Origin of the sequence: Paraburkholderia bengalensis (assembly GCF_037126505.1) — a bacterium.
GTDB classification, from domain to species: Bacteria; Pseudomonadota; Gammaproteobacteria; order Burkholderiales; family Burkholderiaceae; genus Paraburkholderia; species Paraburkholderia bengalensis.
In genome coordinates this window covers 1-57,144 of record NZ_JACFYJ010000044.1, presented here as the reverse complement: position 1 = coordinate 57,144, position 57,144 = coordinate 1, and the positions used below count along the sequence as shown (strand labels likewise).

The 57,144-nt window shown below is 63.6% G+C and carries 49 protein-coding genes and 1 pseudogene (1 of these 50 only partly in view); 25 read left to right on the top strand and 25 right to left on the bottom strand.

Translation table 11 applies throughout. The features are described 5' to 3' along the window. Positions 1 to 500: the 5' portion of a DeoR family transcriptional regulator gene (locus H3V53_RS24090; RefSeq protein ID WP_054924381.1), read on the bottom strand. Its footprint begins 256 nt before the window's first position; only the first 500 of its 756 coding nucleotides appear in the window; its start codon is at positions 498 to 500; the stop codon falls past the left edge of the window. A gap of 262 nt (positions 501 to 762) precedes the next feature. Here H3V53_RS24090 and H3V53_RS24085 point away from each other — a divergent pair, with 262 nt between their 5' ends. Next, complete coding sequence (locus H3V53_RS24085; protein WP_336600099.1) at positions 763 to 2,319, top strand: ABC1 kinase family protein; 1,557 nt, start codon at positions 763 to 765, stop codon at positions 2,317 to 2,319. A 163-nt stretch (positions 2,320 to 2,482) separates the two neighbouring features. After that, positions 2,483 to 3,364: a DMT family transporter gene (locus tag H3V53_RS24080; protein ID WP_336600098.1), complete on the top strand. Its 882-nt coding sequence runs from the start codon at positions 2,483 to 2,485 to the stop codon at positions 3,362 to 3,364. A gap of 243 nt (positions 3,365 to 3,607) precedes the next feature. On the opposite strand, the gene H3V53_RS24075 is transcribed toward H3V53_RS24080, so the two are convergent. Beyond that, complete coding sequence (locus H3V53_RS24075) at positions 3,608 to 4,630, bottom strand: L,D-transpeptidase (protein WP_419539565.1); 1,023 nt, start codon at positions 4,628 to 4,630, stop codon at positions 3,608 to 3,610. A gap of 383 nt (positions 4,631 to 5,013) precedes the next feature. Here H3V53_RS24075 and nadE point away from each other — a divergent pair, with 383 nt between their 5' ends. Then, positions 5,014 to 5,850 (top strand): ammonia-dependent NAD(+) synthetase, encoded by an 837-nt coding sequence (gene nadE, locus H3V53_RS24070; RefSeq protein ID WP_336600097.1) that lies wholly within the window; start codon positions 5,014 to 5,016, stop codon positions 5,848 to 5,850. Between the two features lie 61 nt (positions 5,851 to 5,911). Here the strand turns inward: nadE and H3V53_RS24065 are convergent, their stop codons facing one another. From H3V53_RS24065 to H3V53_RS24045, 5 genes are all read right to left on the bottom strand, one after another. Next, positions 5,912 to 6,190, bottom strand: a complete 279-nt coding sequence (locus tag H3V53_RS24065) for an RNA-binding protein (RefSeq protein ID WP_336600096.1) — start codon at positions 6,188 to 6,190, stop codon at positions 5,912 to 5,914. Between the two features lie 191 nt (positions 6,191 to 6,381). Further along, positions 6,382 to 6,729: a hypothetical protein gene (locus H3V53_RS24060; protein ID WP_336600095.1), complete on the bottom strand. Its 348-nt coding sequence runs from the start codon at positions 6,727 to 6,729 to the stop codon at positions 6,382 to 6,384. Between the two features lie 88 nt (positions 6,730 to 6,817). Then, entirely contained in the window at positions 6,818 to 7,429 is a 612-nt protein-coding gene (locus H3V53_RS24055; RefSeq protein ID WP_336600094.1) for a hypothetical protein, read from the bottom strand. A 213-nt stretch (positions 7,430 to 7,642) separates the two neighbouring features. Next, positions 7,643 to 9,307 carry a S10 family peptidase gene (locus H3V53_RS24050; RefSeq protein WP_336600093.1) on the bottom strand — a complete coding sequence of 555 codons (1,665 nt, stop codon included), beginning with the start codon at positions 9,305 to 9,307 and terminating at the stop codon, positions 7,643 to 7,645. 99 nt (positions 9,308 to 9,406) lie between these two features. Next, positions 9,407 to 10,966, bottom strand: coding sequence for a S53 family peptidase (locus H3V53_RS24045; RefSeq protein WP_336600092.1), 1,560 nt, complete (start codon positions 10,964 to 10,966; stop codon positions 9,407 to 9,409). Between the two features lie 276 nt (positions 10,967 to 11,242). On the opposite strand from H3V53_RS24045, the gene H3V53_RS24040 reads away from it, so the two are divergent. Next, on the top strand, positions 11,243 to 11,755 hold the full coding sequence (locus H3V53_RS24040) for a DUF1993 family protein (protein WP_054924388.1): 513 nt from the start codon (positions 11,243 to 11,245) through the stop codon (positions 11,753 to 11,755). Positions 11,756 to 11,931: 176 nt separating this feature from the next. Here H3V53_RS24040 and H3V53_RS24035 read toward each other — a convergent pair whose 3' ends face one another. Continuing rightward, positions 11,932 to 12,252 (bottom strand): YnfA family protein, encoded by a 321-nt coding sequence (locus H3V53_RS24035; RefSeq protein WP_054924389.1) that lies wholly within the window; start codon positions 12,250 to 12,252, stop codon positions 11,932 to 11,934. Positions 12,253 to 12,423: 171 nt separating this feature from the next. Here H3V53_RS24035 and H3V53_RS24030 point away from each other — a divergent pair, with 171 nt between their 5' ends. Then, positions 12,424 to 12,597, top strand: a complete 174-nt coding sequence (locus H3V53_RS24030; RefSeq protein ID WP_054924390.1) for a DUF1289 domain-containing protein — start codon at positions 12,424 to 12,426, stop codon at positions 12,595 to 12,597. Between the two features lie 13 nt (positions 12,598 to 12,610). On the opposite strand, the gene H3V53_RS24025 is transcribed toward H3V53_RS24030, so the two are convergent. Continuing rightward, positions 12,611 to 13,237 (bottom strand): LysE family translocator, encoded by a 627-nt coding sequence (locus tag H3V53_RS24025; protein ID WP_336600091.1) that lies wholly within the window; start codon positions 13,235 to 13,237, stop codon positions 12,611 to 12,613. A gap of 134 nt (positions 13,238 to 13,371) precedes the next feature. Here H3V53_RS24025 and H3V53_RS24020 point away from each other — a divergent pair, with 134 nt between their 5' ends. The 11 genes and pseudogenes from H3V53_RS24020 to H3V53_RS23970 all read left to right on the top strand — a co-directional run bounded on the left by H3V53_RS24020 (position 13,372) and on the right by H3V53_RS23970 (position 22,109). Beyond that, positions 13,372 to 13,836, top strand: coding sequence for an Lrp/AsnC family transcriptional regulator (locus H3V53_RS24020; protein WP_336600090.1), 465 nt, complete (start codon positions 13,372 to 13,374; stop codon positions 13,834 to 13,836). A 103-nt stretch (positions 13,837 to 13,939) separates the two neighbouring features. Next, complete coding sequence (locus tag H3V53_RS24015) at positions 13,940 to 14,173, top strand: hypothetical protein (protein WP_336600089.1); 234 nt, start codon at positions 13,940 to 13,942, stop codon at positions 14,171 to 14,173. A 238-nt stretch (positions 14,174 to 14,411) separates the two neighbouring features. Next, positions 14,412 to 15,085 (top strand): annotated as a pseudogene (locus H3V53_RS24010) (histidine phosphatase family protein). 24 nt (positions 15,086 to 15,109) lie between these two features. Next, the gene (locus tag H3V53_RS24005) at positions 15,110 to 16,165 is read left to right on the top strand and encodes a phosphotransferase (RefSeq protein ID WP_336600088.1); all 1,056 of its coding nucleotides are present in this window, start codon (positions 15,110 to 15,112) and stop codon (positions 16,163 to 16,165) included. A 42-nt stretch (positions 16,166 to 16,207) separates the two neighbouring features. Next, positions 16,208 to 16,972, top strand: coding sequence for an SDR family oxidoreductase (locus tag H3V53_RS24000; RefSeq protein WP_054924395.1), 765 nt, complete (start codon positions 16,208 to 16,210; stop codon positions 16,970 to 16,972). Positions 16,973 to 17,101: 129 nt separating this feature from the next. Then, a complete protein-coding gene (locus H3V53_RS23995; protein ID WP_336600087.1) occupies positions 17,102 to 18,352 on the top strand; it encodes an acyl-CoA dehydrogenase family protein in 1,251 nt (416 codons plus the stop codon). Between the two features lie 92 nt (positions 18,353 to 18,444). Continuing rightward, complete coding sequence (locus H3V53_RS23990) at positions 18,445 to 19,356, top strand: LysR family transcriptional regulator (RefSeq protein WP_336600086.1); 912 nt, start codon at positions 18,445 to 18,447, stop codon at positions 19,354 to 19,356. A gap of 144 nt (positions 19,357 to 19,500) precedes the next feature. Then, positions 19,501 to 19,809, top strand: coding sequence for a hypothetical protein (locus tag H3V53_RS23985; RefSeq protein WP_336600085.1), 309 nt, complete (start codon positions 19,501 to 19,503; stop codon positions 19,807 to 19,809). 98 nt (positions 19,810 to 19,907) lie between these two features. Further along, positions 19,908 to 20,663 carry a COG4705 family protein gene (locus H3V53_RS23980; protein WP_336600084.1) on the top strand — a complete coding sequence of 252 codons (756 nt, stop codon included), beginning with the start codon at positions 19,908 to 19,910 and terminating at the stop codon, positions 20,661 to 20,663. 117 nt (positions 20,664 to 20,780) lie between these two features. Then, positions 20,781 to 21,608, top strand: coding sequence for a MetQ/NlpA family lipoprotein (locus tag H3V53_RS23975; protein WP_336600083.1), 828 nt, complete (start codon positions 20,781 to 20,783; stop codon positions 21,606 to 21,608). 123 nt (positions 21,609 to 21,731) lie between these two features. Next, the gene (locus H3V53_RS23970) at positions 21,732 to 22,109 is read left to right on the top strand and encodes a hypothetical protein (RefSeq protein ID WP_336600108.1); all 378 of its coding nucleotides are present in this window, start codon (positions 21,732 to 21,734) and stop codon (positions 22,107 to 22,109) included. A gap of 94 nt (positions 22,110 to 22,203) precedes the next feature. On the opposite strand, the gene ilvD is transcribed toward H3V53_RS23970, so the two are convergent. Continuing rightward, a complete protein-coding gene (gene ilvD / locus H3V53_RS23965; RefSeq protein ID WP_336600082.1) occupies positions 22,204 to 24,063 on the bottom strand; it encodes a dihydroxy-acid dehydratase in 1,860 nt (619 codons plus the stop codon). A gap of 638 nt (positions 24,064 to 24,701) precedes the next feature. Here ilvD and H3V53_RS23960 point away from each other — a divergent pair. Both H3V53_RS23960 and H3V53_RS23955 read left to right on the top strand, forming a co-directional pair. After that, positions 24,702 to 25,382, top strand: coding sequence for an N-acyl amino acid synthase FeeM domain-containing protein (locus H3V53_RS23960; RefSeq protein WP_336600081.1), 681 nt, complete (start codon positions 24,702 to 24,704; stop codon positions 25,380 to 25,382). Positions 25,383 to 25,519: 137 nt separating this feature from the next. Beyond that, positions 25,520 to 28,465 (top strand): putative bifunctional diguanylate cyclase/phosphodiesterase, encoded by a 2,946-nt coding sequence (locus H3V53_RS23955; RefSeq protein ID WP_336600080.1) that lies wholly within the window; start codon positions 25,520 to 25,522, stop codon positions 28,463 to 28,465. 42 nt (positions 28,466 to 28,507) lie between these two features. On the opposite strand, the gene H3V53_RS23950 is transcribed toward H3V53_RS23955, so the two are convergent. Next, positions 28,508 to 29,509, bottom strand: a complete 1,002-nt coding sequence (locus H3V53_RS23950) for a cupin domain-containing protein (protein ID WP_336600079.1) — start codon at positions 29,507 to 29,509, stop codon at positions 28,508 to 28,510. 112 nt (positions 29,510 to 29,621) lie between these two features. Between H3V53_RS23950 and H3V53_RS23945 the strand changes: the two genes are divergently transcribed. Then, on the top strand, positions 29,622 to 30,161 hold the full coding sequence (locus H3V53_RS23945) for a carboxymuconolactone decarboxylase family protein (RefSeq protein WP_336600078.1): 540 nt from the start codon (positions 29,622 to 29,624) through the stop codon (positions 30,159 to 30,161). A 150-nt stretch (positions 30,162 to 30,311) separates the two neighbouring features. Here the strand turns inward: H3V53_RS23945 and H3V53_RS23940 are convergent, their stop codons facing one another. Further along, positions 30,312 to 30,722 (bottom strand): zinc-binding dehydrogenase, encoded by a 411-nt coding sequence (locus H3V53_RS23940; protein WP_336600077.1) that lies wholly within the window; start codon positions 30,720 to 30,722, stop codon positions 30,312 to 30,314. Then, complete coding sequence (locus H3V53_RS23935) at positions 30,719 to 31,300, bottom strand: alcohol dehydrogenase catalytic domain-containing protein (RefSeq protein WP_336600076.1); 582 nt, start codon at positions 31,298 to 31,300, stop codon at positions 30,719 to 30,721. Before H3V53_RS23935 ends, H3V53_RS23940 begins: the two co-directional genes overlap by 4 nt. 421 nt (positions 31,301 to 31,721) lie before the next feature. On the opposite strand from H3V53_RS23935, the gene H3V53_RS23930 reads away from it, so the two are divergent. Continuing rightward, positions 31,722 to 33,878, top strand: coding sequence for a hybrid sensor histidine kinase/response regulator (locus H3V53_RS23930; protein ID WP_336600075.1), 2,157 nt, complete (start codon positions 31,722 to 31,724; stop codon positions 33,876 to 33,878). A gap of 33 nt (positions 33,879 to 33,911) precedes the next feature. Here the strand turns inward: H3V53_RS23930 and H3V53_RS23925 are convergent, their stop codons facing one another. After that, the gene (locus H3V53_RS23925) at positions 33,912 to 34,607 is read right to left on the bottom strand and encodes a DUF4410 domain-containing protein (protein ID WP_336600074.1); all 696 of its coding nucleotides are present in this window, start codon (positions 34,605 to 34,607) and stop codon (positions 33,912 to 33,914) included. Positions 34,608 to 34,740: 133 nt separating this feature from the next. Between H3V53_RS23925 and H3V53_RS23920 the strand changes: the two genes are divergently transcribed. Continuing rightward, the gene (locus tag H3V53_RS23920; RefSeq protein WP_336600073.1) at positions 34,741 to 35,034 is read left to right on the top strand and encodes a DUF4148 domain-containing protein; all 294 of its coding nucleotides are present in this window, start codon (positions 34,741 to 34,743) and stop codon (positions 35,032 to 35,034) included. A gap of 461 nt (positions 35,035 to 35,495) precedes the next feature. Beyond that, positions 35,496 to 36,212 (top strand): transposase, encoded by a 717-nt coding sequence (locus H3V53_RS23915; protein WP_336600072.1) that lies wholly within the window; start codon positions 35,496 to 35,498, stop codon positions 36,210 to 36,212. A gap of 142 nt (positions 36,213 to 36,354) precedes the next feature. Here H3V53_RS23915 and H3V53_RS23910 read toward each other — a convergent pair whose 3' ends face one another. The 3 genes from H3V53_RS23910 to H3V53_RS23900 form a co-directional block, all read right to left on the bottom strand. Continuing rightward, entirely contained in the window at positions 36,355 to 36,843 is a 489-nt protein-coding gene (locus H3V53_RS23910; RefSeq protein ID WP_054924417.1) for a cache domain-containing protein, read from the bottom strand. Positions 36,844 to 36,929: 86 nt separating this feature from the next. After that, positions 36,930 to 37,922, bottom strand: a complete 993-nt coding sequence (locus tag H3V53_RS23905; protein ID WP_336600071.1) for an NAD(P)H-dependent flavin oxidoreductase — start codon at positions 37,920 to 37,922, stop codon at positions 36,930 to 36,932. Between the two features lie 73 nt (positions 37,923 to 37,995). Further along, positions 37,996 to 38,679, bottom strand: a complete 684-nt coding sequence (locus H3V53_RS23900) for a VIT1/CCC1 transporter family protein (RefSeq protein WP_336600107.1) — start codon at positions 38,677 to 38,679, stop codon at positions 37,996 to 37,998. A gap of 524 nt (positions 38,680 to 39,203) precedes the next feature. Here H3V53_RS23900 and H3V53_RS23895 point away from each other — a divergent pair. Then, a complete protein-coding gene (locus H3V53_RS23895; protein ID WP_336600070.1) occupies positions 39,204 to 40,625 on the top strand; it encodes a DUF2252 domain-containing protein in 1,422 nt (473 codons plus the stop codon). A 20-nt stretch (positions 40,626 to 40,645) separates the two neighbouring features. Here H3V53_RS23895 and H3V53_RS23890 read toward each other — a convergent pair whose 3' ends face one another. Next, on the bottom strand, positions 40,646 to 41,575 hold the full coding sequence (locus H3V53_RS23890; protein ID WP_336600069.1) for a DUF2950 domain-containing protein: 930 nt from the start codon (positions 41,573 to 41,575) through the stop codon (positions 40,646 to 40,648). 10 nt (positions 41,576 to 41,585) lie between these two features. Further along, a complete protein-coding gene (locus tag H3V53_RS23885; RefSeq protein WP_336600068.1) occupies positions 41,586 to 42,962 on the bottom strand; it encodes a DUF3300 domain-containing protein in 1,377 nt (458 codons plus the stop codon). Between the two features lie 518 nt (positions 42,963 to 43,480). Between H3V53_RS23885 and H3V53_RS23880 the strand changes: the two genes are divergently transcribed. Then, positions 43,481 to 43,747, top strand: coding sequence for a hypothetical protein (locus H3V53_RS23880; RefSeq protein ID WP_336600067.1), 267 nt, complete (start codon positions 43,481 to 43,483; stop codon positions 43,745 to 43,747). A 69-nt stretch (positions 43,748 to 43,816) separates the two neighbouring features. Here H3V53_RS23880 and H3V53_RS23875 read toward each other — a convergent pair whose 3' ends face one another. After that, positions 43,817 to 44,098, bottom strand: coding sequence for an EAL domain-containing protein (locus H3V53_RS23875; RefSeq protein WP_336600066.1), 282 nt, complete (start codon positions 44,096 to 44,098; stop codon positions 43,817 to 43,819). Positions 44,099 to 44,125: 27 nt separating this feature from the next. Here H3V53_RS23875 and H3V53_RS23870 point away from each other — a divergent pair, with 27 nt between their 5' ends. Next, positions 44,126 to 45,532, top strand: coding sequence for a TAXI family TRAP transporter solute-binding subunit (locus H3V53_RS23870; RefSeq protein ID WP_336600065.1), 1,407 nt, complete (start codon positions 44,126 to 44,128; stop codon positions 45,530 to 45,532). Between the two features lie 29 nt (positions 45,533 to 45,561). Here the strand turns inward: H3V53_RS23870 and H3V53_RS23865 are convergent, their stop codons facing one another. From H3V53_RS23865 to H3V53_RS23845, 5 genes are all read right to left on the bottom strand, one after another. Continuing rightward, complete coding sequence (locus H3V53_RS23865; RefSeq protein ID WP_336600064.1) at positions 45,562 to 47,343, bottom strand: ABC transporter transmembrane domain-containing protein; 1,782 nt, start codon at positions 47,341 to 47,343, stop codon at positions 45,562 to 45,564. A gap of 185 nt (positions 47,344 to 47,528) precedes the next feature. Then, positions 47,529 to 48,776, bottom strand: coding sequence for a Zn-dependent hydrolase (locus H3V53_RS23860; RefSeq protein ID WP_336600063.1), 1,248 nt, complete (start codon positions 48,774 to 48,776; stop codon positions 47,529 to 47,531). An 83-nt stretch (positions 48,777 to 48,859) separates the two neighbouring features. Continuing rightward, on the bottom strand, positions 48,860 to 50,905 hold the full coding sequence (locus H3V53_RS23855) for an FUSC family protein (protein ID WP_336600062.1): 2,046 nt from the start codon (positions 50,903 to 50,905) through the stop codon (positions 48,860 to 48,862). A gap of 124 nt (positions 50,906 to 51,029) precedes the next feature. Further along, positions 51,030 to 53,174, bottom strand: coding sequence for an ATP-binding response regulator (locus H3V53_RS23850; protein WP_336600061.1), 2,145 nt, complete (start codon positions 53,172 to 53,174; stop codon positions 51,030 to 51,032). Between the two features lie 9 nt (positions 53,175 to 53,183). Next, a partial coding sequence (locus H3V53_RS23845) for a hybrid sensor histidine kinase/response regulator (protein WP_336600060.1) occupies positions 53,184 to 57,144 on the bottom strand: 3,961 nt, incomplete at its 5' end.

Below are 57,144 nucleotides of genomic sequence, written 5' to 3'. Positions count from 1 at the left end.
GCGAAGTCCGCGTGATAGTGCGACAGCTGGTTGATCGTATCGAGGCCGAATGCGGCGTCTTCGTTGTCCGACAGCTCGCCGCCGAGCAGCGTCACGCGGTTGTCGTTGCGCCGGCCGAGCAGCAGCGCGATGCGCCAGTCGTTCGTATAGACGCTCAGACGGTGGCGGTCAGTCAGCGCGCGCGCGACGGCGTGCGTCGTGCTGCCCGAATCGATAATGACGGAGGCGCCGTCCGGCACCAGTTGCGCCGCACGCTCGCCGATGGCGCGCTTCGCGCCTGCGTTGGCGGCATCGCGCGTGTCGAGGTCCGGCTCGCGGCGATCGCTCGACAACGCGCCGCCGTGCGTCGTCACGATCAGGCCGCGCTCGGCGAGGGCGTTCAGATCGCGGCGGATCGTCTCGCGCGACACGTTCAGTTCGCGCACCAGTTCGGCGACCGACAGTGCGCCCGTCCTCGTGACCTTAGCCAGAATGTATTGATGACGTTGTTCTGCCAGCATCGGGTATGTGGCCGCTGTCAGGCGGCGAGCGTGTAGGGGAAAAGGGCAAACCGCCGTATTGTATTACGCATGGACAAGCGGCGCGGCAGACGGGGCGGCGCGCAGGCATCGGCAGATGAGCGGCTTGCCGGTCGGTCCCCCGATGCGCCGCGCATGAACAGGTCGCGCGCGCCTGTCGCAGGCAGCGGTGTTGCGCGCGGCGCATCCCTGCTAATCTGAGCGGTCTCACGCATCCCCGATGCGCCCCGTCGACCCTCTGCCAATGCCGCCCCTGATTCGCCGACTACGACTGCTGTTTCACGCGCTGCGCTACGGCGCGCGTCTCATCTGGCTCGCCGCGCCCGAGCATCACAAGCTGCACTGGATCGTCACGCTGGCGAGGCGGGTTCACGCGTCGCCGGGCGCTCGCGCGAGCGTGCATCGCGCGCTGCCCAATCTCGGTCCGCTGGCGAGCGCGTTCGCCGAATCGCTCGCGCGCCGTCCCGAGCTCGCGACGGGCACGCTGCACGACGCGATCGACGCCGTCAGCCACTTCGAAACCCCGCTTCCGCCCGACGAGGTGGAGCACGCGATCGCCGCGGCGCTCGGGCGCCCCGTGTCCACACTGTTCGCGTCGATCGATCTGACACCCGCGCGCAACGGCTTTGCCGAGCAGACGCATGTGGCGCGCCTTGCCGAGCCGATCAACGGGCATCGCGACATCGCGCTCAAGCTCGTGCGCGCGAAGCAGGTCGAGGAAATCGCCGACGAGGCCGCGCTGCTGCGCTGGGTCGCTCGATGGCTGGAGAAGCTGTCGAAGCCGGCGCGGCGTCTGCGCCTGCGCGCGCTCGCCGACGCCTTCACGCAGGAGATCTTGCGCCGCTTCGATCTGCGCGCCGAAGCCGCGAACCTGAGCCAGAGCGCGCATCACTTCGATGGCGACAAGCGTCTGGCCATTCCCGCCGTGATCTGGGAACTGAGCACCGACCGCACGCTCGCGATGCAGCACATCGAGTCGCTGCCCGCGCTGGATCTGTCGGGTCTGTCGGCGCGCGGCGTGAAGCTCGTGCCGCTCGCCGAACACATCGTCGAAGTAGTCACCGAGCAGGCATTCGAGCACGGCTTCTTTCACGCGACGCTCGACGCCCGCCGCGTGCGCGTGAGCATCGAGCCGGACACGCTGGGGCGCATCGTTCTCGCGGACTTTGCCGTGATGTCGAGCCTGTCGACGCAGGAGCGCGAGTTTTTCGTCCACGGCGCGACGGCGCTGTTCGACCGGGACTACGGAAGGCTCGCGCATCTGCATCACGATGCCGGTCATGTGTCGGCCGACACGCGCCCGGAAAAGCTCGAAGCCGAGTTGCGCACGCGCGCCGAAGCGCAGTTCGTGCCGCAATCGCACGAGCGCTACGCGGGCGCGCTGTTCCATCATCTGCTGTTCGCCGTGCATCCGTTTGGCGGCGACGTGCCGCCGCGTCTTGCGGCTGCGCAGCGCGCATTCGGCCAGGCCGAGATGCTCGCGAACGCGCTGCATCCGGGCGTCGATTCGTGGAAGATCGCGCGCTCGGTGCTGGTCGCATTGGCGCGGCGCGAGCGGGATCATCGCGGCTGGGTCAGGCATATCGCGCAGGAGTTGCCGCATCTTGCGCATCTGGCGCCGCGCATCCCGAGGCTCGCCGCGTACTATCTGCAGCAACAGCACCACGCGACGCCCGTGCGGCAGCAGACCCAGCTCGTCAGCGACGTGCTGCTCGAATATCGCCGCACCCGCACGCTGCTGTGGGCGTGCACGATCTGCGGCGGGCTGCTCGGCGCGATTGCCGTGCTGCTCGCATTCTGAGCGGCGCGCTGCGCGCTAACGCGGGTTGCTGCGTGCTTGCTGCTTCTTGCTGCTTCTTGCCGCTTCTCGCTTGCCGAGATCGCGCGAGTGCAGCTTCGAACAAGACGGCACCGTTCCTCTGCGCCGATACTGCATGCTTCCCGTTTGCGGTTCGAGTCGTTCGATGCTGGCCGTTTTCAATGCCTTCGTTTTCGTGTTCCTGTGGTCGACGGGCTTCGTGGTTGCGCGCGCGATCAAGCCCTACGCCGATCCGAATCTCTTCCTGCTGGCGCGCTTCGGCGGCACGGCGCTGCTGTTCGCGGCGGCCGCGCTTCTGGCGCGCGTCGAGTGGCCGAAGGGCCGCGCAACCGTCAAGCATCTGATCGCGGGCGCGCTGCTGCAAGGCGTGTATCTCGGCGCGGGCTACTGGGCCGTCGCGCAGGGCATGAGCGCGGGCATCATGGCGCTGCTCGGTGCGCTGCAGCCGCTGCTGACGGCAGCCGCGGCGGCGCCGCTCTTCGGCGAGCGGCTGTCGGGGCGCGGCTGGACGGGCATGCTGCTCGGTCTCGCGGGCGTCGCGCTGGTGCTCGAACCGAAGCTCGCGGCCGCGCCTTCTGCCGTCGCTCAAGGCAGTGCCGGCAGCGTGCCGCAATGGCTGATCGTCGGCGTGTCGATACTCGCCGTCGGCGCGATCACGGCGGGCACGCTGATCCAGAAGACCTCGCTGTCGAAAGCCGATATCCGCAGCGCAAGCGCAGTACAGAACATCGGCGCGGCTGTCGTCGTGCTCGCGTTCGCGCTGGCGCTGGGCGAGCATCGATGGGTCGCGTCGCCGACGCTGTGGGGATCGCTCGCGTGGGGGATCGTGATGCTGTCGGGCGTGAGCGTCACGCTGCTCGTGTGGATGGTCCGGAGCGGCGACGCGTCGCGCGCCACGGCGCTGCTGTTTCTCGCGCCGCCGCTCGCGGCGCTCGAAGGCTATGTCGGGTTCGGCGAGACGCTGACGGTTGTGCAAGTGGCAGGCTTCGTCGTCGCGTTGATCGGGGTGCTGCTGGCGCGGTCTTGAGTGGTTTCGATGCGGGGATTGGGCGGAGGTTGGGCGCGCGCGTGGAGTGCGGGCGCTGAATGCCGGTAATGCATGCGAGCGTGGAGTGCGGGCGCCGAACACAGGCTTTGCATGCGAGCGTGGAGTGCGGACGCCGAACACAGGCTTTGCATGCGAGCGCAGAGTGCCGCCGTTGAACGCGCATTCATGAGTGCGCTTGCGCGCCAGCCGTCGCGAAAGCGCATTGCCGAGCCGAGTTCGACGTCAATCCGCGGTATCTGCGCTTAACGGCAACTTCGCGCGCGCCTTGCTGCTGGGCGCGGGCGACCACGCAGGCCGCGTCTTGCGCTGCGAATCGACGACGACGATATAGCGCCCCGCCCACGGCGTCGCGACGCGGTCCGAATGCAGCACCCACAGCGACCTGCCCTGCGCGACGAGCGCCTCGTAATCGCGATCGAGAATGCCGTAGTGGTCGAGAAACACGTTCAGCGACGCCGGTATCCGCACGCAGCCCTTCGAATGCCGCACGCCGAGAATCGGCTCGAGCTTGTCGGGATCGGTGGCGTGCATCTGAAAACGCATCTGCGACATGCCGCCCTTGCCCCAGCCGCGCTCCCCCTGTGCCCAGCCGAGATCGAAGATGCGCATGTCGTGCTTGCCGTATCCGCGGATGCCGTTCTGGTTCATCGTGCCCTCCGCGCGGAAATCCATGTTGTCCGGCGTGTGCTCGAAAACGCCCAGCGGCGTGACGAAGTGATCGAACTGCCCCGGCCGCCCCGTCGCGACAGGCGAGGCGCCGATCATCTGCCAGGCGTCCAGAGGGGCCGCCCGAAAGTAGATGAACAGCGCCTGCACGTTCTCGCTGCGATCGACGAGCACCACATACTCGCCCGACAGATCGCCGAGATCGTTCTGCCCGAGCGCCTGCTCCATACGCTCGCCGTACGCGCGCTGCTCGGCGGCGGGCACCTTCAGACGGCGCGTCACGCTCTGCGCGAACACGTCGCGCATCAACAGCGCGCGACGCGGATCGACGCCACCGACGGCGTCGTGCACCGCGACAGCGGACGCATCGACGGTTGCGCTCGCCGCATCTGAAGACACGCCGACGGCCGACGCGTTGCGCATGAGCGAAGGCGCTGCGGCAGGCGCGGCCAGCGCCGTATCCGGCGCGAACGCCAGCAGCAAGGCGAGCGACACACCGAACGACACGCCCAGCGACGTCGCCCATCGACACGCTCGCGCGCGCAAGTGCGCGGTCCGTTCGTCCCGGTCCGCGCGCATGCCCCCGACACGCATGCGCAGATTGCCGCTCCTCGACTCCGCCTTCTCTCGTGCAGGCGGATTAACCATGTTCTCTTTTTTGCTGGTCATTTTTGTTCGAACATCACTGCCTGTCGCCCGACCCATTCGGCCGCTCGCGGCGCGCCGCCGGGCACTTCCGGCTCGCTCACGTAATTGCGCACCGGGCTGCTGATCGTGACTCAACTCATGCTTCGCACCGTCCAACATCCTGATGCACCGATTACGTCGACGCATCAGGTCAATCCCTGCGATTGACTCATGAGTCTCAACATTAGACCAGACAATGGCTGACGACGCACCCGATCCTGCAGACCATGCAATCATCGGCTTGCACGTCACGACATCTTGCAAGGAGCACATGCATGGACCAGCAGCAACGCATCGCGCGTCAGCGGCAGATCGCGGCCGAACTGCGCGTCGCCGATCATTTCGACGCCGCGCGCGAAATCGAGCGGCGCGTCGCTTTTCTCGCCGACTATCTGCGCGCGAACGGCCTGTCGGCCTACGTGCTCGGCATCAGCGGCGGCGTCGATTCGTCGACGGCGGGACGTCTCGCGCAGCTTGCTGTCGAGCGCTTGCGCGGCGCGCACTACGACGCGCGCTTCGTCGCGATGCGCCTGCCGCACGGCGTCCAGCACGACGAACAGGATGCGCAGCAATCGCTTGCCTTCATCCGCGCCGACGAAACGCTGAGCGTCGACATCCGCCCCGCTGCCGACGCGATGCTCGCATCGCTCGCCGCGAGCGGCCTGCGCTACGCCGACGAATCGCAACAGGACTTCGTGCATGGCAACATCAAGGCGCGCCAGCGGATGATCGCGCAGTACGCCGTGGCGAGCACGCGACGCGGCATCGTGATCGGCACGGACCACGCGGCGGAATCGGTGATGGGTTTTTTCACGAAGTTCGGCGACGGCGGTGCGGACGTGCTGCCGCTCGCGGGCCTCACTAAGCGGCGCGTGCGTGCGCTCGCCAAAGCGCTCGGCGCAAACGACGCGCTCGTTCACAAGATGCCGACGGCGGACCTGGAGACGTTGCGCCCGCAACGTCCCGACGAAGACGCCTACGGAATCCGCTACGACGATATCGACGATTTTCTCGAAGGCGCCCCTGTCAGCGAAGCCGTGTTCGATACCGTCATGCGCTTCTACGATGCAACACAGCACAAGCGCGCGCTGCCTTACACGCCGTTCGACTGACCGCGCTAACCGAAGGGTAATTGCCGAATTGCCTGATTGCCGGCGCGACGACCGTGCGCGCTCAGGAGGCGGGCTTGTGCGGCGGCGTCTCGTCGCCGCCGAACGGCACGGCGCTGACCTGCAAATGGACGCCACCCAGTTGCTTGCCATTGAATTGCTGCGCGATCACGTCCGCGACATATGCATCGTCGGCCTCGACATCGACCTTTGCGTAAGCGTTCGGCGTGCCCTGCTCGAACACTTCGATGTCTTTTGCATAATGACCGAGTTCGTGGCCCAGAAAATCGCGGACCTCCTGCTCGGAACAGGATTCGGGAATGTTCCACACGATGATCTTCATACCCGCCACGCTCCCGCTTGGTGGTGATCAGGTGGCGAACTGGAGATCAGCGCCGCGACCCGGTCGTGCAATTATCGTACTTCCTTGTTGAAGCACGACTGCCACTTCGGACTACCCCTTCTGACTGCCCCTTCCTTCGCCAGCGTAGCCAGATTCGTGTCGCGCAGCAAACGACCGGCTATCGTGCCCGTTCAGTCCGCGCGCTCGACGTTCGCCGCGCTCACCCACCACGCCATCTGACCCTGCGGCGCATGGACGAGCACGGCGGACGGATCGGCGACACCATCGTCGGAGATTGCGCAGACATCGAGCCCATCCGGCAGATGCTTCACCGTGCCCGCATCCTGAAACAGCGCGAGGCGATGAGCGTCAATGGGATGCAACTGGCTGTAGACGTCGTAGCTGATCGCACCGGGCGTGTCACCGCGAATCTGCAGCGCGCCGTCCTTGCCACACGGCGACGTGGCCGCCCATGCGGCATGACTTGCCGCGACCCAGCCCAGCGCGGCAACGACGCCGGCAATGATTGATTTCTTCATGTCGATTCTCCAGAAACTTGACGATCTGCCGCGCGCCGCGGCATGCATACATCCCGGTTAAACGCGCCCGCTACCAGGGTATAGCGCCTCACGAACCATCGCCGCCCGCGGCCGCCACGCCGCGATCGCCGTCGCACGGCGCGCTGCCAAAGCCCGCATAGTGCGCCGACCAGTTACCGGCGATGGCGGCCTGTGCTTCGCTCAGCGTCATACGTCCTTCGCACACGCAGCGCTTGAGCTGCGCCGTCAGCAACGCCTTGCGGCGCTCGCCATGATGTCCGCCCCACGGCAAGAGACCGAGATTCTCCGGCGCATCCGGCGAGCCGCCGAGCACGATCGGCACGCGGCGGTCGAGCGCATAGCGCGTGCCGAGTGCGGCATCGATGCCGCGCTCGGCGAGCAACCGGTCCTTGTGCTCCATCATGTCGTCGAATGGAGGCGCAACCGTTTCGGCGTAGCCAGGCCGGCAAATCGTTGTGGCGATGTTCTGCTGCGTGACGCGTTCGTCGAGCATCGAGGCCTCTTGCGCGAGCGCAAACGCCGCATGCAGACTCAAGCCCGCCGACAGCGCGGCCAGCGCGGCGCGGCCCACGCTTGTCGTCCGTGCGCGACCCGCGAAACGGCGGACATCGCGGACGGCTGATTCGATTCGACTGATGCTATGCGTCCGTTCGGACACGTTCACCTTCCCTGCATTCATTAATCAGTACGCGCCTCCAAGGTGCGCGGCAGAGTTAATTCGCAAGGCAATTAAAACACACTCGACACCGCGGACGTAAATCCGGCGCACTTGAATTGCCACGGCTTTTCGATGCTTCGGGCATTGACGGCATCGCGATAACGCCGCAAACCCGCTGCCCTGCCACACTGCGGGCCGCCGCAAACCCGGCGCGGCGGCCGCCAGAAACAGGCATCAGTGCATCTTCTCTGCCGTAAGCGCCTGCAGCGCGCGCACGCGCCCGAGCGCTTCCGTGTTATGCACGGTCGAGTCGTACATTGCCGCGAGGTCCGCCTTCAACGCGGTACGCGATCCGCCGTCGAGATACACCATATGGCCCGACGGATAGAAACGCGCGGACAGGTTCTCCCGCACCTGCTGGCTCACGAGCGGCATCTGCTGCAAGTCGAGCACGGTCTGGTAGAACGGCGTGACGAAGTCGTAGAAGCCGTTCGCGGACAGCACTTTCAGGTCGGTGTTGAGCGCCATCACGGCGGCGAGGTCGCCTGCCGTGTACAGAATCACGTTGCCTTTGCTGTCGACGCCCTTCTGCTCGCCCGTCGGATCGATATGGCCGAAGTCCCAGAACTTGAACGCCTGATCGTTCAGATCGGTGAAAGCCGAATTCGACGTGAACTTCAGCTGCTCATTCAGATAGACGTTCCACATCGTCGTGTAGACGCCCGTGACGGCCGTCATAGTCGGATCATTGCCGCCGGAGTTCGGATCGATCTTGCCTGCGATGCCCGTTTCGATCGCTGTCACGCGGCCGTCGTACGCGCCGAGCGCAAGCCCCTTCGACTTGAGCAGCGTAGTCAGGAATAGCGAGTTGCCCCGGCTGTCGTAGCCGGCAATGTCGAGGCTCCACGCGAGCAGCGTGGTTTTGTCGATGCCCGTGTATTCGCTCAGCTTCTCGACGACGCTGTTGTCGGTGGTCGGAAACTTGCGCAGCGCGTTCAGGTAATCCGTGCGCGCGAACTGCGCGACCTCTTCGGCGAACTGGCCGAGATCCGTCGGCCGTGGCGCGATGCCGAGCTTCTTGTGATACCACGCGTCTGCGGCCGCCGTCGGCAGCGCGCCGACGGGATTGCCGGCCTGCGTGTAGTCGAGAATGGACGACTGCAGCGTGACACCGTTCAGATCGACGCCGTCCTCATGCAGCTTGTACGCGAGCACGCAGCTGCGGGCCGTGCCGTACGACTCGCCGAACAGAAACTTCGGCGAATTCCAGCGGTTGTTCTTGGTCAGAAAGCGCTTGATGAACTGCTTGATCGAATCCGCATCCTGATCGACGCCCCAGAAATCGCGGTTCTTGTGCGGCGCGACGGCAGCCGAATAGCCCGTGCCAACCGGATTGATGAACACGAGATCGCTCTTGTCGAGCAGACTGTCGGGGTTGTCTTCCATCTGATACGGCGCGGGGGGCGTGAAGCCCGGCATCGATGTCTTGATGCGGCGGGGCGCGAACGAACCGAGCAGCACGAACACAGACGACGAGCCCGGTCCGCCGTTGTAGAAGAACGTGAGCGGCCGCGTCTCTTCCTTCTGGTTGTCCTGCGTGAACGCGACGTAGAACATCTTCGCGTTCGGCTGCGAACTGGACTGATCGACCGTCACCAGATGGCCGGCCGTCGCGGTGTAGTTGATCTTCTTGCCGTCGATCGTGATTGAGTGCTTCGTCACGGCGGCGTTTTCGGTGGCGTCCGTGACGGAATCGTCAGGCCCGTTGCCGTATGCGACGGGATCGAAGAACGGCTGATCTCCGGCCTTGTGGGGCACGCTCGCAGCCGATGTTTCATGCGCGGCGTGTGAATTGTGAGGCGACTGCAAACTGCCGGAAGCTGATTCGGTATTCGTCATGATCGCTCCATCCCTTGCCTTGTACGTTTGCCCACCGTTGCGATGCGCTGATCGCCGCCGAAAGCACGGCGCCCCGACCGCGAGCGCCCGCTGCTCAGACTATAGAGCCGCCGCCACCTTCGCACCATTGGGGCTGCCCAGACCCGTGCAGGCATCCCAGCCCGCCGTGGCCGCGTAACTGCCGTTGTTGCCCTGCGTGATGTCGTTGCAGGCGCCCGCCGCCTTGTACAGCTTCGGATTGACGAAGCCGACGGGCGCACCCTTCGCGCCGTTGATGCGCGCGATCAGCGCAGCCCACAGCGGCGCGACGGCGCTGGTGCCGCCGACCACCGTATTGCTGCCGTCGACGATTACGTCGTAACCGGTGAGCGGCGATGCGTCGCCGGCGACGTCGGGCACGCCTCGCCCCGTCAGCGCACGCTTGGCGCCTCGCACGCCGGAGGCGGACAGCCCTTCCTGCCACGCCGGCACGGCGAAGGTGCCGCTCACGCCGCCGCCCGACGCGCCGCCGTTCGCGCCGTCGTTCCACACCACTTCGTGCGTGACCGTTTGCCCCGAGCCTTGCAGGCTGGTGCCGCCGCAGGCGAGCACGTAGGGGCTCGAGGCGGGAAAGTCGACGTGATCGCCGCCATCGCTGACACCGTCGTTCGAACCGCTGTCGCCCGATGCCGCGCAGACCGTCACGCCGATCGCCGCCGCCGATTGCAGCACGTCGTTGAAGGCGTTCATCGACTGCGCGGTCCACACGCTTTCCGGCGCGCCCCAGCTGATCGAAATTACCGACGGCTTGTTGGCCGTGTCGTGCACGGCGCGGCTGACGGCGTCGATGAAGCCGGCGTCGCTATTGGTCGTGAAATACACGGCGATCGACGCGCCCGGCGCGATCGCGCCCGCGATCTCGACATCGAGCGTGACTTCGCCGTCCGGCCCGTTCGGATCGCCCGTCGGATGGTTGCCGCCCTGGTCGACGCCGACGGCGACGACTTTCGGCGCCTGCACGCCGAGGCTGGAAAAATAGCTGTCGAGATCGGCTTTGCGGTAGCCGCCGCCGAGCTCGATGATGCCGATGCACTGCCCGCTGCCGTCGCCTTGCGGAAAGTGGTACAGCGACGCGAGCTGCAACGGCGTGAACGACGTCTGCTGCGCCCTCGCCGCCTGGAACGGCGGACGAATGCGGAAATGCGGCCGCGCCTGCGGGCGGTCGTCCAGGCCGAGCACCGCCTTCACGACGCCGTGCAGATCGTCGGGCAAGCTGATCGCGCCCGTACGGCCGCGAAAGCGGCCCATCGAGTGATGCTCGTAGTCGTGCAACTGAACGTCGAACGCCTTCTGGAACTGGTCGATGGAGCCGCCCAGCACGACGGTTCGCGCGGACGCGTCCTCCCTCACGACGGCCAGCCTATGCTGCGAAGCAAAGGCTTTGAGCTTCGCGACGTCGTCCGCCGACGCGCCAAAGCGCTGCTCCAGCTCTTCGCGCGTGAGCGGCCTGGCATCTGGCGCGCCCGCTTCGATCTTTTTCATCAACTGGTCGAACTGCTGTTCGTCCTTGCGGCGCAGCACGACCACCACCTGAATCGCTTCCGACGGATCGCACTGCGCGACCACTTTCGAGCCCGGCGCGAGCTTGCGTTCACTGCCGGGCAAAGGGTGCTTCGTCATGGCTCGATTCTCCGTTTGCGTGGCGAAGCCACACGATAGAAACACAACGGGCGCGCGACGGCCGCGTTGCACCGCGCCGCCGCGCAAGCAACAACAACCGTCCGACAAATCGATTCGAACACAGTTCCGGCACGTCCGACACCTGGCCGAATGGCCAGGTGTGCGCCGCGCAAGATTCGCGTTAGGCTGCTCCAGCAGCAATCAGGCTGCTGTTGCGTTACGCTATGCGACCGCGCGCCAGCAGAGCGCGCGCCACCCGGCATTCAAGGACCATCCATGACCATTTCGATGTTTCAGGCATCCATTCCCGTGCTGATTCGCGGCCTCACGAACCTGCAGACCATTCTCGGCAAGGGTCAGGCGTACGCGGCAGAAAAGCAGATCGATCCGTCCGTGCTGACGGGCGCGCGTCTCTTTCCGGATATGCACCCGCTGGCCCGTCAGGTGCATATCGCGACGGATACTGCGAAAGGTTGCGCGGCACGGCTCGCCGGCGTCGAAGCGCCAAAGTACGACGACGTCGAATTCTCATTCGACGAACTCCACGCCCGCATTCAGAAAACGATCGATTATCTGAAGGAGTTTGGTGCCGCGCAGATCGACGGATCGGAAACGCGCGTAGTGACGCTCAAGATGCGCACCGGCCCGGTCGAGTTCAACGGTTTGTCTTATCTGCTCGGGTTCGCGATGCCGAACTTCTATTTCCACATCACGACGGCGTACGACATCCTGCGTCATAACGGCGTCGAACTCGGCAAGCTCGATTTCCTCGGCAAGCCCAATAGCTGACGCGCTGACGCGAGCAGACGCACTGTTCAGCGATGCGAGGGCCGGCTATGGCCGGCCCCGCGTGTCTGCCGGGTCTTACATGCATCGCGAGAGATGGCGCTCGGGACGAAGCGGCCATGCTCCGCACAAGACGAAACGGGACCCAATCCCACGCAATCCGGTGGAACCCGTCGGATTCAGACGCGCGGCTGGAACGCGATGACGCTCATGCCCGCGAGCGTCAGCGCGACGCCAGCCAGGTCCCACGCGCTCGGGCGCACGTGATCGACGCACCACAGCCAGAGGATCGCAACGGCCACGTACACGCCGCCGTAAGCTGCGTAAACGCGGCCCGCAGCCGTGCCGTGAAACGTCAACAGCCACGCGAACAGCGCAAGGCTCAATGCGCCCGGCACCAGCAGCCACGCCGGGCCGCCGTCCTTCAGCCAGCGCCACGGCAGATAGCAGCCGACGATCTCGGCGACAGCCGTCACGACATACAGCAACAGGGTTTTCATCGGCAAGGGGTGAATGTGATCGGTCGAGGCAGGCGCGCAGCCAGCGGACTGCGGGCTCGTTTCAGCCCGGCAGTCTATCGCTTTTATTGACACAATCACTTTGCCCGCGCGCGGCGCGGCGTGCGACATTCCTGCTTGGTCCGCCTTTCACACTGTTACGAGCCATTCAGCATGAGCGTCAAATCGCCCTGTATCGATGTCTGCAAGTTCGACAGCAAGACCGGCTATTGTCTTGGCTGCATGCGCACCAAAGAGGAATGCAAAGGCTGGAAGGCGATGAAGGACAAGCATCGTCGCAAGATCATCGGCCAGAAGTCGGAACGCGCTGCGATGATTCGCAAGTGAGACCTGCAGCCGCTTAGTCGATCGAAAGCCGCAGCGCAAAGCCGATCAACGCGGCCGAGAATGTCCAGCGTTGCAGCGTCTGCGCGACGGGATGCGCGCGCACCCACCCCGCGATGCGCGCGGCGCCGATGGCATAGGCAGCGTCAAAACAGGCGCCGAGCACGACCAGCACAATCCCCAGTTCGACCATCTGCCATGCGACTGGCCCCGCTTCGGGCCGCACGAACTGCGGCAGCAGCACCGAACAGAACAGCAGCGCTTTCGGGTTCAGCAGGTTCGTCAACAGCCCTTTAACGAACGCCGCGCGCAGCGCGCCTTCGTCGTCCCGCGCGCCGCCTGAAGGCAGCGCGAACACGGGCGAACGGAAAATCTGCACGGCGACCCACGCCAGATAGACTGCGCCGCCATAACGCACCGCTTCGTACAGCCACGGCGCGCTGCGCAACAGCGCGGCCACGCCGCATGCGGACAGCGTCACGTGCGTTGCCCGCGCGATGCCCAGGCCGCCCGCGGCGGCGAAACCGTGGCGCGCGCCGCGCCCGATACTCGTCTGCAACACCAGCGCCATGTCCGGGCCGGGCAGCGCGTACACGACGACGAGCGCCGCGATATACATGATCAGAAGATGAGCGGAAACCATGAGAAACCTCGCATATGGATGCACTCATGATGCATACAGTCGGCTAGCGAATATTGGCGATTTTCTGATCAATGTTTCATCAACGTGGTGGATTACCCTAAAATTTGCGCATACCTTACTGCCTTCCCCTCACCATGAATACACTCGACAAAACCGACCGCGCAATCCTCGCCGCGCTGCAGACAGACGGACGCATGTCCAATGCGAAGCTCGCGGAAATGGTCGGGCTGAGCGAAACGCCTTGCGCACGGCGTCTGAAGCGCCTGGAAAACGATGGCTATATCGAGCGGTATCGCGCGATGCTGTCGCGCCAGGCGCTCGGGCTCGGCGTGGTCGCGTTCGTCTATGTGCGCTTCGCCGTGCACGACCGGGCAACGGCGACCCGCTTCGAGCGCGAGATCCTCGCGATTGCGCGCATCCTGTCGTGCCACAACGTATCGGGCAGCGCGGACTACATCCTGCAAGTGGTCGCGCGCGATCTCGACGACTACGGCACGTTCATGCGCGACGAATTGCGCAGCCTGCCTGGCGTGACGTCGGTGGAATCGTCGTTGTCGTTGCGCGAAGTCAAAGCGAACGCCGGCCTGCCGCTCAGCTGACGCTGCCGCCCGCGCAACTTGCGGGCAAAGGCGAATGGCGCGGCGACTCGTGGCATAGTGAGCGCCTCGCCGTCACGGCATACATGAAACACGGAGTACCGGCATGGACCACGCAACGGCGCGAGCCGAAGAAACCCGCGCGATGGAGCGCGTCCTGAACGCGACAAAACAGGTACAGACGGCGTTCGCCGCGCTGCAATCGCAATTCCCTCCTGCCGGCAGCGGCCGGCCGTCGCAAATCGCGTTGCAGGCTTTCGACGCGGCGTTGCAGGAACTCGAAGACGCCCAGGCCGCATTCGACACACTGCTCAACGACCTGCTCGACGGCAACCGCTGAGCCGATCACGCGCGCACCGGACGCTGACGACGTGCGGCGCGTCGCGCGGCGAACCCACGCTTCTGACCACGGCGGCCAAGCCGCGCACTTGTGCCGAGCATCGTGAACCAGACAGTTAGTTGCACGGCACGCCCCTTCGGCATCATCTCGATGAATACCCGAAGATTCATCAAATAAACTTCAGGAATGGCGCATCCGCCGCTAAGCTGGCCTCATGTCCTTCGAGGCAAAGCGTGCGATGGCGGAACTCTATCTGGTAAGGCATGGCCAGGCGTCGCTGGGCGCAGACGATTACGACCAGCTATCGGCGGCCGGCGAGCAGCAAGGCATCTGGCTGGGCGAATACTTCGCGCAGCGCGACATCGCGTTCGACCGCGTGATGGCCGGCACCTTGCGGCGTCACGCGCAGACTGTCGATGCCATCTGGCGCGGTCTCGGCGCGCCGCCGATCGACTGCGAAATCCATCCGGGTCTCGACGAATACGATTTTCATGCGCTCTTTCGTGCGCTCGGCGACGAGCACGCGGCGCTCACCAAGCGCGCGACCCAAAGCCCGCGCGATTTCTTCAAGGCGCTGCGGCAAGTTCTGGAACTGTGGTCGCAAGGCGCTCTCGATGGCCGCGCGCCCGAGACGTGGCGCGCGTTCCAGCAGCGCGTCGCCGATGCGCGCGCCGCGATCCAGCAAGGCAGCGCACAACGCGTGCTGGTCGTCAGCTCGGGCGGCGTGATCGCCGCGCTGACGCAGCAGGTGTTGCAGGCGCCCGCCGCAACGGCCATCGCGCTGAACATGAGATACGCAACAGCAGCGTGAGCCATTTCTTCTTCAACCGCGATGCGCTGCATCTGTCCAGCTTCAACGCCGTCGGACATCTCGACGATACGCAGCGGCGCGCCTTTCAGACCTATGGGTAGTTCACGCGCAATCCACCTCACGACATGACTCGCGATCCTCACGACACCACGCTCGACCTCGACCGCCTCGCACAGTATCTGGAGCAGCACGTCGCGGGCTTTCGCGGCCCGCTGCGCGCGACCAAGTTCGCCGGCGGCCAGTCCAACCCGACTTACCTGCTCGACGCGCAAAGCGGCCGCTATGTGCTGCGGCGTCAGCCGCCGGGACAACTGTTGAAGTCGGCGCACGCCGTCGACCGCGAATTCCGCGTGCTGAGCGCGCTCGCCGACACGCCCGTGCCCGTCGCTCGCGCATGGCACCTGTGCGAGGACCGCGACGTGATCGGCAGCATGTTTTATCTGATGAGCTATGAAGAAGGGCGCATCTTCTGGAATCCGGCGCTGCCTGAAATCGACCGTGACGCGCGGCGCGGCTACTACTCGTCGATCGTGAAGACGCTCGCTGCGCTGCACGACGTCGACCCCGAAGCGGTCGGACTGGGCGATTACGGGCGCGCTGGCAACTACTTCGAGCGTCAGATCGGTGTGTGGACGAAGCAATACCGCGCGGCCGAAACGCAGCGCATCGACGCAATGGAAGCACTGATCGACTGGCTGCCCGCGCACCGCCCGGCCGAAGCGTCCGGTGCTCCAGATGCGTCCCGTGCGCAGCGTCCGTCGCTGGTGCATGGCGACTTCCGCATCGACAACCTGATCTTCGCGCCGGATAAACCGCAAGTGCTCGCGATCCTCGACTGGGAACTGTCGACGCTCGGCAATCCCCTCGCCGATCTCGCGTACTTCTGCATGTGTCTGCGGTTGCCGTCGCAAGGGCATATCACGGGACTGCGCGGTCAGGACCGCGCCGCGCTCGGCGTACCCGACGAAGCGGACATCGTCGCGCAGTACTGCGCGCTGCGCGGCTTGCCGGGCATCGATAACTGGCCGTTCTATCTCGCGTTCAGCTTTTTCCGGCTCGCCTCGATCGCCCAGGGTGTGAAGGCGCGCGCGCTGCAAGGCAATGCATCGAGCGCCGACGCGCATCAGGTCGGCGCGATGGTCGAGCCGCTCGCTCAACTCGGCGCCGAACTGATCGCGTAGCCGTTCCACCCATTCATCGACAACGACATGAAGGAGACAACCATGAGCACGAATCTGTTCGACCTGACGGGCCGCATTGCGCTCGTGACGGGCGCAAGCCGCGGCATCGGCGAAGCGATTGCGCAGTTGCTCGCCGAACAGGGCGCGCACGTGATCGTATCGAGCCGCAAGATCGAAGAGTGCGAGCAGGTCGCGGCGGCCATTCGCGACGCGGGCGGCAGCGCCGAGGCGTGGGCGTGCCACGTCGGGCGCATGGAGGACATCGCGGCGACCTTCGTGCATATCCGCGAGAAGCACGGGCGGCTCGACATTCTCGTCAACAACGCGGCGGCCAATCCGTACTTCGGGCACATCCTCGATACTGACCTCGCTGCCTACAACAAGACCGTCGAGGTGAACGTGCGCGGCTACTTCTTCATGTCGGTCGAAGCCGGCAAGCTGATGAAGGAGCAAGGACGCGGCGCGATCGTCAACACGGCATCCGTGAATGCGCTGCACCCGGGCGATCGGCAGGGCATCTATTCGATCACGAAGGCGGCCGTCGTCAACATGACGAAAGCGTTCGCAAAGGAATGCGGCCCGCTCGGCATCCGCGTGAATGCGCTGCTTCCCGGCTTGACGAAGACGAAGTTCGCGGGCGCGTTGTTCGAAGACAAGGCGATCTATGAGCACTGGATGGAGAACATTCCGCTGCGCCGGCATGGCGAGCCGCGCGATATGGCGGGGGCGGTGCTGTATCTCGTCTCCGACGCCGCGAGCTATACGAACGGGGAATGTGTGGTGGTGGATGGCGGATTGACGGTTTAGGGTTGGGGCTTGCATCCGCGCAAAGCGCAAGGCTCGCAAAGAACGAAGCGCACGCGCGAGCCGCATTGAGCCACATCAGTTGCATGAAAAAACTTTCGAACGCCCGCTCAAGGGCGAACAGGAAACACCATGAATTTCGGCTATACAGAGAAGGTTGAAGACCTGCGCCGCCGCGTGCGCGCATTCATGGACGAGCACATCGTCCCGCGTCACCAGCAATGGCTGGAAGAAGTCCATGCCAGCCAGTATCCCGTGTCCTTCATGGAAGAACTCAAGGCGCAGGCCAGGGCAGAAGGCCTGTGGAATCTCTTTCTGCCGCATCTGAAAGACGACGAGCCCGGCACGCGGCTCACCAACCTCGAATACGCGCCGCTCGCGGAAATCATGGGCCGCATTTCGTGGGCGTCAGAAGTCTTCAACTGCAATGCGCCCGACACTGGCAACATGGAACTGCTGCATATGTTCGCCACGCCCGCGCAACGCGAACAGTGGCTCGCACCGCTGCTCGACGGCACCATCCGCTCGGCGTTCGCGATGACGGAGCCGGACGTGCCGTCGTCGGATGCGACCAACATCACCACGTCGATCCGCCGCGACGGCGGCGACTACGTGATCGACGGACGCAAGTGGTTCATCACCAACGCCGCGCATCCGAACTGCAAGATCTTGATCGTGATGGGCAAGACCAATCCCGATGCGCCGACGCACGAGCAGCAAAGCATGGTCCTCGTGCCGATGGATACGCCCGGCGTCAAGGTCGTGCGCAATATTCCCGTGCTAAACCACGTGTCGCCGGAAGGTCACTGCGAGGTCACGTTCACCAACGTGCGCGTGCCCGCGGCGAACCTGCTCGGCGACGAAGGCAGCGGCTTCGCGCTTGCGCAGGCGCGGCTCGGGCCGGGCCGCATCCATCACTGCATGCGCTCGATCGGCGCGGCGGAGCTTGCGCTCGAGCTGATGACCGAGCGTTCGCAGGAGCGCAAGACGTTCGGCAAATATCTGCATCAGCATGGCATCGTCGGTGAATGGATCGCGAAGTCGCGCATCGAAATCGATCAGGCGCGCTTGCTGGTGCTGAAGACGGCATGGCTCATCGATGAAGTGGGCGCGAAGGCCGCGCGCAAGGAAATCTCGATGATCAAGGCGCTGATTCCGCAACTGCACACCACCGTGTGCGATCGCGCGATGCAGGTGTTCGGCGCGATGGGCGTGAGCCCCGATACGCCGCTCGCGGACCATTGGACATGGGGCCGCGCGCTGCGTTACGCGGACGGTCCCGACGAAGTGCATCTGCAGGCCATCGCGCGCATGGAGATCGCGAAGAGCAAGGAGACGCTGGGCGCGGCTGCGGCGTATCTGAACGTGCCGCCGCGAGATTGAATGCGTGGGGCGTCGCGTGATCGGTCGATTATCATGGCGGACCGGGTGGGCGCCAGTTGTGGCCGACTCGCCGCGTGAGGGGACTCTATACGATGCGTGCACCGAAGCTCGATCTCAACCTGTTCGTCGTGTTCGAAGCGATCTACGACAAGCGCAACCTCACGCGCGCCGCCGAAACGCTCTTCATCACGCAGCCCGCTGTCAGCAACGCGCTCGCGCGCATGCGCAAGGCGTTCGCCGATCCCCTTTTCGTCAGCACGCCAACGGGCATGGTGCCGACGCCGCTGTCGGAAAACATCATCGGCCGCGTGCGCGAAGCGCTTCAATTGCTGGAGACGAGCGCGACGGAAGGCGACGTGTTCGTGCCCGCCGCGTCGGAACGCACGTTCCGCCTCAGCATGCCCGATCTGACGGAAGCCATCCTGCTGCCCGCGCTCGGCGAAGTACTTCAGCAGCAGGCGCCCGGCATGCGCATCGAAAGCTATTTCACACCGCGCAGCGAAGTCGCCGCCGCGCTCGCCACAGGCAAGATCGATTTCGCCATCGACGTGCCCCTGATCGATGATCCGCAACTGCATCAGGCGCCGCTCGGCAGCGACCGCTACGCCTGCATGCTGCGTCACGACCATCCGTTCGCCGCGGATACGCTGACGATGGACGACTATCTCGCCCTCGGCCACATTCAGGTGTCGAGCCGCCGCCAGGGCAGCGGCCTCGTCGATGCCGAACTGCACAAGCTAGGCAAGCGCCGCCAGATGCAGATGCGCGTACAGCACTACATGGTCGCGCCGCTGATCGCGCTGCGCACCGATCTCGCCCTCACCGCGCCCGTGCAACTGCTGCAGCGCTACGACGCCCGCATCCTCGAACTGCCGTTTCCGCTGCCGAACCTCGCATGGCATCTGTACTGGCACCGCAGCGGCGAACAGGACCAGGCGAACCGCTGGGTGCGCGGCGAAGTGATCAGGCTGATGAACGAGATGGCCGCGCGGAGCGGCACTTGACTTGCCGCGCGCCGATGCGGGAAGGAAGAAGTCAACGGCGGCAGCGGCGGCAACATCTGGTAAGGAATGGCCTCTTTAGTCGCCGACGACAACGCGTCAAGCCCGATACGGGCGGCTTTCCCTCGCACATCGCCAGGTGCATCGTTGGTTGATTCGCCTGTCGATGCCGACGACACCACGGGTATCGGCCCTGCCGTGTCGATCCGGCCGCGTATCGTGGATCTCGGCTCGCCCGTCGCGCCGAGCCTGCGCGCCGCCATCTGGATGCCCGCCGCGCCGATGTCGCTGCCGATCAACGCGCTCGCACGCGGCGACACCGATTCCGCCTGGGGCTGTCGATCGTCAGCCGGCTCGTGCAACATTTGCGGTGCGAAGCTCAAACTCGGCAATCATCCCGCAGGCGGCCTGTGGGCGCGCGTGATCGTGTCGAGGCACAGAGCCGATCTGCATTGACGGCGCGGGCACTTCACTTCGGATCGCGCGGGCGCTAAGGCTTTCTTAAGGCGACCTCTCCTAGGCTGTGGGCTTTGCACGCTGTCGAGCCCAACGTCATGAGTCAATCGCACCACGCCGCCGCCAAAGTGCCCGAAATCACGCTTGCGTTCTGGATCATCAAGATCGCCGCCACCACGCTCGGCGAAACGGGCGGCGATGCCGCTTCAATGTCGATGCATCTCGGCTACCTCGTCAGCACGCTGATGTTCGCCGTCATTTTTCTCATCGCCGTGATCGCGCAGATCCGGGCTCCGCGCTTCAGTCCCGCGCTGTACTGGGTCACGATCATCGCGACGACCACTGTCGGCACGACGCTCGCCGACTTCGCCGACCGCTCGCTCGGCATCGGCTACACGGGCGGCAGCGCGCTGCTGCTGTTCCTGCTGCTGGCGTCGCTGTTCGTCTGGCATCGGACGATGGGCTCCGTGTCCGTCACCACCGTCGCCACCGCGAAAGCCGAGCTGTTCTACTGGGTGACGATCATGTTCTCGCAGACGCTCGGCACCGCGCTCGGCGACTGGACGGCCGACACCGCCGGACTCGGCTATGCGGGCGCCGCGCTGATTTTCGGCGGCCTGTTGCTTGCGCTCGTCGCGGCTTACTACACGACCTCGATATCGCGCACGCTGCTGTTCTGGGCGGCCTTCATCCTGACGCGGCCGCTGGGCGCCGTGGTCGGGGACTTCCTCGACAAACCCGTCGCGAACGGCGGCCTCGCGATGAGCCGCTTTGGCGCATCGTTTGCGCTCGTCGCGTTCATCGTGATTTGCGGGTTCGTGTTCCGGCAGCGTCCGGCGAAGGTTGCCCATTAGCGCGCATGGGTTCGCGCAAATGCGCGATAACCGATAACCATAGCGCTCGATATTATTTGTGCGGCCTCGCGCGTCTCTCTACGATTCGGTGACCTTCACTACGATCGCATACGAATTATGAGAACAACGACAACACTCAAGGCCGCGCTTTTCTCGCTTCTCCTGACATGCGGCATCGTCGGCGCGCAGCCTGCGCTCGCGGCCGGCCAGACGGTGCGCGTGGGCATCATGTCCGGCGAAGACGAGGATGTGTGGCGCGCCGTCGCGGCCAACGCGGCGAAGCACGGCATCACCGTCAAGGTCACGACGTTCTCCGACTACACGCAGCCCAACGAAGCGCTCGCGCAGCACGACCTCGACGCGAATTCGTTCCAGCACAAGCCGTATCTGGATGCGCAGATCGCCGCGCGCCGCTACACCATCGTGCCCGTCGGTTTCACGTATGTGCAGCCGATCGGCCTGTATTCGCGCAAGGTGAAATCGGTCGAGGCGCTGCCGCAGAACGCGACGATCGGCGTGCCGAACGATCCGAGCAACGAAGGCCGCGCGCTGCTGCTGTTGCAGGCCAACGGCCTCATCAAGCTGCGGCCCGACGTTGGGTTGCTGCCGACGGCGCGCGACATCGCCGACAACCCGAAGCACATTCAGATCAAGGAACTCGATGCGGGCATCGTGGGCCGCGCGATCGGCGACCTGGATGCCGCCGTCGTCAATACCGACTGGGCCATCAAGGCGGGCATCAAGATCCCGCAGGAGCGCATCGCGCAAGAGAAGGTGCCCGGCAATCCGTATCGCAACTTCATCGCGGTCAATGCGAAAGATGCGAGCGCGCCGTGGGTAAAGACGCTCGTCGACAGTTATCAGCAGGCCAACGTCGCGTCGTCGATCCTGACCGTCTATCACGGCGCGACATTGCCGGCGTGGGAGGGCGCGCCGCAGAAGTAGCGCTGCAACGATCAGCGCGCGCCCGACGCGCGGGCGCTGATCGCGCCAGCCGACCCGTTTCGCGAGATGCCGTTACAATCCAGCACTGGATCCGGCACTTCGGGGAACACGGTGAATAGCGCGCTGAAATTTCTTCTTGCATCGACTCTGGCAGCCGCCATCGCGGCGGTCGGCACGGCATCGGCGGCCGAACCGCAATGCGCGATCGGCTATGTGTCGGGCGTCGGCGGATCGGCGCAAAGCATGCGCGAATATCTCGCGACACCTGACCGCGACCGCTACCGCTACCTGAAGGACAACGACCTCACCTGCAAGATATCCGACGAAGGACGCGCGACGGGTTGCACGGGTGTCACGAACCTGAGCAACGAGAAAGTGAGCGTCTATGACGACATCGACAGCGCGACAATGGCCGTCGTCGCGCGCGTGGAACTCGAACACGGCAACATCTACCCCGTGATCATCGTCGTGCAGAAGAAGGACGTGCGGTGCGCGGATTAAGCGGTGCGCCGACTGTCGGGTTGCGTGAGTTGCATCAGCATCAATGAAAAAAGCCGCTCCACGGAGCGGCTTTTTCTATAACCACCCTCGACAATCAGTCGTCGAGCAGCGACAGATCGCGCACAGCGCCCTTGTCCGCCGACATCACCAGCTTCGCGTAAGCCTTCAGCGCCGCCGACACCTTGCGCGGACGCGGCTTTGCCGGCTTCCAGCCCTTCGCGTTCTGCTCTTCGCGGCGACGCGCGAGTTCCTCGTCGGACAGCAGCACGTCGATCGTGCGATTCGGAATGTCTATGCGGATCTTGTCGCCGTCGCGCACGAGGCCGATCGCGCCGCCCGCTGCCGCTTCCGGCGAGCAGTGGCCGATCGACAGACCCGACGTGCCGCCCGAGAAGCGGCCGTCCGTCAGCAGCGCGCACGCCTTGCCGAGACCCTTCGACTTGATGTAGCTCGTCGGATAGAGCATTTCCTGCATGCCGGGGCCGCCCTTCGGACCTTCGTAGCGCACGATCACCACGTCGCCCGCCTTCACCTTGTCGTTCAGGATGTTCTCGACGGCTTCGTCCTGCGACTCGGTGACGTGAGCCGTGCCCTCGAACACGAGAATGCTCTCGTCGACACCCGCCGTCTTCACCACACAGCCGTCGAGCGCGATGTTGCCCGTCAGTACGGCAAGGCCGCCTTCCTTCGAGAACGCATGTTCGTACGAGCGGATGCAGCCCTCGGCGCGATCGAGATCGAGGCTCGGCCAGCGCGTGTTCTGGCTGAACGCGACCTGCGTCGGAATGCCGGCGGGGCCTGCCATGTAGAAAGTGCGGACGGCTTCGTCCTGCGTGCGAACGATGTCCCAACGCGCGAGCGCTTCTTTCATCGAATCGGCGTGCACGGTCGGCACGTCGGTGTGCAGTTTACCCGCGCGATCCAGCTCGCCGAGGATCGCCATGATGCCGCCCGCGCGATGCACGTCTTCGATGTGGTACTTGTTGGTGTTCGGCGCGACCTTGCAAAGCTGCGGCACGATGCGCGACAGCCGGTCGATGTCCGTCATCGTGAAGTCGATTTCCGCCTCGCGCGCGATCGCCAGCAAGTGCAGGATCGTGTTGGTCGAGCCGCCCATCGCGATGTCGAGCGTCATCGCGTTTTCGAACGCCTTGAAGCCGACCGAGCGCGGCAGCACGCGCGCATCTTCCTGCTCGTAATACTGACGCGCGAGTTCGACGATGCGGCGCCCGGCGCGCTTGAACAGCTGCTCGCGGTCCGCGTGCGTCGCGACGACCGTGCCGTTGCCGGGCAGCGACAGGCCGAGCGCTTCCGTCAGGCAGTTCATCGAGTTGGCCGTGAACATGCCCGAGCACGAGCCGCACGTCGGGCACGCCGAGCGTTCCACTTCGGCGACGTCGGCGTCCGAATAGGATTGGTCGGCGGCGATCACCATCGCGTCGACGAGATCGAGCTTCTTGAACTCGATCGTGCCCGTCTTCGGATTCGCGAGGCGCGTCTTGCCCGCTTCCATCGGGCCGCCCGACACGAAGATCACGGGAATGTTCAGGCGCATCGCGGCCATCAGCATGCCCGGCGTAATCTTGTCGCAGTTGGAAATGCACACCATCGCATCGGCGCAGTGCGCGTTGACCATGTATTCGACCGAATCCGCGATGATGTCGCGGCTCGGCAGCGAATACAGCATGCCGTCGTGACCCATCGCGATGCCGTCGTCGACGGCGATCGTGTTGAATTCCTTGGCGACGCCGCCCGCCGCCTCGATTTCGCGCGCGACGAGCTGGCCCAGGTCCTTCAGGTGCACGTGACCGGGAACGAACTGGGTGAATGAATTGACCACCGCAATAATCGGCTTCGAAAAATCTTCGTCTTTCATGCCGGTTGCGCGCCACAGCGAGCGCGCCCCCGCCATGTTGCGGCCGGCGGTAGAGGTTTTGGAACGGTATGCGGGCATCGTGGTTGTTCGAGAATTAACGCAGAGAGCTACCGCACGGAAAATGCGGCGGGGAAAATGCGGGCCGCGGGAATAATGGCCCCTCGTGCGCCCGTGCTGACAACCTCGTGAGTCGCGCTGTGGGCAAGCCTCGCATTATCCCATAGACCGTGTTTGCGCTCTGCCCGCCCGGCAGGGCGCGCAGGCCGCTCACGCAACGCGCGGTGGCCCGTCGCCACGCCATTCGTCCACGGCGCGGCGGACCTGCCGATCTGTTGGCCGCGCAACGACCGACAAGCGGCGCCTTCACTTTTAACCATTTCGCATAAGGCGAGACGCCATTTCCAGCCGAAAAGTGAATTGCTGCTTTTCACATGAATATTTTTCCGAATTTACAAATCTTTCTCTTCTAATCCGCTTTCAGGATTTCCCCTGCCTTACATATCACGGCATTTGCGTTCATGAGACTCTAGTTCGTCGCGTTCGAAACGCATATGCGCTTCTACGCGCGACATCTTTTTTTCTCACTCACATATGGGGTTGAAATGGACCGCGTCGATTCAGATGTTTTGAAGCAAAATACGGGTTTTACGTCGCTGGAAGAAGGCATTAATCCGGGCGCCGTAAAGAAAAAGGAGAGGCTGCCGTTTACGATTAAGGTGGCAAGCAATCTGGCAGACCTCGACAAGGCCGTCGAGATGCGCCGCGCAGCGTATCGGCGGCACTTGCCTGAATTCGCCGAAACCATGAGCGTCGAGGCACTGGATGGCGCGCCCGGCACAGTCGTGCTGCTCGCGCAGTCGAGGCTGGACGGCGGCCCGCTCGGCACCATGCGAATCCAGAGCAACGCTTTCGGTCCGCTTGCTGTCGAGCAGTCGGTCCGCTTGCCGGACTGGCTGAGCAAGGCAGGCGTGGCCGAGGCAACGCGGCTTGGCGTCGAGCGAGGGGCGATCGGCCGGATGGTGAAGGTGGCGCTGTGCAAGGCGTTTTATCTGTATTGCGCGCAGAACGGCGTCGACTGGATGTTGATCACGGCGCGATCGCCGCTCGACCGGGAATACGAAGCGATGCTGTTCGGCGACGTCTACGGGCAAAACGAATTCCTGCCGATGTCGCATGTCGGCGGGTTGCCGCATCGTGTGATGGCGAAACCCGTGGCACTGGTTCGTCAGCGCTGGGCGAAGGTCAGCCATCCGTTTTATGGATTCTTCTTTGAAACGGATCATGTCGACATCGACGTCAGTGTCGCCACCAAGCAGCACGAAGCCAGCCACTGCGCCCAACGCGTTGACCTGCCCGTCAGCGCGTCGGGTCTCATGCCGTCGCTGAGCGACGCTTAAGGTAGGATGTCCGCCCGAAGCGACCCGGGCGGACAGATTGTCGGGATATCAGCACAGTCGTACTTTTATTGCGGCATCGGCGGTATGGGCGGCACGGCAACGGGATCGGGAATGAAGTCATTGGAGAAGGGCAGCAAATGACAAGCGTTAAGTGGGCGTTTCGCGACCGATTGACCGGCTGGGCTTTCCGGCGGTTCTCCGTGTACGTCGCGCCATTCGTGATTGCGCTCGGCAGCATCGCTGTCATGCTGTGGGCGCCTCGCCAGTTCGATACGACGGGAATGGCCGCGCTCAGCTTTCCCGTTGTCGCGGACCCGTCGGCGACGCTGTCCCCCGCTGCTGCCATGACCCGCCTGCGCGATGTCGCGCCCACCACACGCTTCAGCACGCATCTGGCGGAAACGCCGTTCTGGTTCCTGCTCACCGCGCCTGCTTTGGAGAGCGAGGGTGCAGCCTTCATCGACTTGCCGTCGCGGCACGCGCAAACGATGTCGTGCTGGCGCGCGACGCCCGAGCTGACCTTGCTCGGCACGGGCGACCGTCACGGCACGAGCGGCGACATGAGCGCCAACAAGGCCGGCTACGCGCTCAGGCTCGACGAGCATGTTCCCAATCAGCAGATTCTCTGCCGGGGCACTTTCTCCGGTCCCGCCTATATCACGGCTTCCGCGTTGAGCCGCGACAAGCTCGATGTCACGACGCTCGATTTCCAGCAGAGCGCATCGCTGATCACGGGCGGCCTGCTGACGCTCGCGATCTTCGTGTTCGTGACGGCCATCATCAATCGCGAATGGACGTACGTGATCTTTGCCGCATGGCTCATCGGCAATCTCCGGCTGAGCGCCAATGCGATGGGCTTCGATACCGAATGGCTGGGCCGCCTCATCCCGCCCGACCACATCGCGTTCTTGCGTGAATTCACGTTCGCGGCCTATTACGTGCTGACCACGACGCTCTTCGTCGAGCTGTTTCGCCGCGAACTGAAAGCGATCGGCCTGCGCTGGAGCCTGCATGCCGTGCGCTACGGCGGCTGCGTGCTGATGCTTGCCGCGTTCACGCTGAGCTACGCGCACTTCATTCCCGTGCTGTGGGCAAGCGCGAGCTTCTGCATTCTCGTGCTGACCTACTTCCTCGCGCAGCTGGTCACGAAGGCGCGCTCGCGCACCGTGCTCTGGTATGTCGCGTCGATGGCCATCGTGCTGTTCGCGACGCTGTCCGAAGTGCTGGCGGCCGCGTTCGGCCTGAAAGCGCTCGCGGGCACGCATAGCCCGGTCGTGACGGCGCTGTCGTCGAGCATGCTGTGCGCGTTCGCGATTGCCGAACGCATGCGCGAAGAGCGCGAGCGCCGCCGGCAAATGCAGATCGAATTGCGCAACACGTACGACGTCACGCCCATCGGCCTCTTCACGCTGAACGAAGAAAGCCGCTTCGTCCGTGCCAATCCGGCCTTGCACACGATGCTGGGCCTGCCGCATCAGCAGTACGGCACGCATCGCTGGGGGGACTACTTCGCGGCGGGCGCCGAGCGCGCGCTTCGCGAACTGCTGGAGCGCGACGACTCGGCGTCGATCGAAATCGACGGTGCGGCGAGCACGAAGAGCGACGCGCGGCGCTACTCGCTGCGGGCGATTCGCGCAAACGGTTTCATCGAAGGCTCGCTCGAAGACGTGACGGACCGTTCGAAAGCAGTCGAGCGGCTGCACTTTCTCGCCGAGCACGATCCCCTCACCGGCCTCCTGAACCGTCGCGGCATCGAACACGCCATCGACCGGCAATGCAGCGAAAGCGGCCCGTGGGCGCTTGCCTACCTCGATCTCGACCGCTTCAAGCTGTTCAACGACCTGTTCGGCCACGGCACCGGCGACGAAATCCTGCGGCACGTCGCGGCGCGGCTCGTGGAGCGTCTGGGCGCGCATGTTCCCATCGGGCGCATCGGCGGCGACGAGTTCGTGTGCGTGCTCGCGGACATGTCGATCGACGATGCCATCGCGCGTTGCCGCGAACTCGTCACGGCGCTGAACGCCGCGCCGTTTCACGTCGACACGCGCGCGTTCCAGGTGAGGGGCTCGATCGGCGTCGTCGAGTGCTCGCAAGGCGAACGGGTGCTGGACGCCCTCGCCTTCGCCGACCGTGCGTGTCGCGCGGCGAAGCGCGGCGGCAATGCGCGCCTCGTGGCGCTGCGCAAGGGCGCGCCCGCCTTCGAGGAACGCGCCGCCGAAATCAATCTGATCGAGTCGCTGGGACAAAGCCGGCTGCCCGAAGGCCTGTTCCTCGTGATGCAGCCGATCATGTCGATGCGCTCGCCCGCCGATGCCCTCGACTTCGAAGTGCTGCTGCGTCTGCGCACAGCGGACGGCTCGGTGGCGACAGCCGCGAAGCTGATCGCGGCAGCCGAAGACTCCGGCACGATCATCGCCATCGACCGCTGGGTGCTGTCGACCACGCTCGCATGGCTCAGCGAAAACCGCGCGTCGCTACCCAACACCTGCTTCGTGTGCGTGAATCTGAGCGGCGGCTCGCTCAACGACGAGCACTTCCTCGACGAACTGTTCGCGCTGTTCTCGCGTCACGAAGACGTCGTCCATTACCTGTGCATCGAGATCACGGAAAGCGTCGCCCTGCACGACCTCGAACACACGGAGCGCTTCATCGCGCGCGTGCACGACATGGGCGCGAAGATCGCGATCGACGATTTCGGCGCCGGTCAGACATCGTTGCGCTACCTGAAAAAGCTGTCGGCCGATGCGCTGAAGATCGACGGCGAGTTCGTGCGCACGATGTGCAACCATCCCGCCGACATCGCGATCGTCGAAGCGATCATCACGCTCGCGCGCAATCTGGGCATGCGCAGCATCGCCGAGTGGGTCGAAGACTTCGAGACGTTGCGCGCGCTGAACGAACTGGGCGTCGACTACGTGCAGGGTTTCGGCATTGCGAAACCGCAAGAGGCGAAGGACATTCTCGCGGCGGCCTCCGCTGCGAGCTTCGTGACGAACGCCGAGGTCACGCGCTATCTGCAGGCACAGCAGACGCTGCGCCGCGGTGGCGACAGCCAGCGCATCGAAAGCGAAAGCGCGATCTGAGGCCGTTCAACGCCGCTGGTGCCGTCCACAGCGGGGCACGCCTCAAGACGGCCCCGTCTGCTTCTCCCGTTCCGCACGCCGCCAGTCGGCAGGCGTCATGCCCAGATGCTGCGTGAAGGCGCGCCTGAACGCAGCCACGGACTGATAGCCGACGCGCTCGGCCACCAGCTCGGTGGAAACGCCCGGCTGTTTCAACTCGTTGGCGGCGAGCGCCATTCTCACATCCGTTAGCAGTTCGCTTGGCGAGCGTCCCACCTTGTCCTGGAAGTGGCGAAGCAACGTCGCGCGCGACATGCTGCAACGCTCGGACAACTCGGACAGCGTCCACGGATGCGCGGGCTCGTTGAAGATGACGGCCAGTGCGGGCGCGAGGCGCGGATGTCCCGCGAGCGCCAGCAAACCAGTGGGCGCTTCGTCGGACTCGCTGGCCATGCGCAGCGCGAGCGCGAAAAGCGCGGTCGACAGCGCATTGAGCATCGCGTAGCCGCCCAGGTTGTCCGCAGCAGATTCCGCCCGCATCATCGTCACGAGCGCGTTTAGCTGCGCGAGGGTGTCGCCGTCGGGCGAACCTTTTAACGAACCCTTCGACGCACCTCTTGCCGACCGGTCCGGCGCCGCCGTCCGGATGACGAGCCGTTGTGGAAGATACGCGCGAATCAACCGGTCGTGCGGGGGCGCCAGCACAATCCGTCCGCACAGCATATCGAGGCGCTCACCTGTGCCCTTGTTCTCGCTGATGATCAGATTCAACGCTTCTCGTTCGCGCGCGGGCTTTGGCCGCGCGCCGCTGCCATCGTGAAGGATGTGGGCGGAGCCGTGCGTGAGCATCACGATGTCGCCCGCGCCAAGCTGCTGCGGCTTGCCTTTGCCTCGCGTCTCCAGGATGGCCGATCCGCTGAGCACGATGTGATACGGCATCTCGCCTGGGTCGGAGTCGCCGTAGATGACCTGCCACGGTGCGCCATAAGAACAGCGAAGCTCAAGCTGGCCGCGCACCGTCATCATGCCGAGCAACCGGCTCAGCCAATCAAGTGTGAGTGACATGTCCGCCTCGAATTGATACTTTCGAGCATCATAGTGACAATTTTCAGGCTCAACAAGATCAAACGACGACCCTAAAGTGGAGGCTCCCTACCACCACCGAATGAGGTCGAACATGAGTCGCATCGCTATCCCCGCAGTGACGAACGCCACGGGCGCCACCGCCGACGTTTACGCACGGGTCCGGAAAATCGCTGGCGGCAGCGTGCCGAACCTGTTTGCGGCGCTAGGCCATCTTGCGCCCGCCACGCTCAATGCCGCGCTGGACGCTGAAGGCGCGTTGGCATCGAGCAGTCTGAGCAAACAGGATCTCGAAACCATCAAGCTGCTCGTCAGCGAGCAGACGGGTTGCGATTACTGCGTGGCCGCGCACGTGATGCTGGGCAAGATGACGGGCCTTTCGCCGGAAGCGCTCAGACAGATTCGCGCGGGCGCGGCGACGGGTGACGCAAAGCGCGATGCGCTTGTTCGCTTCGTGCTGAACCTGCAGGCGACGCGCGGCACGATCGCCGAAAGCGAGCTGGCGGCCATTCGCGCAGCCGGTTATACGGACACGCAGCTGGCTGAGATATCGCTGGCAATCGCGATGACGATTTTCACCAACACGTTCAATCGCATCAACGATACGGACGTCGATTTCCCGCCCGTCAAGTGATGCGCGCGACGGCGGGCGGCGCGTGAGCCGGTCACGCGCCGCCCGCCGTTGGCAGCAGACCAGTCAGTATTTCCGTCGATCAGGCGCTTTCAGCGCGGAGTTCTTCACCGCATTCGGTGAAGAACTGCCCAGCGCCTGCTCCTTCAGCCTTCAAACAGTCACAACGATGCGGCCGAAATGCGCATTACGCTCCAGCGCCGCATGCGCTTCCGATATCTGCGCGAATGCGTAGCGGTCCGCGATCACAGTGCGAAGCGCGCCCGTGCGCAAGCCGTCGAAGATAAACGCGGTGGCATCGGCTTGCCGTTGCGCATCCGTGGTCGTCGCAAAGAGGTTGTAGCCGTGCACGGTGATGCGCTTGTAGAGCAGCGGCAGCAGCGGCAGCACGGTGTCGTCGGGACTTAAGGCGCCGTAAAGCAGAATCGTGCCGCCCGCGCGCGTCGCCTCGATCAGCCGCGCAAACGTCTTGCCGCCGACGGGATCGAACACGAGATCCGCGCCGCGTCCATCTGTGATGCGCTGCACGGCTTCGACGAGATCTTCTGTTTGCGTCGCGATCACATGGTCCGCGCGAGCGCGAGCAGCGCGTCGCGCTTGTCCTCGGTCCGCGTGAGCGCAACGGCCGTCGCGCCCAGACGCTTCGCCACCTGAATCGCGCCGATGCCCACGCCGCTCGACGCCGCGGGAATCAGCACGACGTCGCCCGCCTTGAGCCGTCCGCCCTCGGTAAAGGCGGCATACGGTGTCACGAACACGTTCCAGATGGCGACGGCGTCTTCGTGCGAAAGCCACACGGGACTCTTGACGACGGCATGCGCGGGCGCGAGCACCAGCTCGCCGTACATGCCGTAGTCGTTCATCGAAAACGACGGCACGGTGCTGACGGCATCGCCCACTGCAACGTGCGTGACGTTCGAACCGATCGCCTCCACCACGCCCGACGACTCATAGCCGACGCGCGCCGGCAGCCGTGCAGGCTCGACATATTCGCCGCGCCGCCACATCGACTCGGCGCGGTTCAGGCCAGTCGCTTTCACGCGGATGCGCACTTCGTTCGCCGCGGGCTGGGGGACGGCCGTTTCCGTGAACCCGAATACTTCGGGACCGCCGTGCCGCGCGAACGTCACTACCTTTGCCATGATCGTTTCCTTTCGTTCCATCGTGAAGAAGGCGCGGCGCGAATAGCCGCGCGCTTCAGGTGAGTGCATTATCGGAAGGTGCGTCCCGTCGATCATCGTGGCAGGCACGACATGAGTATTCCCGCCGCGCCAACAATCGCCGCGAGGCATGTGCAATGGGCGTCGCGCGATTGCGGACACGTTGTCCGCATTGAGCGCACCAGTAAACCGTTTCTCCATTGACGGCTCGCGTGTACCGTCGCGTGGGGCATCGGCTGGCCAGGCTTGGCCTGGCATTTGCAGGTAACAAACCGGTATGAAAACTGCTGCTTCACAAGCTGCGATCCGTCGATCCGGCGTGCATGCCGGCGCACGGTCGCCGATCCGTAGCGCCCCGATGCCGACTGCATCGATCACTTGAGCCGAGACGATGAGCGCCCCATTGAAGCGACCGGTTGACGTGCAGTTCGATGACAAAGCCTTGCCGGAGAATCGGCTGCCCTTCCGGAACTTCGCGCGCACGCGCAAGGTACTGTTTCTGATGCTGGCGGCGACGGTAGTTCTTGCCGTCGGATGCCTTACGGGATACGGCTACTACACATACCAGCAGCGTTACGGCAATGCCGTCGACGCAAGCGAGCGCATGAGCCGCGTTGCTCAGGAACAGGCGCTGAAGGTGATGGATCTGAATGCAGAAATCGTTTCGCGCGTGGACGAACTGCTCGGCGATATGACGGACGACCAGATCGCCAGGAACGAGTCCACCATCCATCAGCGCCTCGAAAAGATCGGCGGCAGCTTTCCTCAGCTCGAGGCCATCTCCATCTTCGATGCGTCGGGTCGACTCGCCGCGAGCAGCCGCGTCTATCCTGTCCCGTCCGTCAACATCCAGGACCGGGACGACTTCATCAACGCGCGCCGCTACCAGCCGGAACCGTATGTGTCGCTGCCACTGCAGGCGAGCATCTCGAAGGCGAGCATCTTCAATATCTCGCGGGCTCGCAGCGGGCCCGACGGCCAGTTTGCGGGCGTCATCGCGCTGGCATTGCGTCGCGACTATTTCTCCAGCTTCTATCAAAAGCTGATCGATGAAGATGCTGTGAGCTTCATCGGGCTTTACCGGCGCGATGGTTCCCTGCTGTCGAGCTATCCCGCCAATGCGCCAGGCGCGGACGCACTGGAATCCAACATGTTCGCCAATGCGTTTTCGCGCAACGAATCCGTCGGCCAGTTCAGCACGCCAGCATTTTCCGACGGGCAGATGCGCTTTGTCGCATATCGCCGGGTCGACAACTATGGTCTGTATGTCGCAGTCGGCTTTCCCGTGGCCGAACTGCATGCGGCCTGGCTGCACCACTTTCTTTTTATCTGCGCGCTGACGGGCCTGCCCTGTATCGGCATCTGGCTGCTGATCGGCTTTTCGCTGATGCAGCTGTCGACGGAGGAAAGAGCGTGGCGGCAATGGCGCAACGAGGCGGAACGCCGCTTCGACGCCGAGGAAGCGGCACGGCAGTCGCAGCGTGCAAGCGCGCTGGGCAATCTCGTCGCCAGCGTCGCGCATGACGTGAACAATTATCTGGTGATCGTCAAATCGAACACTGCTCTCGCGCGGGCCAAAAACTACAACGACACCGAAACCGAGCTGACGTCGATCGAACGCGCGACGCGCGGCGTCGAAAGCCTGGTCCGAACCTTGATGGGCTCCGCGCGAAAACGGCCCGTGAAGCTCGCCAATGTGAACCTCGCGCGCGTGCTGCCGGGCATGCGCCAGATTGTCCAGTCGACCGTCGGCGACTCCGTCGTCGTCAGCATTGATGTCGCGCCGGACATCTGGCCCATCCGCACCGATATGGCCGAACTCGAACTGGCCACCGTGAACCTCGCGCTCAATGCGCGCGACGCGATGCCTCGTGGCGGACGGTTTTCCGTGCGGGCGCAGAACATGGAGGTTGCGTCGCATGTCGTCGGCGTGCCGGCGGGCGACTATGCAATGCTGTCGGCCTCCGACGACGGCGAAGGAATGACGAGAGCTGTGGCGACGCGGGCATTCGAGCCGCTCTTCACGACGAAGATGGGCAGCGCACATCCCGGCCTCGGACTCTCGCAGGTGATGGCGCTCTGCGAGGCAAGCGGAGGCACCGCGAAAATCACCAGCGAGCCGGGCATCGGCACCACGGTGCGCCTCTATTTTCCGCGCGCCGCGGCGCGCGACATCCCCGCCGGCGATAGCGCGCAGCCGCCGACAACCGCCGCAGGGCGTCACGTGCTGCTGATCGAAGACAATCGCGAAGTGGCGGCGAGTTTGTCGGCCGTGCTCGAGATGATGGGGCACGACGTGACGCATTTCGAAAGCGCGGACGATGCGCTGCCAGCGTTAAAAGCCGGCCGCGAATTCAGGCTCGTCCTGTCCGACGTGCAGATGCCAGGCGAAATGAACGGCATCGATCTCGCCGAATGGCTCAAGGAAAACCGCCCGGAACAACCGCTCGCATTGATGACGGGTTATGCCGACGAACTCGAACGGGCGCGGAAAACAGGCATCCCCATCTTCGCGAAGCCATTCGACGCCGAAGAACTCGAGTCGCTCCTCGGAGCATGAGGGCGGATCACGCAAGCCGGCGTCTTCGCACGCTCACTGCTGCGGCGCTGCCGCCTGCCCCTGCGTCTTCGCGACGACCGACTCGGCCACCTGTTTCGCCGCCTGCTGGATGCTCGCCTGCTCGTCGTTGCCCGCCATCACATATCGGGCCACCGCCACGTAGGGATTGAGCTTGATGATGGCCCCGGGCGCGTGCTTGTCCGATTGTCCTTCGACAGCCTGATACAACGGCGCGGGTGTTGGAACCGGCAACGCGTCGATCGCGACCGCGAGTTCGATCTTGCCCTGCCCCGCGCCGAAGCCGACCACCGCGCGCCTCACCCGATTGCCTTCGTCCACGCTCAGAAACACACCGCGCACCAGCCAGCCCTGCGGAGGCAACGCCGCATCGCCCGGAAGGCGGCGTGCATCGATACCGTCGTTCTTCAGATCGGCGACGAGCGCATCCGACATGGCCGACACGATCCGTTGCGATTTCGCCTGCGAATCCTGCTGGGTCAGATGCAGCGGCGACAGACTGCCGGCAAGCCGGCGTGCGCGTGCTATCCGGCTCTGGTCGGGTGTCACGTCGGCTGCATGGAGCTCGAAGTCCGACACGTAGACGACGGGCGCTGCAGTGGCTGTCGTGGTCGCCGTTGCCGTTGGCGCTGACTGCTGCGCCATCGCGGCGGACACCCATGCGACGAGCGAGCCGCTTGCTAGCGCGCACTTCAGCCATCGAATGTTCATCGCGGGCTCTCCTGATCGCCGGGATCGTGCCAGGTCTGGCGCGTCACTGCGCCGAATATACGCCGCCTGAGCCCGTGTCGCGCGTCCCGTCCCTTCCTTATACTGATGCGATCTATTAAACCAAAGTCGTGAGATGAAGAACTTTCCGTTATCTGCGTCGATTCTTTTTGCGTCGACGATAGCGTTGGCTGGATGCGCTGCGGGCGGCGCGCAGCAGAGCGCGACGAATCTGTCCGCCGAGCAATGCCGCGATCTTGCCGCGCTCAAGAACAACGCGCCTCCGACGCGGGAGCGAACCGGGAGCGAGCTGGCCGCGCTCAGGAAAGCAGGCTACAACCCGTCGAGATGGTTCGATCCGTATTACCCGGAAGACCTGCAGGCGGCGCAGCGCCAGGTCGATCGATGGTTTGCGTCCGAATGCCGGTAAAACGCGCGTGCTAGTCGAAAGACGCCCTATTTGTCTGCAGAATACCTGTCGGAATGGTAATCGGTTCGTATTCGGCCGCATTGCCGGCTTTCGTCATTGTTCAGATAGTTTGGATTCCTACCGATACAATCCTTGCGTCGAATTGCATCGCGGCCATAACCCATTGAAATGAAATGAGAGGGAAAAACAGGGACAATTCGGCGGTGGTGCGGGACGTTGTGGTGTCAGATCATGCGCACACTGCGCGGCTTTGAGAAAACGGAAAACGGCTACTTAGCCACAGCAGAAAACAGACCAGGTCGCAACCGGCAAATCGATGAAAAGAGGCCATAAAAAAGGCCTTTTCGTGATGCACACGTGCGCGCATCACCGATAGAATTCCGTCCGTATAGGTTACGCACCGTCAGGCATTCGACACCTGTCGGCTCGCTTTCTCACAGCGAATTTCCGGTTAATCCAGCATGACACGGCTTGCACGGCACTACGTCCCAGAACAACCGCAACACGTTATCTTGCAGGGGCTCACAGGGCCCGCATTCCTGGACGAAGGAGACTACCTTTACTTCCTCGCCTGCCTGGCTGACGCTGCGCGCGTCGCCGACCTGGCAGTCCACGCGTGGGTACTCATGCCTGACGCGGTGCAGTTCCTCGTCACGCCCGCTTATGAGTCGAGCGTGGCCATGGCGATGCAGGCAGTCGGCCGCCGCTATGTCGAGACCTTCAACCGCCGGCATGGACGCCGTGGCGCGATGTGGCGCGGCGGATACCGCGCAACGGTGATCGAGCCCGACCGGTATTTCCTGCTCGCGAGCCAGGTCATCGATCAGGCGCCGGTGCGCAACCGCCTCGTTGCCGAGCCGGGAAACTACCCATGGTCGAGCTATACGCACCACGTCGGCTTGCGTGTCGACAGCTTCATCAAGGACCATCCGCTTTACCGGGCGCTCGGCAACACGCCGCTCGAGCGCCAGCAGGCTTACCGCAATCTGGGCGCACAGCCGCTTGACGATTGCGAAGTCGATAACCTGATGCAATCGACGCTCAAAGGCTGGGTGCTCGGCAGCGCCGCGTATTGCGAGTGGGCAGCGCAAACCGCCAACCGACGTTTGATGCCACTGCTGCTGCGCGACCGGCCGCCCAAGGTTCGCGCGACACGCGCACTCGCAAACGTGGACTAATCAAAGTAAAACAGGCGAGGAAACTCGCCTGTTCTATAGGTGCCGCGCCGGGGCAGAGCGTTTCCGTTTTCGCGGTCGATTCGCGAATCTGCCTTGCCCGTCGCGTTCGTCCGCGAACCCGGCGGAAGTTGAAAGCCAGAACCTACTCCGAATAGAAACCCGAACCCACTAGGCCTGGCACTCCGTTGATATGGACGGCTTTCACATAGGTCCATTTATGCGTCGGCTGAGTCTGTCCCGGTCTTAGGAACATGTAATCGACCCAGCCAGACCCCTTGGTTTCAGCCGTTTGGACCATGGCGTCATGAAACAGCTTTCCATTGGTGTCTTTCTGACCACGCACGTTCGTCCCCTCACGCGCCGGAAAGGCCGGATTCAATAGGACATTTTCTTTCATGTCGTAAATGAACAGATAGGTGTCCCCGTGGAACCACTCGCTGCCTTTGATCCTGAATTCGGAAAATGCGTCCTTGCCTTTATTGTCGATCAATGCCGCGGCTTTATCGACCAGCGCTTGCGTCTGTTTTGCTGTTTCGGACATCGGGGGAGACGACTGAGAAAACGCGGGCGACGCGGGGCTGAATAGTCCAACCAGAAGCAGGACGCCGGTAAAGAGAGCTTTGCCGTTCATAGCACTATCTCCATCTGTCGAGCACAGCGCTGTTCAGTAAATCGATCGCTCATGGGAACGCGTGCGACACCTCATCTTCGCAGCGATTAGATCGAGGCACTGGGTGCACGTCGCGCCTTGTAGGACGTGTACCCGAGAATCGCATCCATTTCCCTGACGACATTGGCGACGATGGTTCCCGCCGGCAGCACCTCGCTGACAAGCGCCGCCGATTCGCCCGCGATCACAGCCGCCATGTCGTATTGCCGTGTGGCGCGCGCCTCCATATAGCGCGAATGCTCGATGTGCAATTGCTGCAATAGCTCGCGCTCGCGTCCGGCCCACTTCTGCGAGAATGCGTTGCGCAGCACGCGCCCCGTGTACGGTGCCGGCCAGACGTTGTTACGCACGATGTCGAACAGGATGCCGCGCACGGTTTCCTCGCCGCCTTTGCATTCGACGATGCGCCGCTTCGCTTCGCCGTCACCGTTCGCTTCCTCGCTTGCGTAGAAGCGCGTGCCCATCAGGATGCCGGACGCGCCAAGCGCGAGGGCGGCCGCGAAGCCGCGGCCGTCCGCGATCCCGCCGGCCGCCACCACGGGCACGCGATCGCCGACGGCATCGACAACGGCCGGAACGAGCGAGATCGTGCCGCAAGCCACGCCATGACCGCCGCCTTCGGCGCCTTGCGCGACCACGATATCGGCGCCACTGTCGACAGCCTCGCGGGCCATCGCCGCCGTCTGAACCTGGCAGATGGCGAGAATGCCCGCCTGCTTCGTCTTGCCGATGTGCGCGCTCGCGTCGCCGAATGAAAACATGATCGCGGCGGGCGCATGCTCGATGGCGACGTCGAGCAGATGCGGCTGCCGCGACAGGCTCCATGTGATGAAACCCACACCGACGCGCGCGCCGTCAGCCGCGGCAAACTGCTCGCGCAGCCACGCCTCGTTGCCGTAGCCTCCGCCGATCAGGCCGAATCCGCCCGCCTTTGTCACGGCTGCGGCGAGCTTGCCGTCCGCCACCAGATCCATCGGTGCGAGCAGGACCGGATGGTCCACGCCGAGCTGCTTCGCCAGCCGTTCGTATCGCTCGAACATCGCCGTCTCCCGCAGTGATGATCTTTTGATCCCGAGCCCTGGCCCTCGCGGCCCGCTACACGGCCACCGTCGATCACCCGCCCACCGCAATGATTGCCATGGTCAGCAGCACGCCCAGCGCGGTCATGGCGATGCCTGCCTTCGCTCCGCCCGCGCCGGTGTAGCGCCCGAGCGCGAGGCCTGCCACGAAAAGCATCACGAGCGTCAGCACGCGCGACACGATCAGCGCCACCTTGCTATCGGCGATGACGATAAACGGCAGCGCGACCGGAAACGTTCCCAGTACGACGAGCAGGAAGATGCCGAGCGCGCCGACGAAGTCGTCCCGCACGAAATTCGCTCTTTGCTGCTCCGCCGCCCCGGCCGCCAGCCGCGCGCGAATCCGATCGAGCTCGGCGTCTTCGACGAACGGTTCCAGCGTGTCGGACATTGCGCCGCGCAACGTACGCAACGCGGCCGCCTGATCCTTCTCCCGCTGCACGATCAGTGCGAGCTTCAGGCGTTGTCCGCGATCGACGAGCGTCCGTACGAGATACATGACGGCGTCGGCCAGGCCCCACGCGAGATTGCATCCGAGTGCGGCATAGAACATCTTGTAGCCGGCATCTTCGCCCGCGCCGACCGCCTTCACCGCCCCCACGAAGGTCAAGGCCATGAACAGACCAAAACACACTTCGCAGACGCGATCGACGGTATTGAGGATCGGCTTGCGCCGCTCGGGTTCGGTGTGTGCGACCGGTGGTGTGATCGTGCTCATTTGTCCCGGACTCAAAGGTGAATAACGCGACGTTGCGCTCGCGTCGGCGCTGATACAGACAGTATATGAAAGCGACGAAAGATCGACGGTTTTGTTTAAGTCCACGCAGGTTGGCGGAAGAAACCAGCAGACGATGGCGGGCATTGAATATCGCTACCCCCTATCCTATTTTTATCCAATAAGGCACTCGAAATCAGCCACACACCAAAGCACGCGACTCATCCGATAGCCAGCGGCGGGCCACACCTGGCGACTGTGCATTGCATGGCCGATCGTAAAGAAATACCAAGGCTTTCTTTTGGTTCGTCGGCGCATCCGCCGCTTCCAATACGACGCATGAACGCTAGACGAAAGGATTGAGCGCACGCCGATCTCCATTGCGTGTGGCGTCTCGCGTGCCGCAGTTCAGGAACGACGTCGGTCGGGAAAGCAGTTGCGTCGCACGCGCCATTCACTCGGGGCAGCAGGACGGCAGCGATGACACGAGTCGATCACGGCATGCGCCAAACGGGATAGGGGATGTCATGGACAAGGCTGTTTCACGCAACGCCGCACGCGACACAGAGAGAAAAGCCGATCTGTACCGCACACCCGATGAGAGGGCGGCCGAAGGACGCGCGATCCGCAATAGGGTGCCGCGTTCGTCTCAGGCTGGATGGGAGCCGCAGACGGAGCGCCGTGACCTCGTCGACCTGCTGGTCGAATCGAATGCGGGGCGCCTCGAAGCTCTCGTGCCGATCCGCTTCGGGCGCATGTCCGCCTCGCCATTCGCGTTCTATCGCGGCGCGGCGGCGCTGATGGCCGCCGACCTTGCCATCACGCCGACCAGCGGCATCCAGGTGCAGGCGTGCGGCGACGCGCACCTGATGAACTTCGGCGGCTTCGCGACGCCGGAGCGCAACGTGATCTTCGACATCAACGACCTGGACGAGACGCTGCCTGCCCCGTTCGAGTGGGATCTCAAGCGGCTGGCAGCGAGCGTGGTGATTGCAGCGCAACATTTGGAATTTCCGGCGAGCGAAACGGCACGCCTCGTCACCGACCTGGTCCGCGAATACCGCGAGCGCATGCGCGACTATGCGGAAATGCGGGCGCTCGATGTCTGGTACGACAAAATCGATTTGCAGAAGTACGAGGATCGCACGGCCGATCCGGCCGTCATGGCAGCCATGCGCAAGCGGATCGCGGAGCGGATCGAAGTGGAACGCCGCAAGCAGGTGCCCGATTATCTGTATCCGAAGCTCGTTTCGCACGAAGGCGCACAACCCCGGATCAAGGACGTGCCGCCACTGATCTTCCATCCGACGGAAGAGATCGCGCCCGGTCTGGCATCGGGATATGAAGACGCCGTCGCCTCCTATCGCGAAAGCCTCGCCGAACACGTGCGCGTGCTGTTCGACAGGTTCCATCTCGTCGATCTTGCGTTGAAGGTGGTCGGCGTGGGCAGCGTCGGCACGATGTGCGCCGTCGGCCTTTTCATGGCATCCGACAACGATCCACTGTTCCTGCAAGTCAAGGAGGCGCGCGCATCCGTACTCGAACCTTATGCGGGCGCGAGCCGATATGCCAATCACGGTCAGCGCGTGATCGAGGGACAGCGTCTCATGCAGACCGCGAGCGATGTGTTCCTCGGCTGGACGCGTGGAAAGAACGGCCGCCATTTTTATGTCCGGCAGCTACGCGACATGAAGATGTCCGTCATCCTCGACGACTGGGACACCGGCATGCTTCGGCAGTATGCGCGGATGTGCGCGCATGCGCTGTCGCGCGCACACGCCCGTTCGGGCGATGCCGCCATGATCGCCGGGTACATGGGTTCCGGGCAGACATTCGACGATGCGATCACGGAGTTCGCAACGGAATACAGTTCCCAGAACCGACGAGACTATCGCGCATTCATCCGCGCCATTCGCGAGGGCCGCATTGTGACGAAAACGGACGACTAGCGGGGAACGAACAGGCAGCGTTATTGGGCATCGGCATCGGGCACCTTGCTCCAGCCCGGACCGGGGTCGAACGATTTCGTAGCCTGCGCTTTCGCGGCGCTCTCGGGTCCGAGGTCTCGTTGATAGACCTGCCCCGCATGGCTCACCATGAAAGTCTTGATCCCCGTGTCGCCGTACTTGACGGGCCACGCAATGACGGCAAATCCGCCAAAGAGCTTGCCGCGCACCATATAGTCGTACGCGCCGCCCGGCGCATGCGGCCCTTGCGACGTAAGCAGCTTGTAGTGGTAGCCGTAGTAGCCAGCATCCTTCGCATTGCGCGAACTCGCTTCGACAAACGCCTCGCCGAGCGGACTCGGCGTCTCATTTGCGCCCGTCGGCCAGTACAGACCGTCGTGTTTTCCGGGCGAACTCACCAGCCGCGCCGCGTAGGCAAGTACCGGGTCGCCGTCGTGAGTGATTTGCGCATACTCGCGCTGCGCATCGTAGACCGCGAGCATCGTCTGGATCACGGCCAGTTCGTTGCGGCCGATTCGCCGCAAGCGCACTTCCTGCGCACCCGCGCGCGTGTCGAAGTGCCATCCCTTTGCCGTTTTGACGATCGGCACCGGAAACGTCCAGCCATTGGCGCCCACGACGATGTGAGTGCGTCCTTCGTCCGAAGGCTCGAGCCGGTGCGACTTCGCCCACTCGGCGATGAACGTATCCCGCAACGCCGCGCCAACGGGCGGAATCAGTTCGCGAAAGTCACTGCCGAAGATCGAGCGCAAGGCGTCTTCGCGGTCCTTCACCACGGCATCGCCAAAGGCGTTCATCGCTGCCTCTGGCGAACCGAAGTTCTCTTGCGCAAACACCGCTGTTGCCGTTGCGAGCGACAGAAAGACGGCGCCCGCGACGCTTGCGAGTTTGCGCGTCCGCCGTTGTGCGGCGACGCGTGAATGGAATGTCATGATCCCCTCCTTAACGCCTGCCGCGGAATCCGCCGCCACCGCCACGCATGCCGCCACCGCCAGAGGGCCGGTTGAAGCCCGATCCCTGCATGCTCGATCTGCCTCTGTCGAAATTGCGCTGCGCGCTGCGGCCGCTCGTGCCCACGCCACTAAAAGCATTGTCGCGTCCACCACCGACGCCGCCAGCGCGATCGCCGCTGCTCACGCGATTTACGTCGCCTCCTGCGCGATTCATCGAACCGCGGTCCGCCGTCGCTGCGCGATTGCCCGCAGCCGCCCGGTCACTCGTGCCGGGGCGAGCGCTCGCGTCGGCGCCACGGCCGCGGTACTGGTCACGCGTACCGGCGCTCGGCGACTGACCGGCGAATTTATTGCGCGTTGCATTGTCCCGATAGGCGACGCCCTGCCGATGACTCGCATCATGTTGCCATCGGCCGCCCTGACCCTGCACCTTGCTGCGATCGAAGTTGCGATCGACGTTCCTGGCCTTGTCGACGTTGATGTTGACGTCGCCGCCGCCCCAACACGAGTTGCAGTCGCTGAAGATCGCACCCGCGGCCGCGAGCCCGATACCCCACGCGAACCCCGTCGCGAGGGCAGCACCGGGGTAATAGCCGGGGTAGTAGGCCGGGTACGGCGGCCAGTAGTAAGGCGGATACGCCGGATAGCTCCACGCGCCGTAGACGACCGTCGGGTTGTAGGCGGGCACGTAGATCACCTCGGGGTTCGCCGGTTCGATCCGCACGATCGTCGTCGTCGCGGCGGGGCTGCCCGCGGGTGCGGGATCGACAATCACGTTTTGCTGCTCGTTCGATTTCAGGTTGCCCGACTCTTTCGCTCGTGCGCGCAGTCGCTGCACGGCGGCGAACACGTCTTTCTGCTGGGCGAGAAAAGCGTCGCCTAGCCGCTGTGTCCAGTCGAGCTTGTCGTTCATCGGCTCCAGTATTTGCGGGAACGCCACCATCGACTTCACGCTGGTGTCCCAAGGCTGATTCTCGACCGCCTTCACGGCAGCGTCGCCCTTCACATTCGGATTCGCCTTCACCCAGCGCGCCGCGTGCACGATTTCCAGCGGATACGTCGACGCCATCAATACCTGAGCCAGCACCGAGTCCGGGTAGAGCGCGATCGGCGCAACCAGCGCTTCGATCTCCTCTGGCTTGAACGGCGCTGGGCCGGTTGACTCGGCGCCGGACGTCGCAGGCGGCATCGACGTCGGCGCCGCGGACGTGGAAGCCGTCGACGTCATGCCCGATGGCGCCGTACCCGCCGATACGGCCGCTGGTGGCGCGGCCCCTGTACCGTGTTCGGCACACGATGACATCGCCGCCAGCAGAAGCGGCCATAACCATACGACGCTCGCCGATCGGGCTTTCCAGTTCATCATGGCCACTCCTTCCGGCTGTTTGCTGCTTTGCACCGGCCGCTCGAAGCAGGCGCGGTGACGCTGGCTAACATCTGGTGCGTGAAGAAAAAATCAGCGCGAGGCGGTAGTGGCGTTTACGTAGTCGTCATGCATGTGGCCTCCCCTTGGCTATAACCTTCGTATTGCTTTGGTTTATATGTCGTTTTTTCAGGGTTCGCCAGTGTTGCGGGCAGCGGGCGCTGCCGCCTCATCGACGGCGCGGCGACGGTGATCGAACGCGCGCTCGACCCGTTGCGCGATGCATATGAAGTCGCTGTACTTGCCCTCGCGAACATCCGGTCCCTCAACGCAACATCTCGGAGTGCCAACCGATGCTTCGCCTGCAACCCCGCGTGAACGGACGCTACGCTGGTTGATGCGTTGCAGCACAAGCAGTCATGAGCCGGAGCAATCGTCATACGTCAGGGATTTCACCAAGTATTCGCGAAATGGCTGCTGTGCGACGCTATGTCACAGTGCCATTCCTCGTGGAGACAGGCATGCAATCTGAAACGCACAAGAAAGCGGTGATCGAAACTTTTCTGAATCGGTCGGCTCTGCTCCTGCTGATGTTGCCAGTTGCCTGCTTTTTCTGGGCACTCCACGCTTACTCGCCTCATGAGGCATGCTGGATCGGCGTCGCTACGGCGATCTATGTGTGGCCTGTCGCCGGCATTCTCTTTGTTGTCGCCGCAGGCTTTCACGTTGGGCCCACCCGTCAACGAATGAAAACAGCCGCCGAATTGCGCAAGGCGCACGGGCTCTGATTCGCGTCGCTTGGCGACAGTTGGCGGCAGTCTCCGTCGCCGCGCCTATGGCGCCGGCGCCCGCCGCCATTACCCGATCCGAAGCGCATCGCTGGATTGCTGCAGCAATTCGGCGAACGAATCGTTGGCAATCGCCGGGCTATAGAGAAAGCCTTGCCCGGCGGTGCATCCGTGCTCGATCAGAAAGCAGCGATGCGCGTTCAGTTCGACCCCTTCGGCAATCACGTCGAATGTCAATGCGCTCGCGAGGCCGATAACCGCTCGCGTCAGTGCTTCGGATTCTTCTTCAACGCCGATTTCCAGAATGGCGTCCGCAAGGCAAATTCGTCGGACACCGCTTTCGCTCCTCACCCGGTTTCGCTACGCCGTGCGTAGAAAATGGCTAATCACCGTTCCGCCAGACGTTCCGTGCATCGGCCTGGGCCGCGCCATCTCGCTTATCGTGTCTTCGTCTCATGGCTCGATCTGGGCGTCTCCGTCGGCTTGATGGCGGTGATTGCCGGCGTGATGATCTGGCTGATCATTCGCGTCATTCAACCCGCGCCGCCCAACACGTTGACGATTTCCGCGGGCCCGGAATACAGCGGCTTTTGGCGGGACGCGCAAAAATACAAGGAGATTCTCGCCCGCAACGGCGTGACGCTGCACGTGCTGACGTCGTCGGGCACGCTGGAGAATCTGGAGCGACTGGCCAATCCTGCCGTTCATGTGGATCTCGGCTTCGTGCAGAGCGGCCTCACGAGTGTGACGAGCATCGCCTCGCCCGACACGCGGCATGCTCGCCTGATGTCGCTCGGCAGCGTCAGCAACTGGCCGCTGTTCGTTTTCTATCGCGGCCCCGAACTTACGCGGCTCTCGGAATTCAAGGGCAAACGGCTGGCCATCGGCCGCGAAGGCAGCGGCACGCGAAAACTCGTGCTGTTACTGCTGAAGGCAAACGGAGTCGAAGCGAACGGTGTCGAAGCGAACAGCGATACGCAACTGCTGCCGCTCGTCGGCGAGGACGCCGTGAACGCGCTGCTGTCGGACACGGTCGACGCGGCCTTCCTGACGGCCGACTCCGCGCGCCCGGCGCTGATGCAGAAAATGATCCGCACAGCCAACATCCATCTCTTCAATTTCACGCAGGCGAAAGCCTACATGCGCACCTTTCCGTTCCTGAACCAGTTCGAAGTCCCCATGGGTGCCTTCGATCTCGCCGACAACCTGCCTCCCGAGCCCACGGCAACCATCGCGACGACCATGGAGCTGATTGCGCGCGACACGCTGCACCCAGCGCTATCCGAGCTGCTCGTCGAGGCCGCCGGCGAAGTTCACGGCGGCGCGAGCCTGCTGCAATCGGCGGGTGAATTTCCGGCACCTGTCGCGCACGATTTTCCGTTGAGCCCGGATGCCGCGCGCTATTACAAGTCCGGCAAGAGCTTCATCTACAGGACGATGCCGTTCTGGCTCGCGAGCCTCGTCGATCGTTTGTGGGTGCTGGTCGTGCCGATCGTCGTTCTGCTGATACCCGTGCTGCACTATGTGCCGCCGCTGTACGCGTGGCGCGTCAAGTCGCGCTTCTACCGGCGCTACGGCGAACTGATCGCGCTGGAGCGCAGCGTGATCGACGACCCTTCGCAAGAAAAATATGTCGAATTCACCGAGAAGCTCAATGCAATCGAAAAGGGGCTCAACAAACTTCAGATGCCGCTTGCCTATGCCGACGACTTCTACGCGCTGCGCGAGCACATCACCTACGTGCGCTCGCAGATCGCGGCACTACGACGCGCCAAAGGAGATTGAACATCCGCCGTCGAGCAGCGCGCGAGACGTCATGTTCCGCAGTCTTCCTGCGCACGTTCGCCGAATTGCAGCGCGGCAAGCTGCGCATAGAGAGGGGAACTTCGCAGAAGCTCCGCGTGACGACCTTGCGCGACGATGCGCCCCTGATCCAGAACCACAATTCGGTCCGCTTGTTGCACGGTCGCCAGGCGATGCGCGATGACAAGCGTCGTGCGGTTCTGCGCCGCATTGTCCAGCGCCGTTTGCACGAGCCGTTCGCTCGCGGCATCGAGCGCACTCGTGGCTTCATCGAGCAGCAGGATGGGAGGATTCTTCAGAATCGCGCGTGCGATCGCAATGCGCTGACGCTGACCGCCTGACAGCCGCACGCCGCGCTCGCCGAGAAACGTGTCATAACCTTGCGGCAACTGCTCGATGAAGCCGGCAGCAGCCGCCATCCCGGCTGCGCGTTGCACTTGTGCGAGCGTCGCGTCGGGCATCCCATAGCGGATGTTGTCGAGCACGGTGCCCGAGAAGATCACCGATTCCTGCAGCACGACGCCGATCGCGCCGCGCAACGAAGCGAGCGACACCTGATTCGTCGACACGCCATTGATCTGGATGTCGCCGGATTGCGGATCGTAAAAGCGCAATAGCAACTGAAACAAGGTGGTCTTGCCTGCGCCGGACGGCCCGACCAGCGCGACGTGCTCGCCGGGGCGCACGTCGAGTGAGAACCCGGAGAGCGCCGTCGTGCCGGGACGCGACGGGTACGAGAAGCTGACGTCGTCGAAACGGATGCCTTCGCCGCGCGCGGGCAGCGGCACGGGCGTCGCGCTTTGCGCCACTGGCGAGCGCGCAGCCAGCAGTTGCAGCAAACGCTCCGTTGCGCCCGCTGCCCGCTGCAGATCGCCCCACACTTCAGCGACGGCGCCCACTGCGCCGGCCGTCATCACCGCATAGAGGATGAACTGCGACAACTGGCCCGCCGTCATGTGTCCGGCGAGCACTGCCTGCGCGCCTAGCCAAAGCACGAACACGACGGCGGCGAAGACGAACACGATCACCACCGCCGTCAACAGGGCTCGCGCGCGGATGCGCGTGAGCGCGGTGTCGAAGGCCATCTCGACCGCGCTGCCGAAGCGTTGCGCTTCGTGGCTCTCATGCGTATACGACTGCACGGTCGGCATGGCGTTGAGCACCTCGCCTGCCAGCGCGCTTGCGTTTGCGATCTTGTCCTGGCTCGCGCGCGAGAGCCGCCGCACGCGCCGCCCGAAAACCACAATAGGCACGACTACCACGACGAGCGTCGCGATGATGTAGCCAGACAACACGGGACTCGTCGCGATCAGCATCGCGATGCCGCCAATGGCCAGCAGCACATTGCGCAGCCCAAGCGAGAAGCTCGTGCCGACCACGGTCTGGATCAGCGTCGTGTCGGTGGTGAGCCGCGACAATACCTCGCCCGTCTGCGTGGTCTCGAAGAACTGCGGGCTCATCCACATGACATGGTCGTAGACGGCGCGTCGCAGATCGGCCGTGACGCGTTCGCCAAGCCACGAAACCCAATAGAAGCGCAGCGCCGTCGCGGCAGCGAGGATCAGCGACACGACGAAGAGCGCGATGAAGTAGCGATCGATATGCGTGCGGTCACCGCTCGCGAAGCCACGGTCGATCAGAAATTTGAACGCCACCGGCAGCGCCAGCGTCGCGCCCGCGGATGTCAACAGCGCGAACAATGCGAGCGCCCAGCGGCTCGCGTAAGGGCGCAGGAACGGGAACAGCGCTAAGAGGGGCGCGACACGTCGCGTGCGCGCGGCGGTATCTGACATGGAGATTCCTGACTCTGTGGGCTACGGATGGACGGAAAGCAGCGTGTATGGGGGAACGTCGGTGGCACGGTTCGCCGTTCGTCCATCGTTGGCGGAGATTGTCGCCTGCTCTCGCCGTGACATCACCGTGAGGTATTCAGCCGACGCGGCGGCTTCGAGCAGCTTCGAACAACGTCGCGCGCGTATCACGTCTCGCGCCGCAATGCGTCCACGATCCGCGCCGTCGCTCGCGCCGCCACCTCGCAACCGAGCACGATATGCGCCTGCGCCGTATCTTCGATGAAATCGTGACTGACGCCGCCGATGCTCGGCACGAAAAGCATGCAAGCGGGAATGTGATGCGCGATCACTTGTGCGTCGTGAGACGCGCCGCTTGGCATAGGCGTCCATTGGCCCGGGGCGATCGATTCGGCCGCCTGCGCGACATGCTGCTGCAACGCCGCGTCCATCGCGACGGGCTCTTCGGGACCTTCGCACGCAATCAGCTCGGCGCGCACCGCATGCCGCGCGTTCCATTCGTCGACCAGCGTAATCAGCGCGCTTTCCATCGCGTGCAGCCGTTCCGCATTGGCGTCACGGAACTGCAGGTACATTTCGGCCTTGCCCGGCACGACACTGAACGAGCCCGGATCGAGATCGATACGGCCGACGGTCCACACCGTATCCGCGTCAGCGAGTCGATTGAACGCATCGTCGATGCGCGCGATCAATGCCACCAGCGCGGCGCCCGCGTCCCGCCGGATCGCCATCGGCGTCGTGCCCGCGTGATTTCGCTGCCCGGTGAAGCGCAGCTGGAATTCGCGGATGCCGACAATCGTCGTCACCACGCCAATCGACTTCCCCGACGATTCGAGCCGCCCGCCCTGCTCGATATGCGGTTCGAGATACGCGCGTTGTCTCTTGCGATCGAGCATCACGCGCGGCACATTCGCGAGACCGGCCTGAGCGAGCGCATCGCCGAGCAACAGCCCTTCGCGATTGCGCGCGTGCTGCAACGACGCATCGACTGCGTCGCCGACAAAACTGCGGCTGCCCAGAAAGCTCGAAAACGTGCCCTCTTCGTCGATCCACGATGCAACGTCGATGGCGAAGTCGCGCGTGGCCGCGCATTCGTCGAGCGCGCGCGCGATTTCAAGGCCGCAGATCACGCCCAGCGCGCCGTCGAGCCACCCGCCCGTCGGTTGCGTATCCGTGTGCGAGCCGATCACGAGCGCCGGGCCCGATTTGCGCGAGCGGCCGAACACCGTGCCGACACCATCGATGGTCGCGTCCAGTCCCGCCTGCGTCATGCGCTTCGTGAGCCAGCGACGTGCTTCCATATCGACGGGCGACAGCGAGAGGCGCACCACGCCCGGTCCATTCGCGCCGAAACTACGCAGCGTCTTGAGATCGTCGAGGAGGCGAATGGGATTGATGCGCGGAAAGTCGTGCACGCGGGTTCTCCAGAACATGAGCGAAGGGTTAAGGCGCGATTTTCGCACCAACGCCATCTACGCGTACGGGATTGCTTCATCCGTCACGATGCGCTCTCGGGTATCGCACCCGATGACAACGACAGCCTCAAACCGATCAGGGCGTGCAGCGCGCCTTTGCGCAGCTTGTAGCCCGGCTCGCCGGGCTCGGTTGCGAACTCCGCCATGATCCGCGCGATCGCGCCGTCGACATCGGCTGCGAGTGCTGGCGGCACCGCCTGCCGCTTGCCCGATTCGAGGCACCGTTCATAGTGCGTTCGCACATCGTCGAGCACGCGATTCAACAGAACGGGAAATTCTCCGGAGAACTTACCCGACAGTCTGCGCAGGTCGAGTGTGTTGAGCGCAATGCGCATGTCGCGCAGACTTTCGGTCGACGGGTGCTTGTCGTCCTCGCTTGGCGCGACGCGCGGAATAAGCTGCATCAGCCGGTCGAGCATCCGCGCATTCAGATCCCGCTGCTCGACCAACGACAGCGGCGACGCACTGAGCACGACATCCCGCCAGCTCGACCGGGTGAGCCGCGCTGACGCCGCGTCCGTGCCGAATGGACGGATGACGCCCGTCATCACGGACGCGAAGAGAACGCCCGCCAGTCCGGCGAGATTGCCATTCATGAAGTTCAGGAAGTTGGCGTCGTAAGCGCTGTCGATGCCGAGAAAAGTGGCCGTCGTCAACGCTACGAGCGTCGATATCAACGCCCATTTCGGACGCGGCATCAGCAACCCGAGCGGCACGAATACGAACGAGAAGTAAATCACCAGGATGCCGAAGTCCTGGCCGCTCGGCAACACGACGAACAGGTAGAACGCTGAAATGATGACGCCTGTTGTCGCGCATCTCAGGAACGTGAGCATCATGGGAACGGGCTCGTCGAGCGCGGCGAAGAAGCACACGCCGATCGCGCCCAGCGACACGGCCGCCGCCCCGTCCTGCCAGCCCGAAGCGATCCACAGACACGAAGAAACGAAGATCACCAGCGCCGCCGAACCGGCGGAGAACAACGCAAGGCCACGGTCGAGAAAGGCGTGCCGCGTACCGACGCGCCAATGACGAAACCGCGGGCGCCAATGCCCGCTTTCGTGAACGATGATGTGGCGCAGCGTCCGGCAATCGACCCACAGATCGACCAGTTGCCGCAAGCGCGAGAGCGCGCTGGACAACAACGCCGCGTGCCAGATGGTCAGTTCATTGCGCGCGGGGTCCAGTTGCGCAATGCGCGCCCGCAGTTGCGGCGCCTGCTGCTCCGGGTCCTCGCCAAGCGGTCCGTCCATCCAGCGCCCGATATCGCGCAGGAGTTCCTCAAGACCCGCAGGGATGCCGGACGCGGATTTTTGCAGTGCCGAGAGTATGTCCGCGAGCGCCGACGCGATGGGCAGGATCACCTGCATGCGGCCTTGCAGCTGCTCGCTGCGCGCCAGAATGGCGGGACTCACGTGATCGTACGCCAGCTGACTCAACAGGAATTCGAAGCCGCGCACGCTCGACGCCATCCTCTGACGGCTGCCCGATACATGTACTCCCGCGACCCGGCCCGCCAGCGATTCCCGCAGGTAGAGAGCAGCGTCGCGAAACCATGAATCGGTTCGCTCGATCAGCGTCGGTGCAAGACGGTTCGGAAACACGACGCTGCCGACGATACTCGCGCAAACGATGCCCAGCGTGATTTCTTCGGTTCGCGCCACGGCCACGTCGAAAATGCTCAGGGGATTCGACAGCGCGGGTAACGCAATCACGGACAGCGAATAACTGGCAAGCAGGAAAACGTAATTGCGTGCGGCTCGCGTCGAGATCGAAATGTATACGAACACGCCTGTCCATAGCGCGATCGCCGCGCTCAACAGATAAGGCGTTTCCGCGAAGGGCGGCACGAGCGCGATCGCAGCGACCGCGCCAAGCACCGTGCCGAGCACGCGATACAGCGCCTTCGACCGCGTGGCGCCGACAAACGGGTTCGACACGATATAGACGGATGCCAGTGCCCAGTACGGCCTCGGAAGATCGAAGTAGAACGCGATATAAAGCGCGAGCATCCCCGCGAGGAAGGTCTTTAGCGAGAAGATCCAGTCGCGCAGCGAAGGCAGATTCATTGAACGGAATCACGCGGTCAATCAGGCCATTGCCCGGCTGGTGGGCCGGACTTCGAGTCAAGCGACCATCAGTGTGCTGCGTTTCTCCAGAATCTGCCTGGTCGATGACAAAAACCTTCGCACGTCACGTGGATGCGATGCCGTCATAGCTTTGTCCGCAGTCGCGCGATGCCAGCAGGTCTAGCAATGCCGAAAGATCCGCGGGTTTGACGAGATAGTGATCCACGCCTGCCTCCGTCGCCTGACGGATGTTTTCCTCTTGACCGTAACCGCTAAGCGCAATGATCAGTGCGTCTTGACAGGCGCTTCCCTCGCGCAGGTGCCTCGCCAGTTCGTAGCCCGTCATGTCGGGTAACCCGATGTCGAGCACGACCACATCGGGGCGCATCTCAGCGGCTGCGCGAAGCGCCGATGCGCCGTCCATGGCGCATTTCACGATGTACCCATGTATCGATAACAACGCCTCGAGACTTTCCGCCGATGCAACGAGATCATCCACCACCAGCACACGCGTGGCCGTCTTGCGGTTCAAATGCACGACGGGAGCAAGCGTCGCTATGGTGCGCTCCGACACCGTACCGGGCAGCTGGATGGTAAATTCGGCACCCTTGCCCGGCCCTTCGCTTTTACACCTGACGGACCCGCCGTGTAGCTCCGTGAGATGTCTGACCAACGTCAGGCCGATACCGAGCCCTCCCAACGACCGATGCAGCGAGCCGTCAGCCTGTGCAAAGAGATCGAATACGCGCGGCAGAAACGCGGGCTCGATACCCTGCCCGTCGTCGGCAACGGTAATGGTCGCGATGCCATCCGCGAAGCGCGTGGACAACGAAATATGCCCGCCTTGCGGCGTAAACTTCGATGAGTTGTTGAGCAGGTTCGCGACGATCTGCGCAAGCCGGACGACGTCGCCATTGACGATGATATCGACCGCCTCCTCATCGCAGGTCAACGTTTGCGAACGACGGATCAGATGAGGCCGGCTGGTTTCCACTGCGCGGCCGATCACCATAGAAAGCGCCACGGGTGCCTGACGAAGCGCGACGGTTCCCCTCGCGATGCGCGACACGTCGAGCAGATCCTCGACAATGCGCACCATGTGTTCTACCTGCGTCCCGACAATCTCGCTCGCCCAGCGAAGAACCTGCGCGTCGCCCTCTTTTGCACTGCGCATCACGGCGGCCGCATTCGCGATCGGCGCGAGCGGATTACGCAATTCATGCGCCAACATCGCAAGGAACTCGTTCTTGCGTCTGTCACCGTCGCGGATCGTCGAGAACAGCAGCGCATTTTCCAGCGCAATGGATGCACGGCTGACAAACTCGTGGCACAACGTGATCTGCTCCGCCTGGATAGTCGCTTGCGACGAACACAGTACGACGACCCCTTTCTGGTTCCCCGTCAACAGCGGAAACGCAGTGACGCTTCGAATGCCTTCGTCGGCAGGCCCATCTCCGAGCGTTTCGCTCACACTCTCGCCCACTGCCAGTTCGACGCCCGCGTCGTCTTCGTGCAGCAACCGATGCACGAAGCGGTTCGCGTCAGGAAAAGAACGGGCAAGCGTGCCTGACTGAAATGCGGCGAAATCCGGCGCGTTGCCATCATCGCTTCTTGCCGACTTTGCGGACAGCGCCGTAGAAAACTCGCCAATGCCTCTCGCCGCCACGAAAGCGACATCGGCGAACTCGCTGGCCGCCAGTTCCGCAATGCGCTGCAACGTCGCATCGATCTCCAGCGAGCGCGTCAAAGCATGACTTGCGGTTGCCAGAAAGTCCGCGCGTTGCCGCGCCCGCTCGGCCGCCGCTCTGCCCGACTCCGCTCGTGCAATGGCTTCACGCTCCTCTGCTCTCGACAGAAGCTCGTGATGCATGCGATGCATCTCGACAAATACTTTGACTTTCGAGCGCAGCACTTCGGGAACGACGGGCGCGGAAATATAGTCGACGGCGCCAAGCGAATAGGCGCGCTTCATTTCCGACTCGTCGATGTATGCAGTGACGAAAATAATGGGGGTTTTCGCCGTGCGTCGATACGTGCGCAGCAGCGACGCCGTTTCAAGGCCGTCCATCCCCGGCATATTCACATCCAGCATGATGACGGCGAAAGGCCGTTCAAGCACGGCCTTCAAGGCTTCACGGCCCGACCCGACTGTGATCACGTTCTCGTTGAGTTCTTCGAGAATCGTTCGCATCACAACACGCTGTTGCGGCAGATCGTCCACCACGAGAATGTTGACGGGCTGCCGCGACGCGTCCACAGCATTGTCCATCGCAGCCTCCTAGCCGTGCAGCCATGCAAGCAACGCCGCAAGCAGATCGTCGCGGTTCACCGGCTTCGACAGATAGTCCCATGCGCCAGCCTCGATGCAGCGCTCGCGGTCGCCCTTCATCGCTTTTGCCGTCACTGCGATGATGGGCAGCGTGCGCCCGACGGGAAGCTTGCGGATTTCACTCGTAGTAACGAGCCCATCCATTTCCGGCATCATGATGTCCATCAGCACAATGTCGATGTCAGGGTTCGATTCGACGAGCCCGATCGCGTCCCTGCCGTTATCAGCCCAGACATGGCGCATGCCGTGATCTTCGAGCACGGTCGCCAGCGCGAAGATATTGCGCATGTCGTCATCGACGATCAACGCCTTGCGTCCTGCCAGACTTGCGCTGGAACCGTGCAGCGTTTCGATGATTTCCCGGGCCTCGTCGGACAGGTCTTTCCGGTCGATATGCAATGCTCTCACGCACAGGTCGAGCAAGCGGCTCATCTCGGGCGCAACGCCAGGATTGAAGTATTCGGTTTCACGCATCCACCGTCCGTCAGCTTGACCGGGCGCGAATACGATCAGCGGCAGTGGCGCAAAAGGACTGCGATTTGCGAGCGCCGCTTTCATGTCGTCGATGGAAGTATCGAAGATGTCCTCGTCCATCACGACCGCGCCAACTTCGTCATCGATCAACGCGGTCAATAACTGCTCGCGCGTGTCCGCCAAAACCGGCGTGATTTTCTCGCTGGCAAGCAGCGCGACAAGCTGCTTCCGTTCGGGCGAATCGGCGAGTGCGACAAGCAGTGTGCGCCGCGTTGCACCGGCATGGCGAGCCAGCACACCCAATGCATCGTCCAGTATTTCGCGTGACTGGATCGGTTTGGCGAGAAAGGCAAACGCCCCGGACCGGAGCGCGCGCTCGCGTGACTCGTCCGTCGAAATCACGCAGACCGGGATGTGGCGTGTCGTCATATCGTTTTTCAGCCGTCCCAGGACACGCCAGCCATCCATGTCCGGCAGGAACAGATCGAGCGTGATGACATCGGGTTTGAACTCGGTCGCAAGCGCCAACGCAGGTGCGCCGAGCGGGCTGACGAGTCCCTTGAATCCCTGCTCTCGCGCGACGTCGAGCAGAAAATGAGCAAACGCCAGATCGTTTTCGACGATCATCAGCACGCGATCACCGGCCATGATGTCGAACCGGTCGTCCTTGGGCGTGACGGCGAGCTCGCGTGTTTCGCTCACGACGTTGTCGGTGAACTCATGCGCGACAACCTGGTCGATCCTGATGGCGGTCCCGTCGCGCACGGCTGCTGGCGCTTCGTCGCCGGATGCAGCAGCCGTCTTGCGCGCGACGCGCGCCGTTTCAGCCGACACCGGCAAATAGAGCGTAAACGTGCTGCCCTTGTTCGGCGAGCTGACGAGCCGGATCTCCCCGCCCAGCAACTTCGACAGTTCGCGGCTGATCGCGAGGCCAAGACCCGTGCCGCCGTATTTTCGACTCGTGCTGCCGTCGGCCTGCTGGAATGCCTCGAAGATGATCTGCTGCTTGTCCGCCGATATGCCAATGCCTGTGTCGGAGACCGAGAATGCGATGCAAGCCTGCGCTTCATCGAGTCCTTCACTGTCCGCACTCCAGCCGCCCGACACCTCGTCGACCGACAGCGTCACGTGACCTCGATGGGTGAACTTGAACGCATTCGACAGCAGGTTCTTGAGAATCTGTTGCAAGCGCTTGATGTCCGTGCGAATCGATGCAGGCAGGTGCGCCCCGAGTTCGATGACGAATTCGACGTTACGCGCCTCGGCCACATGCCGGAACGTGCGCTCCACATAAGACGTCAGGTCTGCGAGGCGATGCTCGGCAAAATCCATCGCGACGGTGCCCGATTCGATCTTCGACAGGTCGAGAATGTCGTTGATCAGCATCAGCAGTTCGTTGCCTGACGAGTGAATGGTTCGCGAGAATTCGATCTGCCTTGCCGACAGGTTCCCCTCGGAGTTCTTGCAAAGCTGGTCGGAAAGAATCAACAGGCTGTTGAGCGGCGTGCGAAGTTCGTGGGACATGTTGGCCAGAAACTCCGACTTGTACTTCGACGTCAATGCGAGCTGCTTGGCCTTTTCCTCGAGCGCCTGGCGCGCCTGCTCGACTTCTGTGTTCTTGCGTTCGACTTCCTGGTTCTGGTGCGCAAGCAGGCGCGCCTTCTCCTGCAGTTCTTCGTTCGTCGTCTGCAGTTCTTCCTGACGGCTCTGCAGTTCGCGGGCGAGGGACTGCGACTGCTTGAGCAGATCTTCCGTCCGGGTGTTGGCCTCGATCGTATTGATGACGATGCCGATACTTTCTGTCAGCTGATCGAGAAACGCGAGGTGTGTCGGATTGAAGCACTCGGACGACGCCAGCTCGATCACGCCCTTCACCTGCCCTTCGAAAATAACGGGCAACACCAGAACGTTGTGAGGCACGACGCTGATCAGTCCCGACGTAATGCGAATGCGTTCGCTGGCCGATGACTCCAGCAGGATCTTGCGCCGCTCGACAGCGCATTGCCCTATCAGCCCTTCGCCTAACTGCACGCGCTTGCCATGCGACGAATGTCCGCTCGATGCATAGCTCGCCATCAAACGCAGCGACGCAGCGTGTTCGGACGAGTCGAGCACGAAGAATTCCGCCTGCTGCACGCCAACCACAGGCGCCAGTTCGGACAGGATCAGTTGCCCGACCGAGACGAGATCCTTCTGCCCTTGCAGCATGCGGCTGAATTTCGCGAGGTTCGTTTTCAACCAGTCCTGTTCGGTATTGACCTGTGTCGTGTCCTTCAGGTTACGGATCATCTCGTTGATCGTATCCTTCAGCGCGGCCACTTCGCCCAACGCCTCGACGGTAATGGATCGTGTCAGGTCGCCCTGCGTGACGGCCGTCGCCACTTCGGCAATCGCTCGCACCTGTGTCGTCAGATTCGCCGCGAGCTGGTTGACGTTCTCCGTCAGCCCCTTCCACGTGCCCGCCGCGCCTGGCACCTTGGCCTGCCCGCCAAGCTTGCCTTCCACGCCGACCTCGCGCGCGACGGTCGTCACCTGGTCGGCGAAGGTTGCAAGCGTTTCCGTCATGCTGTTGATGGTGTCCGCCAGCGCCGCGACCTCGCCTTTGGCTTCGACGGTGAGCTTGCGGGCCAGGTCACCGTTTGCAACGGCCGTCACCACCTTTGCGATGCCGCGCACCTGGCTCGTCAGATTGCCCGCCATGAAGTTCACGTTGTCGGTCAGATCCTTCCAGGTGCCCGCCACGCCCTGCACATAGGCCTGGCCGCCAAGCTTGCCTTCCGTGCCGACCTCGCGCGCCACGCGCGTCACCTCGGAGGCGAACGAGCGCAACTGATCCACCATCGTGTTGATCGTGTTCTTCAGTTCGAGGATTTCGCCTTTCACGTCGACGGTGATTTTCTTCGACAGGTCGCCGGCTGCCACGGCCTTCGTCACGTCTGCGATGTTGCGCACCTGGCTCGTCAGATTGCCCGCCATGAAGTTGACGTTGTCGGTCAGATCCTTCCACGTGCCCGCCACGCCCTGCACATCGGCCTGGCCGCCCAGCTTGCCTTCCGTGCCGACTTCGCGCGCCACGCGTGTCACTTCCGACGCAAATGAACCGAGCTGATCGACCATCGTATTGATCGTGTTCTTCAGTTCGAGGATTTCGCCTTTCACGTCGACGGTGATCTTCTTCGACAGGTCGCCGGCAGCCACGGCCTTCGTCACGTCTGCGATGTTGCGCACCTGGCTCGTCAGATTGCCCGCCATGAAGTTCACGTTGTCGGTCAGATCCTTCCAGGTGCCCGCCACGCCCTGCACATCCGCCTGCCCGCCGAGCTTGCCCTCCGTGCCCACCTCGCGCGCCACGCGCGTCACCTCGGAGGCGAACGAGCGCAACTGATCCACCATCGTGTTGATCGTGTTCTTCAGTTCGAGGATTTCGCCCTTGACG

Excerpts from the sequence above, each read along its gene's own strand:
- H3V53_RS24085 (WP_336600099.1), top strand. The coding sequence starts at position 763 with ATGCCGCCCCTGATTCGCCGACTACGACTGCTGTTTCACGCGCTGCGC.
- H3V53_RS24080 (WP_336600098.1), top strand. The coding sequence starts at position 2,483 with ATGCTGGCCGTTTTCAATGCCTTCGTTTTCGTGTTCCTGTGGTCGACG.
- H3V53_RS24075 (WP_419539565.1), bottom strand. The coding sequence starts at position 4,630 with ATGCGCGCGGACCGGGACGAACGGACCGCGCACTTGCGCGCGCGAGCG.
- nadE (WP_336600097.1), top strand. The coding sequence starts at position 5,014 with ATGGACCAGCAGCAACGCATCGCGCGTCAGCGGCAGATCGCGGCCGAA.
- H3V53_RS24065 (WP_336600096.1), bottom strand. The coding sequence starts at position 6,190 with ATGAAGATCATCGTGTGGAACATTCCCGAATCCTGTTCCGAGCAGGAG.
- H3V53_RS24060 (WP_336600095.1), bottom strand. The coding sequence starts at position 6,729 with ATGAAGAAATCAATCATTGCCGGCGTCGTTGCCGCGCTGGGCTGGGTC.
- H3V53_RS24055 (WP_336600094.1), bottom strand. The coding sequence starts at position 7,429 with ATGAATGCAGGGAAGGTGAACGTGTCCGAACGGACGCATAGCATCAGT.
- H3V53_RS24050 (WP_336600093.1), bottom strand. The coding sequence starts at position 9,307 with ATGACGAATACCGAATCAGCTTCCGGCAGTTTGCAGTCGCCTCACAAT.
- H3V53_RS24045 (WP_336600092.1), bottom strand. The coding sequence starts at position 10,966 with ATGACGAAGCACCCTTTGCCCGGCAGTGAACGCAAGCTCGCGCCGGGC.
- H3V53_RS24040 (WP_054924388.1), top strand. The coding sequence starts at position 11,243 with ATGACCATTTCGATGTTTCAGGCATCCATTCCCGTGCTGATTCGCGGC.
- H3V53_RS24035 (WP_054924389.1), bottom strand. The coding sequence starts at position 12,252 with ATGAAAACCCTGTTGCTGTATGTCGTGACGGCTGTCGCCGAGATCGTC.
- H3V53_RS24030 (WP_054924390.1), top strand. The coding sequence starts at position 12,424 with ATGAGCGTCAAATCGCCCTGTATCGATGTCTGCAAGTTCGACAGCAAG.
- H3V53_RS24025 (WP_336600091.1), bottom strand. The coding sequence starts at position 13,237 with ATGGTTTCCGCTCATCTTCTGATCATGTATATCGCGGCGCTCGTCGTC.
- H3V53_RS24020 (WP_336600090.1), top strand. The coding sequence starts at position 13,372 with ATGAATACACTCGACAAAACCGACCGCGCAATCCTCGCCGCGCTGCAG.
- H3V53_RS24015 (WP_336600089.1), top strand. The coding sequence starts at position 13,940 with ATGGACCACGCAACGGCGCGAGCCGAAGAAACCCGCGCGATGGAGCGC.
- H3V53_RS24005 (WP_336600088.1), top strand. The coding sequence starts at position 15,110 with ATGACTCGCGATCCTCACGACACCACGCTCGACCTCGACCGCCTCGCA.
- H3V53_RS24000 (WP_054924395.1), top strand. The coding sequence starts at position 16,208 with ATGAGCACGAATCTGTTCGACCTGACGGGCCGCATTGCGCTCGTGACG.
- H3V53_RS23995 (WP_336600087.1), top strand. The coding sequence starts at position 17,102 with ATGAATTTCGGCTATACAGAGAAGGTTGAAGACCTGCGCCGCCGCGTG.
- H3V53_RS23990 (WP_336600086.1), top strand. The coding sequence starts at position 18,445 with ATGCGTGCACCGAAGCTCGATCTCAACCTGTTCGTCGTGTTCGAAGCG.
- H3V53_RS23980 (WP_336600084.1), top strand. The coding sequence starts at position 19,908 with ATGAGTCAATCGCACCACGCCGCCGCCAAAGTGCCCGAAATCACGCTT.
- H3V53_RS23975 (WP_336600083.1), top strand. The coding sequence starts at position 20,781 with ATGAGAACAACGACAACACTCAAGGCCGCGCTTTTCTCGCTTCTCCTG.
- ilvD (WP_336600082.1), bottom strand. The coding sequence starts at position 24,063 with ATGCCCGCATACCGTTCCAAAACCTCTACCGCCGGCCGCAACATGGCG.
- H3V53_RS23955 (WP_336600080.1), top strand. The coding sequence starts at position 25,520 with ATGACAAGCGTTAAGTGGGCGTTTCGCGACCGATTGACCGGCTGGGCT.
- H3V53_RS23950 (WP_336600079.1), bottom strand. The coding sequence starts at position 29,509 with ATGTCACTCACACTTGATTGGCTGAGCCGGTTGCTCGGCATGATGACG.
- H3V53_RS23945 (WP_336600078.1), top strand. The coding sequence starts at position 29,622 with ATGAGTCGCATCGCTATCCCCGCAGTGACGAACGCCACGGGCGCCACC.
- H3V53_RS23935 (WP_336600076.1), bottom strand. The coding sequence starts at position 31,300 with ATGGCAAAGGTAGTGACGTTCGCGCGGCACGGCGGTCCCGAAGTATTC.
- H3V53_RS23925 (WP_336600074.1), bottom strand. The coding sequence starts at position 34,607 with ATGAACATTCGATGGCTGAAGTGCGCGCTAGCAAGCGGCTCGCTCGTC.
- H3V53_RS23920 (WP_336600073.1), top strand. The coding sequence starts at position 34,741 with ATGAAGAACTTTCCGTTATCTGCGTCGATTCTTTTTGCGTCGACGATA.
- H3V53_RS23915 (WP_336600072.1), top strand. The coding sequence starts at position 35,496 with ATGACACGGCTTGCACGGCACTACGTCCCAGAACAACCGCAACACGTT.
- H3V53_RS23910 (WP_054924417.1), bottom strand. The coding sequence starts at position 36,843 with ATGAACGGCAAAGCTCTCTTTACCGGCGTCCTGCTTCTGGTTGGACTA.
- H3V53_RS23905 (WP_336600071.1), bottom strand. The coding sequence starts at position 37,922 with ATGTTCGAGCGATACGAACGGCTGGCGAAGCAGCTCGGCGTGGACCAT.
- H3V53_RS23900 (WP_336600107.1), bottom strand. The coding sequence starts at position 38,679 with ATGAGCACGATCACACCACCGGTCGCACACACCGAACCCGAGCGGCGC.
- H3V53_RS23895 (WP_336600070.1), top strand. The coding sequence starts at position 39,204 with ATGGACAAGGCTGTTTCACGCAACGCCGCACGCGACACAGAGAGAAAA.
- H3V53_RS23890 (WP_336600069.1), bottom strand. The coding sequence starts at position 41,575 with ATGACATTCCATTCACGCGTCGCCGCACAACGGCGGACGCGCAAACTC.
- H3V53_RS23885 (WP_336600068.1), bottom strand. The coding sequence starts at position 42,962 with ATGATGAACTGGAAAGCCCGATCGGCGAGCGTCGTATGGTTATGGCCG.
- H3V53_RS23880 (WP_336600067.1), top strand. The coding sequence starts at position 43,481 with ATGCAATCTGAAACGCACAAGAAAGCGGTGATCGAAACTTTTCTGAAT.
- H3V53_RS23870 (WP_336600065.1), top strand. The coding sequence starts at position 44,126 with ATGGCTAATCACCGTTCCGCCAGACGTTCCGTGCATCGGCCTGGGCCG.
- H3V53_RS23865 (WP_336600064.1), bottom strand. The coding sequence starts at position 47,343 with ATGTCAGATACCGCCGCGCGCACGCGACGTGTCGCGCCCCTCTTAGCG.
- H3V53_RS23855 (WP_336600062.1), bottom strand. The coding sequence starts at position 50,905 with ATGAATCTGCCTTCGCTGCGCGACTGGATCTTCTCGCTAAAGACCTTC.
- H3V53_RS23850 (WP_336600061.1), bottom strand. The coding sequence starts at position 53,174 with ATGGACAATGCTGTGGACGCGTCGCGGCAGCCCGTCAACATTCTCGTG.